The 54546-nt window shown below is 70.7% G+C and carries 53 protein-coding genes and 1 pseudogene (1 of these 54 only partly in view); 30 read left to right on the top strand and 24 right to left on the bottom strand.

Translation table 11 applies throughout. The features are described from left to right. The 3 genes from JUB11_RS01675 to JUB11_RS01665 all read left to right on the top strand — a co-directional run. Nucleotides 1-107, top strand: the end of a protein-coding gene (locus tag JUB11_RS01675) for a magnesium transporter CorA family protein (protein WP_207455653.1). The gene continues 886 nt to the left of window position 1, outside the view; the window shows 107 of its 993 coding nt (coding positions 887-993); the start codon falls outside the window, past its left edge; its stop codon occupies nt 105-107. Nucleotides 108-197: 90 nt separating this feature from the next. Next, nucleotides 198-608: a metallopeptidase family protein gene (locus JUB11_RS01670; RefSeq protein WP_207455651.1), complete on the top strand. Its 411-nt coding sequence runs from the start codon at nt 198-200 to the stop codon at nt 606-608. Beyond that, complete coding sequence (locus JUB11_RS01665; protein WP_207455649.1) at nt 605-922, top strand: YkgJ family cysteine cluster protein; 318 nt, start codon at nt 605-607, stop codon at nt 920-922. The genes JUB11_RS01670 and JUB11_RS01665 overlap by 4 nt, the downstream gene beginning before the upstream one ends. Nucleotides 923-1022: 100 nt before the next feature. Here the strand turns inward: JUB11_RS01665 and JUB11_RS01660 are convergent, their stop codons facing one another. The 5 genes from JUB11_RS01660 to JUB11_RS01640 form a co-directional block, all read right to left on the bottom strand. Then, nucleotides 1023-2405, bottom strand: coding sequence for a type II toxin-antitoxin system HipA family toxin (locus tag JUB11_RS01660; protein ID WP_207455647.1), 1383 nt, complete (start codon nt 2403-2405; stop codon nt 1023-1025). A gap of 11 nt (nt 2406-2416) precedes the next feature. Next, a complete protein-coding gene (locus JUB11_RS01655; protein ID WP_207455645.1) occupies nt 2417-2722 on the bottom strand; it encodes a helix-turn-helix domain-containing protein in 306 nt (101 codons plus the stop codon). 125 nt (nt 2723-2847) lie between these two features. Further along, nucleotides 2848-5043 carry an ATP-binding protein gene (locus tag JUB11_RS01650; RefSeq protein WP_207455643.1) on the bottom strand — a complete coding sequence of 732 codons (2196 nt, stop codon included), beginning with the start codon at nt 5041-5043 and terminating at the stop codon, nt 2848-2850. A gap of 185 nt (nt 5044-5228) precedes the next feature. Further along, nucleotides 5229-5594 carry a response regulator gene (locus JUB11_RS01645; protein WP_207455641.1) on the bottom strand — a complete coding sequence of 122 codons (366 nt, stop codon included), beginning with the start codon at nt 5592-5594 and terminating at the stop codon, nt 5229-5231. Further along, on the bottom strand, nt 5591-7153 hold the full coding sequence (locus JUB11_RS01640) for a PAS domain S-box protein (RefSeq protein WP_207455639.1): 1563 nt from the start codon (nt 7151-7153) through the stop codon (nt 5591-5593). The genes JUB11_RS01645 and JUB11_RS01640 overlap by 4 nt, the downstream gene beginning before the upstream one ends. Before the next feature lie 186 nt (nt 7154-7339). Between JUB11_RS01640 and JUB11_RS01635 the strand changes: the two genes are divergently transcribed. Further along, entirely contained in the window at nt 7340-7696 is a 357-nt protein-coding gene (locus JUB11_RS01635; RefSeq protein ID WP_207455637.1) for a hypothetical protein, read from the top strand. 285 nt (nt 7697-7981) lie between these two features. Next, entirely contained in the window at nt 7982-10639 is a 2658-nt protein-coding gene (gene mutS, locus JUB11_RS01630) for a DNA mismatch repair protein MutS (protein WP_207455989.1), read from the top strand. Between the two features lie 3 nt (nt 10640-10642). Here the strand turns inward: mutS and thpR are convergent, their stop codons facing one another. The 4 genes from thpR to JUB11_RS01610 all read right to left on the bottom strand — a co-directional run bounded on the left by thpR (nt 10643) and on the right by JUB11_RS01610 (nt 14340). Continuing rightward, a complete protein-coding gene (thpR, locus tag JUB11_RS01625) occupies nt 10643-11182 on the bottom strand; it encodes an RNA 2',3'-cyclic phosphodiesterase (protein ID WP_207455634.1) in 540 nt (179 codons plus the stop codon). A gap of 220 nt (nt 11183-11402) precedes the next feature. Next, nucleotides 11403-12446: an NADP(H)-dependent aldo-keto reductase gene (locus JUB11_RS01620; RefSeq protein ID WP_207455633.1), complete on the bottom strand. Its 1044-nt coding sequence runs from the start codon at nt 12444-12446 to the stop codon at nt 11403-11405. Between the two features lie 41 nt (nt 12447-12487). Further along, nucleotides 12488-13621 carry an FIST N-terminal domain-containing protein gene (locus tag JUB11_RS01615; RefSeq protein ID WP_247886778.1) on the bottom strand — a complete coding sequence of 378 codons (1134 nt, stop codon included), beginning with the start codon at nt 13619-13621 and terminating at the stop codon, nt 12488-12490. 17 nt (nt 13622-13638) lie between these two features. Then, nucleotides 13639-14340, bottom strand: coding sequence for an arylesterase (locus JUB11_RS01610; RefSeq protein WP_207455629.1), 702 nt, complete (start codon nt 14338-14340; stop codon nt 13639-13641). 46 nt (nt 14341-14386) lie between these two features. On the opposite strand from JUB11_RS01610, the gene JUB11_RS01605 reads away from it, so the two are divergent. From JUB11_RS01605 to JUB11_RS01595, 3 genes are all read left to right on the top strand, one after another. Then, nucleotides 14387-15115 carry an ABC transporter ATP-binding protein gene (locus JUB11_RS01605; RefSeq protein ID WP_207455627.1) on the top strand — a complete coding sequence of 243 codons (729 nt, stop codon included), beginning with the start codon at nt 14387-14389 and terminating at the stop codon, nt 15113-15115. Between the two features lie 216 nt (nt 15116-15331). Further along, nucleotides 15332-17857: an FtsX-like permease family protein gene (locus tag JUB11_RS01600; protein ID WP_207455625.1), complete on the top strand. Its 2526-nt coding sequence runs from the start codon at nt 15332-15334 to the stop codon at nt 17855-17857. Between the two features lie 136 nt (nt 17858-17993). Next, on the top strand, nt 17994-18365 hold the full coding sequence (locus JUB11_RS01595; protein WP_207455624.1) for a hypothetical protein: 372 nt from the start codon (nt 17994-17996) through the stop codon (nt 18363-18365). A 55-nt stretch (nt 18366-18420) separates the two neighbouring features. Here the strand turns inward: JUB11_RS01595 and JUB11_RS01590 are convergent, their stop codons facing one another. After that, nucleotides 18421-19698, bottom strand: a complete 1278-nt coding sequence (locus tag JUB11_RS01590) for a UbiH/UbiF/VisC/COQ6 family ubiquinone biosynthesis hydroxylase (protein WP_207455623.1) — start codon at nt 19696-19698, stop codon at nt 18421-18423. A 307-nt stretch (nt 19699-20005) separates the two neighbouring features. Between JUB11_RS01590 and JUB11_RS01585 the strand changes: the two genes are divergently transcribed. The 4 genes from JUB11_RS01585 to JUB11_RS01570 all read left to right on the top strand — a co-directional run bounded on the left by JUB11_RS01585 (nt 20006) and on the right by JUB11_RS01570 (nt 25466). After that, complete coding sequence (locus JUB11_RS01585) at nt 20006-20344, top strand: P-II family nitrogen regulator (protein WP_138060624.1); 339 nt, start codon at nt 20006-20008, stop codon at nt 20342-20344. Nucleotides 20345-20630: 286 nt separating this feature from the next. Further along, nucleotides 20631-21938, top strand: coding sequence for an aminotransferase class I/II-fold pyridoxal phosphate-dependent enzyme (locus JUB11_RS01580; RefSeq protein WP_207455622.1), 1308 nt, complete (start codon nt 20631-20633; stop codon nt 21936-21938). A 67-nt stretch (nt 21939-22005) separates the two neighbouring features. Beyond that, the gene (locus JUB11_RS01575) at nt 22006-24678 is read left to right on the top strand and encodes a DNA translocase FtsK (RefSeq protein WP_207455621.1); all 2673 of its coding nucleotides are present in this window, start codon (nt 22006-22008) and stop codon (nt 24676-24678) included. Between the two features lie 134 nt (nt 24679-24812). Beyond that, nucleotides 24813-25466 (top strand): outer membrane lipoprotein carrier protein LolA, encoded by a 654-nt coding sequence (locus tag JUB11_RS01570; RefSeq protein WP_348771334.1) that lies wholly within the window; start codon nt 24813-24815, stop codon nt 25464-25466. A 76-nt stretch (nt 25467-25542) separates the two neighbouring features. Here JUB11_RS01570 and JUB11_RS01565 read toward each other — a convergent pair whose 3' ends face one another. Continuing rightward, the gene (locus JUB11_RS01565; RefSeq protein WP_207455615.1) at nt 25543-26037 is read right to left on the bottom strand and encodes a MarR family transcriptional regulator; all 495 of its coding nucleotides are present in this window, start codon (nt 26035-26037) and stop codon (nt 25543-25545) included. 427 nt (nt 26038-26464) lie between these two features. Between JUB11_RS01565 and JUB11_RS01560 the strand changes: the two genes are divergently transcribed. The 3 genes from JUB11_RS01560 to JUB11_RS01550 are packed head-to-tail and all read left to right on the top strand — an operon-like array spanning nt 26465 to nt 28503. Beyond that, complete coding sequence (locus JUB11_RS01560; protein WP_207455613.1) at nt 26465-27148, top strand: fumarylacetoacetate hydrolase family protein; 684 nt, start codon at nt 26465-26467, stop codon at nt 27146-27148. A gap of 4 nt (nt 27149-27152) precedes the next feature. Further along, the gene (gene xth, locus JUB11_RS01555) at nt 27153-27947 is read left to right on the top strand and encodes an exodeoxyribonuclease III (protein WP_207455610.1); all 795 of its coding nucleotides are present in this window, start codon (nt 27153-27155) and stop codon (nt 27945-27947) included. After that, the gene (locus tag JUB11_RS01550; RefSeq protein WP_207455608.1) at nt 27940-28503 is read left to right on the top strand and encodes a PH domain-containing protein; all 564 of its coding nucleotides are present in this window, start codon (nt 27940-27942) and stop codon (nt 28501-28503) included. The genes xth and JUB11_RS01550 overlap by 8 nt, the downstream gene beginning before the upstream one ends. Nucleotides 28504-28547: 44 nt before the next feature. Here the strand turns inward: JUB11_RS01550 and JUB11_RS01545 are convergent, their stop codons facing one another. Then, a complete protein-coding gene (locus tag JUB11_RS01545) occupies nt 28548-29285 on the bottom strand; it encodes a DUF882 domain-containing protein (protein ID WP_207455606.1) in 738 nt (245 codons plus the stop codon). 160 nt (nt 29286-29445) lie between these two features. Beyond that, entirely contained in the window at nt 29446-30309 is an 864-nt protein-coding gene (locus JUB11_RS01540) for an MBL fold metallo-hydrolase (protein WP_207455604.1), read from the bottom strand. A gap of 223 nt (nt 30310-30532) precedes the next feature. Between JUB11_RS01540 and JUB11_RS01535 the strand changes: the two genes are divergently transcribed. After that, the gene (locus tag JUB11_RS01535) at nt 30533-31345 is read left to right on the top strand and encodes a hypothetical protein (protein ID WP_207455602.1); all 813 of its coding nucleotides are present in this window, start codon (nt 30533-30535) and stop codon (nt 31343-31345) included. On the opposite strand, the gene JUB11_RS01530 is transcribed toward JUB11_RS01535, so the two are convergent. Next, nucleotides 31327-32088 (bottom strand): response regulator transcription factor, encoded by a 762-nt coding sequence (locus JUB11_RS01530; RefSeq protein ID WP_207455600.1) that lies wholly within the window; start codon nt 32086-32088, stop codon nt 31327-31329. The genes JUB11_RS01535 and JUB11_RS01530 overlap by 19 nt on opposite strands. 284 nt (nt 32089-32372) lie before the next feature. Between JUB11_RS01530 and ribA the strand changes: the two genes are divergently transcribed. The 3 genes from ribA (at nt 32373) to JUB11_RS01515 (ending at nt 35505) form a co-directional block, all read left to right on the top strand. Continuing rightward, nucleotides 32373-33548: a GTP cyclohydrolase II gene (gene ribA / locus JUB11_RS01525; RefSeq protein WP_207455598.1), complete on the top strand. Its 1176-nt coding sequence runs from the start codon at nt 32373-32375 to the stop codon at nt 33546-33548. Between the two features lie 172 nt (nt 33549-33720). After that, nucleotides 33721-34911: a hypothetical protein gene (locus JUB11_RS01520; protein WP_207455595.1), complete on the top strand. Its 1191-nt coding sequence runs from the start codon at nt 33721-33723 to the stop codon at nt 34909-34911. Nucleotides 34912-34959: 48 nt separating this feature from the next. Beyond that, nucleotides 34960-35505 carry a L,D-transpeptidase family protein gene (locus JUB11_RS01515; protein ID WP_207455593.1) on the top strand — a complete coding sequence of 182 codons (546 nt, stop codon included), beginning with the start codon at nt 34960-34962 and terminating at the stop codon, nt 35503-35505. On the opposite strand, the gene JUB11_RS01510 is transcribed toward JUB11_RS01515, so the two are convergent. The 3 genes from JUB11_RS01510 to JUB11_RS01500 form a co-directional block, all read right to left on the bottom strand. Continuing rightward, a complete protein-coding gene (locus JUB11_RS01510; protein ID WP_207455591.1) occupies nt 35502-35696 on the bottom strand; it encodes a hypothetical protein in 195 nt (64 codons plus the stop codon). The genes JUB11_RS01515 and JUB11_RS01510 overlap by 4 nt on opposite strands. A gap of 102 nt (nt 35697-35798) precedes the next feature. After that, a complete protein-coding gene (locus tag JUB11_RS01505) occupies nt 35799-36206 on the bottom strand; it encodes a hypothetical protein (RefSeq protein WP_207455589.1) in 408 nt (135 codons plus the stop codon). A gap of 242 nt (nt 36207-36448) precedes the next feature. Beyond that, nucleotides 36449-37189 (bottom strand): YggS family pyridoxal phosphate-dependent enzyme, encoded by a 741-nt coding sequence (locus JUB11_RS01500; protein WP_207455587.1) that lies wholly within the window; start codon nt 37187-37189, stop codon nt 36449-36451. Between the two features lie 98 nt (nt 37190-37287). On the opposite strand from JUB11_RS01500, the gene JUB11_RS01495 reads away from it, so the two are divergent. Beyond that, entirely contained in the window at nt 37288-37797 is a 510-nt protein-coding gene (locus JUB11_RS01495) for a hypothetical protein (protein WP_207455585.1), read from the top strand. A gap of 218 nt (nt 37798-38015) precedes the next feature. On the opposite strand, the gene JUB11_RS01490 is transcribed toward JUB11_RS01495, so the two are convergent. Beyond that, the gene (locus tag JUB11_RS01490) at nt 38016-39071 is read right to left on the bottom strand and encodes a porin (RefSeq protein ID WP_207455583.1); all 1056 of its coding nucleotides are present in this window, start codon (nt 39069-39071) and stop codon (nt 38016-38018) included. A gap of 311 nt (nt 39072-39382) precedes the next feature. Then, entirely contained in the window at nt 39383-40471 is a 1089-nt protein-coding gene (locus tag JUB11_RS01485; RefSeq protein WP_207455581.1) for a porin, read from the bottom strand. Between the two features lie 361 nt (nt 40472-40832). On the opposite strand from JUB11_RS01485, the gene JUB11_RS01480 reads away from it, so the two are divergent. From JUB11_RS01480 to holA, 4 genes are all read left to right on the top strand, one after another. Beyond that, a complete protein-coding gene (locus tag JUB11_RS01480) occupies nt 40833-41372 on the top strand; it encodes a DUF3576 domain-containing protein (RefSeq protein WP_207455579.1) in 540 nt (179 codons plus the stop codon). An 84-nt stretch (nt 41373-41456) separates the two neighbouring features. Continuing rightward, nucleotides 41457-44027, top strand: coding sequence for a leucine--tRNA ligase (leuS, locus tag JUB11_RS01475; RefSeq protein ID WP_207455577.1), 2571 nt, complete (start codon nt 41457-41459; stop codon nt 44025-44027). Then, on the top strand, nt 44014-44631 hold the full coding sequence (lptE, locus tag JUB11_RS01470) for an LPS assembly lipoprotein LptE (RefSeq protein ID WP_247886777.1): 618 nt from the start codon (nt 44014-44016) through the stop codon (nt 44629-44631). Before leuS ends, lptE begins: the two co-directional genes overlap by 14 nt. 28 nt (nt 44632-44659) lie before the next feature. Continuing rightward, a complete protein-coding gene (holA, locus tag JUB11_RS01465; protein WP_207455575.1) occupies nt 44660-45682 on the top strand; it encodes a DNA polymerase III subunit delta in 1023 nt (340 codons plus the stop codon). 18 nt (nt 45683-45700) lie between these two features. Here holA and JUB11_RS01460 read toward each other — a convergent pair whose 3' ends face one another. Together JUB11_RS01460 and JUB11_RS01455 are read right to left on the bottom strand one after the other, a co-directional pair. Beyond that, on the bottom strand, nt 45701-46069 hold the full coding sequence (locus JUB11_RS01460) for a helix-turn-helix domain-containing protein (RefSeq protein WP_207455573.1): 369 nt from the start codon (nt 46067-46069) through the stop codon (nt 45701-45703). After that, the gene (locus JUB11_RS01455; protein WP_207455571.1) at nt 46041-46316 is read right to left on the bottom strand and encodes a BrnT family toxin; all 276 of its coding nucleotides are present in this window, start codon (nt 46314-46316) and stop codon (nt 46041-46043) included. The genes JUB11_RS01460 and JUB11_RS01455 overlap by 29 nt, the downstream gene beginning before the upstream one ends. Before the next feature lie 146 nt (nt 46317-46462). On the opposite strand from JUB11_RS01455, the pseudogene JUB11_RS01450 reads away from it, so the two are divergent. The 3 genes and pseudogenes from JUB11_RS01450 to JUB11_RS32575 all read left to right on the top strand — a co-directional run. Continuing rightward, nucleotides 46463-46705: pseudogene (locus tag JUB11_RS01450) on the top strand (type II toxin-antitoxin system RelE/ParE family toxin); the annotation flags it as partial. After that, a complete protein-coding gene (locus JUB11_RS32580) occupies nt 46702-46875 on the top strand; it encodes a hypothetical protein (protein WP_247886775.1) in 174 nt (57 codons plus the stop codon). The pseudogene JUB11_RS01450 and the gene JUB11_RS32580, both read left to right, overlap by 4 nt. 12 nt (nt 46876-46887) lie before the next feature. Continuing rightward, a complete protein-coding gene (locus tag JUB11_RS32575) occupies nt 46888-47034 on the top strand; it encodes a hypothetical protein (protein WP_247886774.1) in 147 nt (48 codons plus the stop codon). 139 nt (nt 47035-47173) lie between these two features. Here JUB11_RS32575 and JUB11_RS01440 read toward each other — a convergent pair whose 3' ends face one another. Then, nucleotides 47174-49882, bottom strand: coding sequence for a bifunctional acetate--CoA ligase family protein/GNAT family N-acetyltransferase (locus JUB11_RS01440; protein WP_207455567.1), 2709 nt, complete (start codon nt 49880-49882; stop codon nt 47174-47176). A 331-nt stretch (nt 49883-50213) separates the two neighbouring features. Here JUB11_RS01440 and JUB11_RS01435 point away from each other — a divergent pair, with 331 nt between their 5' ends. Then, nucleotides 50214-51086, top strand: coding sequence for an AraC family transcriptional regulator (locus JUB11_RS01435; RefSeq protein WP_348771333.1), 873 nt, complete (start codon nt 50214-50216; stop codon nt 51084-51086). 44 nt (nt 51087-51130) lie between these two features. Next, nucleotides 51131-51688: a DUF2000 domain-containing protein gene (locus tag JUB11_RS01430; protein WP_207455565.1), complete on the top strand. Its 558-nt coding sequence runs from the start codon at nt 51131-51133 to the stop codon at nt 51686-51688. A gap of 68 nt (nt 51689-51756) precedes the next feature. Here the strand turns inward: JUB11_RS01430 and ppa are convergent, their stop codons facing one another. Beyond that, on the bottom strand, nt 51757-52314 hold the full coding sequence (gene ppa / locus JUB11_RS01425; RefSeq protein ID WP_207455563.1) for an inorganic diphosphatase: 558 nt from the start codon (nt 52312-52314) through the stop codon (nt 51757-51759). A 187-nt stretch (nt 52315-52501) separates the two neighbouring features. Here ppa and JUB11_RS01420 point away from each other — a divergent pair, with 187 nt between their 5' ends. Beyond that, nucleotides 52502-54337 carry an extracellular solute-binding protein gene (locus JUB11_RS01420; protein ID WP_207455561.1) on the top strand — a complete coding sequence of 612 codons (1836 nt, stop codon included), beginning with the start codon at nt 52502-52504 and terminating at the stop codon, nt 54335-54337. On the opposite strand, the gene JUB11_RS01415 is transcribed toward JUB11_RS01420, so the two are convergent. Next, nucleotides 54285-54546: hypothetical protein (locus tag JUB11_RS01415; RefSeq protein ID WP_207455559.1), on the bottom strand; the 262-nt coding region annotated here is incomplete at its 5' end. The two genes, JUB11_RS01420 and JUB11_RS01415, sit on opposite strands and share 53 nt — an antisense overlap.

Below are 54546 nucleotides of genomic sequence, written 5' to 3'. Positions count from 1 at the left end.
TCATGCCGGAGCTGGAATGGCGCTTCGGCTACCCCATGGCGCTGCTCGCCATGGTGCTGTCCGCCGTCCTGCCGCTCTGGTATTTCCGCAAGCGCGGCTGGCTCTAGGGGCCGGGAGACCGGGTTCCCGCCCGGGTCGCCGATTGTCACCGTTTCGGCGGGTTCCCCGCCGTCCGCTTTTCCGCTAGCTTCGCCGCCATGACGCAGACACCCTCCCGCACCCACGCCCTCCCGCCGCAGCTCGCCGAGTTGGAACGCATGGCGGAGGAAGCCCTGGAAACCATCCCGCCGGAACTGCTGGCCCCGGTCGGCGACGTGCTGATCCAGGTGGAGGAGTTCCCCGACGAGGAAACCGAACGGGAGATGGAGCTGGAAAGCCCCTTCGACCTGCTGGGCCTCTACCGCGGCGTGGACCTGACCCGGCAAAGCGTCGCCGACACGCGCACCACCCCCGACATGATCTTCCTCTACCGCCGCCCGATCCTGGATTACTGGTGCGAGACCGGCGAGGACCTCTTCGCCATCGTCCGCCACGTCCTGATCCATGAGATCGGCCACCATTTCGGCCTGTCGGACGAGGACATGGACCGCATCGAGAGCATGGAGTGACGGAGGCCGACCTCCCCGACGCCCCGATTCCGGAGACCCCCGTCCCGGACTGCCAGAGCTGCGGCGCCTGCTGCTCCTACAGCTGGGAATGGCCGACCCTGATCGGCTTCGGCGACGGCGACGGCCTGCCCCGCCACCTCATCGAGGACGGCCGCATGCGCTGCAATGGCAACCGTTGCGCGGCACTCGCCGGCACCATCGGCGAGGAGGTCCACTGCACCGTCTACGAGGACCGCCCCCTGGTCTGCCGCGAATTCGCCGCCGGCAGCGACGATTGCCTCGCCGTGCGCCGGGAGTTCGGGTTCGAGGGGTAGGCTGTTTTCTGCCTTCGGTTTCCCGACCAAAAATAGCCGTCAGGCGATAAGACAAGTTTATTGGCGTTTGGCTATAAGAACGAGTTCGCGCAGCCGGCGATCAATCCATGCCGTTCAGCGTCGCGGCTTTCCTCGGCCGGGCGGGCAGAGCCCCGTCGGGCAAGGCTTCGGAACCGTAGAAACGCTTCAACGCGTTGGCGCGCTCCGCGATGCAGTCGACCAGCAGACCGACGATCGGGTGATCGATGCCATCCGCGTCGCACTCCCGCGCGACGTCGGCGGCCAGATCCGGCAGGGTAGAAATGTGATGGCGAGCAAAGCCCAGCACCGCATCGCCTGACAGTCTTGCCTTGGCCGCCATCCTTTGCCAGTGCCTCGGCATGACGCCGTCGATCGCATAGACGTCGGAGATGCGCATCGGCAGGCGAATGTCCCGCATACCGGCGGCACCACCTCCTGCCACCTTGACCTCTCCTGTCTTCAGGTGAGGCAGAATGCTGGAGACATCATAGAGCGGCGCCAGCCGGGCTCCGGCGGAGGACAGGAGCACGGAGTAGTTCTTGGCATGCGCGTCGGTACCGGCGATCAGGAAATTGAAGACGGTTGCTTCGACGAACCGCAAACGGTCGGTGTCCGCATGCCGGCCAGCCGCGGAAAGGACATTCACGATGTCGATGATCCCCGGTCCACCCTGATTTTCATACTTGTCCGTCGGAAGCACTGCCAGCGCCTGGCACATGTCCTCCTGATGGATGCGGAGCACGCGCCCGTTCCTGCGGCGGCGGTCGTACCGCTCGACCACGATCGCCTTCTCTCCAGCGAAACGGAGCACCTTACTTTCCGCTGCCCGGAGGCCTGCGCGCCGCGCCAGACGAAGACAGAAGTGCTCATTCTCGGTGTGGCCCGAGAAGTCCGGCATCGGTGGTTTGAAGATATGCGTGGTGGGCGTGCGGCCCGTCGGGATGCCCCATCGGTTACCGGCATCGTCGTGATAGAAGGCCGTTTTCGATTGCGCGCCGGCCAAGCTGAACTGTCCCGGATCGCGGTAGCGGCGTCCCGACGTCATGCCGCGGCGCAATTCCGCGAGGCGTTGCCCGACCTCGTCGTCGCTCAACCACAGCACCGGTCCGTCCTGGCCGAGTTCCGGAAGGTCCGCGTCGGTCACGAACTGAACCGCTCCGGCGCAATCCCTGCCGATCCGTTCGAGAAGAGCGAAGGGGCTGTTTCCCGAAACGCCGAACTGCCTGCCCATTGAGGCCAGGATGTCGTCGTTGTCCGGCAGCAGTCCCTTCATGAAGGGCAGGATCCTGCCGTTTCCATGCTCCAATGAGGTGAGGGGCATGGAAAGCGACAGAGGTACGGCCTGATCATGGCCAACCCAGGCCGCCTCATAGAAGAAGTTCAGCGACCCACCGGCCGAGACGTTCTTGCGAACCTCGCCAATCTTTACGCCACCAAGGAGCACGTTCAGTTTCTCGGCCACGACCGTGCCTCCTACTCGTCGATCACCGAATCGATATCCTGGTCGAGATCAAGGAACAGCGGAGCCTGAGCAGCCTCCGCCATACCCTGCGACCTCTCGGGGTCGATCCCCGGCCTCCGCGCGTCCAACTGGATGTCGAGATGCGCGAGCAGGCGCAGGACCATGGCGATCTCGGCGGTCGGCTTGCCGTTCTCGACCTCCGACACCCACCCCTGGCTGGTGCCAAGGCGCTTGGCGAGCGCCGCCTGGCTGAGGCCGCCCCGTCGGCGTGTGTCGCGGATCAGGGCTCCGAGTTCGGTTGCCGTCCTCACGATCATCGCGGGCTCCATCGACGACAGGCTATGGGCTGGAATTATGGTCATTCGGCTATAAAAGGTCCATATAGCCGAACGGCATTGAACAGTGGTCGTCGCCACCCCGCCTCGTGGGCGTCGTCGGCCCCTCACGCCCCCGGAACCGCCCTCATCCCCGCCGCCAACTCGCGCAGCACGCGGTCCAGCTCGCCGTAGTCATAGGGCTTGCGCAGGATGCGGAAGCCCTCGGCCGCCGCGTCGCGGGCGCGGTCGCTGAAGCCGGTGGCGAGCAGGACGGGGAGGTCCGGACGGTCGGCGCGGACGCGGCGGGCCAGCTCCAGCCCGTCCAGCCCGCCGGGCATCATGATGTCGGAAAAGACGAGGTCGAAGCCGGCGCCGCCGTCCAGCCGCTCCAGCGCGGCGGTGCCCTCGGGCGCGGTTTCCACCGTGTGGCCCTGGTGGCGCAGCACGGCGGCGGTCATGGAGCTGATCTCCGCGTTGTCCTCCACCAGCAGGATGCGCAGGGGCGCGGCCGGCGGGGCGGCGGGCTGCTCCGGCAGGGTGCGTGGGCCATCCGGCGGCGCCTCGGCGCGGGGCAGGTGGATGGTCACGGTGGTGCCGCGCCCGACCTCCGAGTCGATGGTGACATGGCCGCCGGCCTGCCGGGCGAAGCCGTAGACCTGGCTGAGGCCGAGGCCGCTGCCCTTGCCCTCCGCCTTGGTCGTGAAGAAGGGTTCGAACACCGCGTCCAGCAGCTCGCGCGGGATGCCGGAGCCGGTGTCGGTGACGGCGACCGCGACGAAGGGCTCCGCCTCCGCGCCCTCGGCGGGCGGGCGACGCGCGTCGCGCACCGTGACGGCGACGCGCCCGCCCTCCTCCATGGCGTCGCGGGCGTTGACCACGAGGTTCAGCAGCGCCAGCTCCAGCTCGCCGAGATCGACGCGCACCGGCCCGTCCGACTCGACCGCGACCGTCAGGCCCATCCGGCCGCGCAGCACCTGCGCCAGCAGCGGCTCCAGCCGCTCGAACTCGGCCTTCAGCCAGGTAACCGATGGGGTGACCGTCTGGCGCCGCGCGAAGCTCAGCAGGTGGCGGGTCAGGGCCTGGCCGCGCTGGACCGCCCCGTTCAGCGACTCCATCACCTTCTCGCGCGCGGCCTCGTCGCTGCCGTCCGGCTTGGGAGGGCGCGACAGCAGCCGCAGTCCGCCGTAGATCACCTGGAGGAGGTTGTTGAAGTCGTGCGCGACGCCGCCGGTGAGCTGCCCCATGGCCTCGAAGCGCTGGGCGCGGCGCAGCGCCGCCTCGGCGAGGTCGCGCCGCAGCGTCTCCGCGCGCAGCTCGTCGTAGGCGGCGGCGGCGCGCCGCGTGTAGCGCAGGGCCTGCCAGGTCGCCGCGATCAGCCCGATCCAGGTGAGGAAGGCCAGCGCGCCGTAGACGGCGATGCCGCGCCACCAGGGGCCAAGCACCGCGTTGGTCGCGAAGCTGTAGCTGATGGTGAGCGGGTAGGGGCCGACGCGCCGGTAGGCGTTGATGCGCTCGATCCCGTCCACCCGCGACACGGCGGTGTAGAGCCCGTTCGGGTTGCGGGCGACCGCGCGCGGGAAGGGCGAGTCGGGCGGCAGGCGCAGGCGCTGGCCGGGTTCGGCCGGGTAGCGGACCAGCATCTCCCCGTCATCGCGCATCAGCGGCACGAGATGCTCCGCCACCGGCCCGGCCGTCTCCCAGAAATCGGAGAAGAAGGTCGTGTCCAGCGAGACGTGCAGGATGCCGCCGAAGGAGCCGTCGGAGGCGGTGCGCCGCAGGCTGATGCCGAAGGCCCAGCTTTCCGTGCCCTCGCGGCGGCGGTAGGGCACGCTGATGAAGATGCCGGCGTCCCGGTCCTTCTGCTCCAGGAAATAGTCGCGGTCGGAGACGTCCACCTCGGGCGCTGGGAAGGCGATGCTGCCGGCGCGGGCCTTGCCTTCCGCGTCGGTGATCCACAGGGCGTTGGGCGAGCCGAGATCGCGGCTGAGGTCGGCGAGGTAGCGGTGCAGCTCCCGGCTGTCCCGCATCTCCTCGAGGCTCATGCCGCGCGTGCGCTCGGCGATCTGCTTCAGGGCCAGCACATGGGTGTCCAGCACGCGCAGGGCATGCTCGCGCAGCATGTTGGCGGTGGCGTTGGCTTGCGCCTCGGCCACCCCGATCTGCTGCTCGTGATTGCGCCAGGTCGCGGCAAGGAACAGCAGCGGCGGCGCCACCACGCAGACGGCCAGCAGGCCGCGCAGCAGCCGCGCGGCGCCGCGGCGGTCATGGACGGCGTCGGCGCCGGGATCGGCGCCGGAGAGAGGGGCTTTCCGGTCGGTCAAAGCTGCGCGGCTTCGGATGGGGGAGCGTTCGGGAAGGGGCGGTCCGGGCGGAGTTTTTCCTGTTAACACGGGAAGAAAGCGCAGACGACCCTGTCTTTCGGGTTGCAGGGAGAGGCTCCCGCACAGCAGGAAAGGCGTAGGCCAAGCCGCTCGCCGGCAGGATCGTTCCTCTCTGGCGCCTGCCTTCAGGCGGGTGCCAGCAGCCGGCGCAGGGCGTCCTGGGCCGTGCCCTCTTGGTAGGGCTTCTGCAGCACCGGCACCTCGGCATGCTCCGCCGCGCGCCCTTCCAGCCCGTAGCCGGTGGCGAACAGATAGGGGATGCCCCGGCGGCGCAGCCGGTCGGCCACGGGGTAGCTGCAGCCGCCCTTGATGTTGACGTCCAGGATGGCGGCGTCGATCGCCTCCGCTTCGGCCAGCGCGACCGCCTCGGCCACCCGGGCCGCCGGGCCGACGACGACGCAGCCCATGTCGGCGAGCATGTCTTCGAGCATCATCGCCACGATGGGTTCGTCCTCGACCACGAGGATGCGCTTGCCGTCCAGCAGGGTCACGCGCCCTCACCCGGTGAGGGACCGGCGGGCGGCGCATCGGCCGGGCCGGGCAGGGGGGCCTCCACCGTGCAGACGAGCCCTTCCGGGTGGAAGTCGATGGCCACCACCCCCTCCAGCTCCGCCGCGAGGCCGCGTTCGATCATGCGCGTGCCGAAGCCGCGCCGGGCCGGCGGCGCCACCGGCGGGCCGCCGCGCTCCCGCCACGTAAGGCCGAGCCGTCCGCCGCCGGTGCCCCAGCGGACCTCCACCGTCCCGGCCGGCCCGGACAGGCCGCCATACTTGACGGCGTTGGTCGCCAGCTCATGGACGGCCATGGCCAGCGACACCGCCGTCTTGGGCGGCAGCAGCAGGTCCGGTCCCTCGATCACCAGCCGGCCGCCGCCGGGATCGTGGGCGCCGGCCGCCTGCGCCACGATCTCCCGGATGGAGGCCGCCTCCCAGCTCTGCCGGGTCAGGACGTCGTGGGCGGCGGACAGGGCGCCCAGCCGGCCCTCGAAGTCGCGGCGGGCGGAATCCGGAATCTCCGGCCTGCGGAAGGTCTGGCGGGCGAGGCCCTGGATGATCGCCAGCGTGTTCTTCACCCGGTGGTTCAGCTCGTTGATCAGGAGCCGCTGGTGTTCCTCGCCGCGCTTGCGCTCCGTCACGTCCACCGTCACCGCGAACATGCTGGACGGCGCGCCCTCGCCCAGCCGGATCGGGGTGACGCTGTTGTTGACCCAGACGATGGAGCCGTCGGGGCGGATGTAGCGCTTCTCGATCTCGAAGGCCTCCCCCGTCGCCATCGCCTGCCGGAACAGCGGCGCGTTCAGCACGAGATCGTCGGGGTGCGTGATGTCGTGCATGCGCAGCCGGAGCAGCTCCTCGCGCGTCCGCCCGACCAGCCGGCAGTAGCGGTCGTTCACGAAGATGAAACGCCCCTCCGCGTTCGTCTCCGACACGCCGGCCATGGTCTGCTCGATCAGGGCGGAGAGGTGGGCGGTGCGCTCGGCCAGAGCCGCGACCGTGCGCTTGTGTTCGGTGATCTCCTGGATCAGCGCCGCGCGGCAGGCCGCCCGCCCGTCCTCGCCCCGCAGCAGCGAGACCGTGACCAGGACCCAGATCACCGTTCCGTCCTTGCGGAGGTAGCGCTTCTCGTGCCGGTAGGAGGGGATCTCGCCCGCGTCCAGCGCGCGGACCAGCTCAAGGTCGCGCGCGCGGTCGTCCGGGTGCGTGATGTCGGTGAAGGTGAGGGCCTGAAGCTCCTCGCGGTTGTAGCCGACCATGTCGCAGAAGGCGCGGTTGAGCGCGATCCAGCGGTTGTCGAAGGCCGTGTGGGCGATGCCGACCGCGGCCTGTTCGGTCAGGCCGCGATGGAACAGCCCGAACGCCCGCGCGTCCGCTTCCCCGTCCCGTTTCTCGCGATGATCCTCGCTACGCTCCCCGCGCTTTTCCGCCAGCGCCAGCAGCGCTGCCCGCACCACCTCTCCGGCGTCGCGGTAACGGCCTGATTCGACCTCCCCGGCGATGAGCCGCTCCAGATCCGGGCTGAGGGGGAGGGAATGCGCTTGGTCGGACGGCATTTGTTTCGGGTGCAGGCGGGTTCGTAAACCCTAATGAGGCGCCGCGCCGCTGTCCAGCGCATCGGAAGTGGCACGGGAAGCCTACGGACGAGAAGCCCAGAGGTGGGGCTGGCGGCCAGGGCCATGCTTCCGTCCCTGTGACGGCCGTCACTGCCCGCCCGTCCCGCGCCGCGTAGAAAGGGGCCGGTGACCGGGACGGGGGAGCATCGGGCGATGGAGGGGAAGGCGGCGGCGGCGCGGCGGGAACTGGCGGGGCTGGGGCAGGCGCTGACGGAGGCGGAGCGGGGCTGGGGGCCGCGGCCGCCGGCGGTGGCGCTGATGGCGCGGCTGCTGCGCTCGGCCGTGCTGCGCCCGGACGCGATGGGCGTCGCCGTCCTGCTCCATGTCGCGGACATCGTGGCGGACGGCGACGTCGGGTACGAGGACAAGGTCGCGGTGATCCGCATGGGCTGGGCCGCCCTGGTGCAGGCGGCGCGCCGGGCCGAGGGGCTGGCGCTGGTCGCCGCCGGGGGTGCTCGGGCACGCGCCGTGACGGCCGCTTGACGCACGTCTTTCCGAAAGCCAGCGGCCGCTTGACGGTTGCGTCAAGCGGCTTGCGTCAAGCGGGCAGGGCTTTCCAGCTATAGGGTTGCTTCCCATATATGGTTGTCCTTGGCCGGCAAACGCCAAGCCATGGATGCGGTGCATGCCGGCCGCGTCCCGTGCTAGGGTGCGGCTCCGGTCCCCAACCCCCGCCCCCAACCCTACGTGTACCGCACCGTGTCCGACTCGCTCACCGCCCCCGCCGCCTCCCCGGCGACCCCCGCGATCCCCGACAACGCCACCCCGATGATGGCGCAGTATCTGGAGATCAAGCAGGCGCACCCCGACTGCCTGCTCTTCTACCGGATGGGCGACTTCTACGAGATGTTCTTCGAGGACGCGGTGAACGCCGCCCGCGCGCTGGACATCGCGCTGACCAAGCGCGGCCAGCATCTGGGCGAGGACATCGCCATGTGCGGCGTGCCGGTGCACAGCCACGAATCCTACCTCCAGCGCCTCATCCGCCAGGGCTTCCGCGTCGCCATCTGCGAGCAGATGGAGGATCCGGCCGAGGCCAAGAAGCGCGGCGGCAAGTCGGTGGTCAAGCGCGGGGTGGTGCGCATCGTCACCCCCGGCACGCTGACCGAGGACAGCCTGCTCGACGCGCGCTCCTCCAACTGGCTGGCCTCGGTGGCGGAGACGGCGGGCGGGCTCGGCCTCGCCTGGCTGGAGATGTCCACGGGCGAGCTGATGGTGCAGCCGGTGGAGCTGGCCGGGCTGGGCGCCGCCATCGGCCGGCTCGACCCGCAGGAGGTGCTGGTACCGGAACGGCTGGCCCAGAACCCCGAGCTGTTCGAGCTGTGGGCGGAATGGAAGACGCGGCTGACCGTGCAGCCCAACCCGCGCTTCGACAGCGAGAACGGCCGCCAGCGGCTGCTGGACGTCTACGGCGTCGGCACGCTCGACGCCTTCGGCAGCTTCACCCGCGGGGAAGTCGCGGCGGCCGGCGCGCTGGTCGCCTATGTCGAGTTGACGCAAAAGGGCCGCATGCCGCGGCTCTCCACCCCGCGCCGGCTGGGTCCGGGGGCGGTGATGGAGATCGACGCCGCCACCCGCCGCAACCTGGAGCTGACCCGCACCATGACCGGCGAGCGGCGCGGCAGCCTGCTCGCCACCATCGACCGCACGGTGACCGGCGCCGGCGCGCGGCTGCTTGCCGCCCATCTCTCGGCCCCGCTCACCGACCCCGCCGCCATCGCCAAGCGGCTGGACATGGTCGAATACGCGCTGAACGAGGAGCGGCTGCGCACGGGCCTGCGCGCCGACCTGCGCCGCTGCCCGGACCTGGAGCGGGCGCTGTCGCGCCTGACGCTCGGGCGCGGCGGCCCGCGCGACCTCGCCGCCGTGCGCGACGGCCTCGACCAGGCGGCGGCGATCCGCGCGGCACTCGGCGACGGCGGGCTGCCGCCCCTGCCCGACGGGCTGGCGGCGGTGGCGCGCATGCTGGGCGAGCACGCGCAGCTCGTGGACCGGTTGCGCCAGGCGCTGGCGCCGGAGCTGCCCCTGCTGGCGCGCGACGGCGGCTTCATCGCCCGCGGCTACGCGCCCCAGCTCGACGAGCTGGTGACGCTCCGCGACGAAAGCCGGCGGCTGATCGCCGGGCTCCAGGCCAAATACGCGGAGATGGCCGGGGTGCCGGCCCTGAAGGTCAAGCACAACAACGTGCTGGGCTATCACATCGAGGTGACGGCGGCCCACGCGGACAAGCTGCTGTCCGGCCCGAACCGCGAGACCTTCATGCACCGCCAGACCATGGCGAACGCCGTGCGCTTCGGCACGGTGGAGCTGTCGGACCTGGAGCGCCGCATCTCCGAGGCCGCCGACCGCGCGCTGGCGGTGGAGCTGGAGCTGTTCGAGGAGCTGGTGCGCGCCGTGGCCGAGCGGGCCGACGCCATCGCCCAGGCCGCCCGCGCGCTGGCCGGGCTGGACGTCGCCACCTCGCTCGCCGAGCTGGCGGTGGAGCGGCGCTACAGCCGGCCGGTGGTGGACGACAGCCTCGCCTTTTCCATCCGGGGCGGGCGGCACCCGGTCGTCGAGGCGGTGCTGGAAGCGGCCAACGCCGGCCCCTTCGTGGCGAACGACTGCGACCTGTCGCCGGACAACCGGCTCTGGCTGCTGACCGGCCCGAACATGGCCGGCAAGTCCACCTTCCTGCGCCAGAACGCGCTGATCGCGGTGCTGGCGCAGATGGGCGGCTTCGTGCCGGCCGAGCACGCCCACATCGGCGCGGTGGACCGGCTGTTCAGCCGCGTGGGTGCGGCCGACGACCTCGCGCGCGGCCGCTCCACCTTCATGGTGGAGATGGTGGAGACCGCCGCCATCCTGAACCAGTCGGGTCCGCGCGCGCTGGTCATCCTGGACGAGATCGGGCGCGGGACGGCGACCTTCGACGGGCTGTCCATCGCCTGGGCCTGCGTCGAGCATCTGCACGACGTGAACCGCTGCCGCTCGCTCTTCGCCACCCACTACCACGAGCTGACGATGCTGGCCTCCAAGCTTCCGGGCTTGAGCTGCCACACCATGCGCATCAAGGAATGGCAGAACGAGGTCATCTTCCTGCACGAGGTCGCGGCGGGTGCCGCCGACCGCAGCTACGGCATCCATGTCGCCAAGCTCGCCGGCCTGCCCCCGGCGGTCGTCGGGCGGGCGGAGGCCGTGCTGAAGCTGCTGGAATCCGGCGACCAGAACGCCGCCATCCACCGGCTGGCCGAGGATCTGCCGCTCTTCAGCGCCGCGCTGAAGCGCCAGCCCGCCGGTCCCTCGCCCTGGGAAGTTGACGCAACCCCCGCCGGGCCGCAGGCGTCGCCCGTGGAGGACGCGCTGAAGGCGCTGGACGTGGACGGGCTGACGCCGCGCCAGGCGCTGGAGGAGCTTTACCGGCTGAGAGGGTTGCTGGCGGGCTGAGCCTCAGCCTTCCAGCGGGTATTCGGCGACGGGCTGGTACACGGCCCCGCCCTTGCCGAGCAGGCTTCGGTAGAGGGTGAAGTGGCCGATGCGCATCGGCCCGGCACGGAACAGCCCGCGCTCCTCCAGGAAGCGGCCGACGCGCTCCTTTGGAGCGTCGCGCAGCCGGGCGAGCGTCACGTGGGGGGAGAAGCGGCGCTCCTCCGCCGGCAAATCGCAGCGCACGACCGCCGATTCGACCTTGGCCTGGAGGTGCGTCAACCCTTCGCTGCGCTCCACCCCCGCCCACAGGATGCGGGCGCTGCGGTTGGAACCGAAGACGCCGACCCCGTCGAGCGTCAGGTCGAAGCCCGGCGCGCGGATCTCCGCCAGCGCGGCGTCGATCTCCGCCGCCTGGTCCTCCGGCACCTCGCCGATGAAGCGCAGCGTCAGGTGCAGGTTTTCCGCCTCCGTCCAGCGCGCCCCCGGCACCCCGCCACCGAGCCCGGCCAGCCGCTCGCGGACGTCCGCGGGGAAGTCGATGGCGACGAACAGGCGGATCATGGCGTGTCTCCCTGGCAGGGGGGCGTGAAAGGCTGCATTCCTGCTTTTCAGAGCGGAATGTCGGTGAAAACCAGCCACTTAGCCGTCACCCCCGCGAAAGCGGGGGTCCAGAACGCTTCCACAAGTTTCGTTTTGCGGGCATCTGGATCCCCGCTTTCGCGGGGATGACGCAAGATGCGGGGGAACCGGTCCTGCTTCCTATTTACTCCGCCTTCTCCCTTTACGGGCACGGGTCCGGGTAGAGCGCGCCGATCTCCTCGATCTCCTTCATCACCTCCTCGCTCAGGCTCAGCTCGGCGGCCGCGATGTTGCTCTTCAGCGTCTCCATCGTCGTGGCGCCGATCAGGGTGGAGGCGACGAAGGGCTGCCGCAGGGTGAAGGCGATGGCCATCTGCGTCGGCGAAAGGCCGTGGCGCCTGGCGACGTCCAGATAGGCGCGGGTGGCCGCGTCGGCGTTGGGGGTGGCGTAGCGCGACGGGCGCGGGTCGATGGCGCGGCGGCTGCCGGCGGGCAGGGCGCCGTCCAGATACTTGCCGGACAGCGTGCCGGCGGCGAGCGGCGCGTAGGCGAGCAGCCCGACCTCCTCGCGCAGGCAGACCTCGGCCAGCGCCACCTCGAACTGGCGGTTCAGAAGATTATAGGCGTTCTGGATGGAGGCGACGCGCGGCAGGCCCTTCTCCTCGGCCGTGCGCAGGAAGCTCATGACACCCCAGGGCGACTCGTTGGACAGGCCGACATGGCGGATCTTGCCGGCCTTCACCAGCTCGTCCATCACGCCGAGCGTTTCCTCGATCGGCACCGCGTCCTTCTCCGGGCGGTGCTTGTAATAGCGCGTGCCGAAGCGGTTGGTGACGCGGTCGGGCCAGTGGATCTGGTAGAGGTCGATGTAGTCGGTGCGCAGCCGGCGCAGGCTCGCCTCCACCGCCGCCAGGATGTTCGGCCGGTCGAGTCTCGATGTGCCGCCGCGGACCCAGCCGAAGCCGCCGTCGGACAGGCCGATGATCTTGCTCGCCAGGATCACCCGGTCGCGGCCCCCGCGCGACTGGAACCAGCTCCCGATGATCTCCTCGGTGCGCCCGTAGCTCTCGGCGTTCGGGGGGACCGCGTACATCTCGGCCGTGTCCCAGAAACTGATGCCCCGGGACAGGGCGTAATCCATCTGCTCGTGGCCCTCGGCCTCGCTGTTCTGGCGGCCCCAGGTCATGGTGCCGAGGCCGATGGCGCTGACCGACAGGCCGGAACGGCCGAGCGGGCGGTACTGCATGGTCGTGAACCCTTGGGTAAGGTGCTTGGCTTGGAGGGGGACTACAGGAACAGCGTGAGCACGCCGGTGTAGCCGTACATGCGGTGGTGGGAGATCTCGCCCGACGCGAAGAATCCCGTGAGCGGGATGTCGCCGAAGGCCTCGCGGATCATGGCGATCTCGGCGTCGCCGCCGAACAGGCTGGGGCCGCGCGCGATGCAGCTGACATAGACGGCCCCCTTGGGAGGGGTCTTCACGCGCTTCTTCAGCCCGGCCAGCATGGCGCGCATGTCGGCCTCGGCACTCTGCTGGTCGCGGCGGGTGAAGAGGACCGGCTGTCCGCTCTCCACCCGCTCGGCGATGGCGAGCCAGCCGTTGTGCGGGTCGATCGCGACGAGGTCGCGGACCAGATAGTCGCCGGTGTCGGAGCCGGGGATCGGCAGCCCGGCGAAGATGTAGCCCGACACCCGGCGCAGGTCGCGGGCCAGCAGCTCGCCGATGTCCTCCTTGAAGACCTCAAGGGCCGAGCGGCCGTCGATCTCCAGGATGACGTTCTCCTCCGCGGCCGTGATGGTGCGGGTCGGGCCGATGGGGGTGCAGCCCTGGGTCAGGCCGGTCGCCACCTCCACCCCCGGCGCGAACAGCACGCCCGACGCGCCGCCGTCGGTGACCGCCGCCTCGCCGTCCGTCAGCACCTGGGCGTAGGCCGAGCGCGAGGCGGACAGCCCGCCGACGAGAAAGGCGCCGGTCCCCTCCGACAGGGAGCGCACGAGGTCGGCGAAGTCCGGGTGACGCGGGTCGCAATGGACCAGCGCCAGCGAGGCACCATGCCGGTCAAGCCAGCCGCCCGCCGCCTGGCGCAGGGGCTCCATGTCGCCCGTCACGGTCGGGAACAGGCGGAAGCCGTCCTCAGGCAGGCGTGCCGCCATGACGGTCATGGCCGGCTCGTCGAAATGCATCGCCCCCGTGGTGCAGACGCCGATGCCGACCGTGCCGACCCAGTCGCGGATGCCCGTCTCCGCCCGCAGCCGCGCGACGATGGCGGCGGCGTCGCCGGCCAGCCCATCGGTGAGATAGACGAAGCCGAGGTTGCAGCCCTCGACCGGCCCCAGCCCGTCGAGGCAGGCCCGGGTCACGGCCTCCCAGTCGGCCCCGGACGCGGCGGCGCAGGGGAAACGGGCGTTTCGGGCGTCCATTGCGGCCTCCATGCGGGTCAGCCTCCGGTCCGGGAGACGCCGTCGAGCAGCCTGGCGACGTGCGGGGCGATGCGCTCCACGATGATGTCCACTCCGGCGGGGTTGGGATGGATCCCGTCCGGCTGGTTCAGCGCCGCGTCGGTCGCGACGCCCTCCAGGAAGAACGGGTAGAGCGCGGCATCGTATTTCGCCGCCAGGTCCGGGTAAATGGAATTGAACCGTTCCACATAGGCGCGCCCCAGCGACGGCGCGGCCAGCATGCCGGCCAGCAGCACCGGAAGCTTGCGCTCCGTCAGGCGCTTCAGGATGGCGTCCAGGTTGGCGCGCGCGGCGTTGGGGTCCAGCCCGCGCAGCATGTCGTTGGCGCCCAGCTCCACCAGCACCGCGTCCGGCCGGTCGGCCAGCGCCCAGTCCAGCCGCGCCAGCCCGCCCGCCGTGGTGTCGCCCGACACGCCGGCGTTGATGACCTGCACGTCGTAGCCCTTGCCGCGCAGGGCCTGCTCCAGCCGCGCCGTGAAGCCCTGCTGGGGCGGCAGACCATAGCCCGCGGTGAGGCTGTCGCCGAGCACCAGCAGCTTCAGCGGCCGCCCGCCCGGGGCCGGCTGCGGCGCCCCCTCGGCGGCTCCGGCCGCTCCCGCTCCCATGCCCGCTCCCGAAATCGTGATGCCCAGGCCAAGCGCGAGCGCGGCCATGGCGATGTTGAAATGGCGGCGGCCCATTCCATATGGCGAAAGGCCTTTCCGCACGTTCATGAGACGCATTCCAATGTCCCGATCCGATTCCGCGGCCTCTTCAATCGTAGACCTCGACGGCATCCACCTGAAGTTGGACAGCGGGGCGGGACCCGTCAACATCCTGAGAGGATTGAATTTGCGCATCGCCGCCGGCGAGCGCGTCGGGGTGGTCGGGCCGTCCGGCTCGGGCAAGTCCACCATGATGATGATCATGGCCGGGCTGGAGCGGCCGACCGGCGGCACCGTGCGCATCGCCGACCAGGATCTGGGCAGGCTGGACGAGGACGGGCTCGCCCGCTTCCGCCGCGACCATGTCGGCATCGTCTTCCAGTCCTTCCACCTCGTCCCCACCATGACGGCGGTGGAGAACGTCGCCATCCCGCTGGAGTTCGCCGGGGTGCCGGACGCCTTCGAGCGCGCGCGGGCCGGGCTGGAGGCGGTCGGGCTCGCCCACCGGATCACCCATTATCCGGGCCAGCTCTCGGGCGGCGAGCAGCAGCGCGTGGCGCTGGCCCGCGCCTTCGTGACCGAGCCCCGGCTGCTGCTGGCCGACGAGCCGACCGGCAACCTCGACATCGACACCGGCAATAGCATCGTGAAGCTGCTCTTCGACCTCGCGGAGCGGCGCGGCACCACGCTGGTCCTGATCACCCACGACCCCTCGCTCGCCGCCCGCTGCGACCGCACCGTCCGCGTCACCGACGGCCGCATCGTCGAGGATTCCCGCAACGCGCGGCCCGTCGCGGTCGCCGGGGAATGACGGTGTCGCCGATCTCCAAGTTCCCTGGTACGGGGCGGGACTGAATCCCTCTCCCCTCCGGGGAGAGGGGAGGGTGAGGGGGCCGGCAGCGGCCGGGCTTTCCGGTCCCCCGGCAACCCCCTCACCCGGCCCTCCGGGCCACCCTCTCCCCAAGGGGAGAGGGAAAGAACGGTCGAAATCGGGGCTTTTGGCCCGAAAAACCTTTAGAGAGCGCCCATGAGCAGCCTGTCGCTTGCCGTCCGCCTTGCCCGCCGCGAGCTGCGCGGGGGGCTGAAGGGGTTCCGGATCTTCCTGGCCTGCCTGGCGCTGGGGGTGGCGGCGATCGCCACCGTGCAGTCGGTGTCGTACGGCATCCTCGACGCGCTGGAGCAGGACGGGCGCGCGCTGCTGGGCGGCGACGTCGCCGTCCGCCAGATCTACGCGCCGCCGAACCCGGAGCAGCGCGCCTTCCTGGAGGCGGCGGGGCGGGTGTCGGAAACGGCGGAAATGCGGGCGATGACGCGCTCCGCCGACGAATCCCGCTCCTCGCTGGTGGAGTTGAAGGCGGTGGACGCCCCTTACCCGCTCTTCGGCGATTTGGAGATCCGCGACGGCGGCGACCCGCGCGAGGCGCTGGCGCAGCGCGACGGGCGCTGGGGCGCGCTGGTGGAGGAGGGCATCCTCGCCCGGCTGGGTTTGGAGATCGGCGACAGCCTGCGGATCGGCGACGGGGAGTATGCGGTGCGCGGCGTGATCGCGCGCGAGCCGGACCGCGCCTCCTCCAACGCCTTCAGCCTGGGGCCGCGCCTGATGGTGGCGCGCGAGTCGCTGGAGACCACGGGCCTGCTCCAGCCCGGCAGCATCGTCTATTGGCACGCCAAGGTGGCGCTGCCGCCGGGTGGCGACGCGGCGGCCTTCCGCAAGGCGCTGGAACAGCGCTTTCCCGACGCCGGCTGGCAGGTCCGCGACTACACCAACGCCTCACCGCAGATCGAGCGCTTCATCGAGCGCATGACCCTGTTCCTGACGCTGGTCGGGCTGACCGCCCTGCTGGTCGGCGGCGTCGGGGTGGGCAACGCGGTGCGGGCGCATCTCGATTCGCGCGGCGGCACCATCGCCACGCTGAAATGCGTGGGCGCGCCCGGCAACCTCGTCTTCCAGATCTATCTGGTCCAGGTGCTGGCGCTGGCGCTCGTCGGCATCGCGGCCGGGCTCCTGGTCGGTGCGCTGGCGCCCCTGCTGCTGGGCTCGCTGCTCGACGGGCTGCTGCCCATCGCGGCGCGCATCGGCGTCTATCCGGGTGCTTTGCTGCTGGCCGCCGTCTACGGGCTGCTGACCGCGCTGACCTTCTCCCTCTGGCCGCTCGGCCGCGCGCGGGAGGTGCCGGCCGCCGCCCTCTTCCGCGACGTGATCACCCCGGCCGGCGGGCGGCCGCGCCGCTCCTACATGGCCGCGATGGCGCTGTCGGCCCTGGCGCTGGCCGGTCTGGCGGTGCTGACGGCGGAGAACAAGCTCTTCGCCGCCTGGTTCGTCGGTGGCTCCATCGCCACCTTCGCCGCCTTCCGCGCCGCCGGCTGGCTGGTGACGCGCCTGGCGGCGCGCGCCGGCCGCCCGCGCCGGCCTGGTCTGCGCATGGCGCTGGCCAACCTGCACCGGCCGGGCAACCCGACGGGGACGGTCGTGCTGTCGCTGGGGCTCGGCCTCACCGTGCTGGTCGCCATCGCGCTGATCGAGGGCAACTTCTCCCGCCGGGTCACCGAGACGTTGCCCAAGGACGCGCCGAGCTTCTTCTTCGTGGACATCCAGCCCGACCAGTTCGAGCCCTTGCGTCAACTGGTCACCGAAACCCCGGACACCCGCGACTTCGAGGCGGTGCCCAGCCTGCGCGGCCGGATCGAGACGGTGAACGGCCAGCCGGCCGAAGGCGCGCTGGTGAACCCGGAGCAGGGCTGGGTGCTGCGCGGCGACCGGGGCATCACCTGGTCCGCCAAGCTGCCGGAGCATTCGGAGATCATCGCCGGCGAATGGTGGCCGGAGGATTACCGGGGCGAGCCGCTGATCTCCATCCACCGCAACGTGGCCGAGGCGCTGGGGCTGGAGGTCGGGGAGCGGATGGGCGTCAGCATCCTGGGCCGGCCCATCGAGGCGAAGGTCGCCAACATCCGCAACGCCGACTTCACCAGCATGACCATCAACTTCGCGCTGGTGATGGCGCCCGGCGTTCTGGAAGGGGCACCCCACACCTGGATCGCCACCGTCCGCGCCACGGCGCAAGCGGAGGAGGCCGTGCAGCGCGCCGTGCTCCAGCGCTTCCCCAACATCACCATGGTGCGGGTGAAGGACGCGCTCGACACGGTCAGCACGATGCTCGGCCACATCGGCACGGCGGTGCGCATCACCGCGGGCATCACGCTTGCCGCCGGCATGCTGGTGCTGGCCGGCGCCGTGGCGGCCGGCCACCGCCGCCGCGTCTACGACGCCGTCGTGCTGAAGGTGCTGGGGGCGACGCGCGGCGACGTGCTGCGCGCCTTCCTGCTGGAATATGGGCTGCTCGGCCTCATCACGGCGACCATCGCCGGGCTGATCGGCACCCTGACCGCCTGGGCCGTGTTGACGCAACTGATGAACTGGGAATGGACCTTCATCCCCTCGGCCGTCGTCACCACCGCCCTGCTCAGCACCGCCATCACGCTGGCCTTCGGCTTCGCCGGCACCTGGCGCGCCCTGGGCCAGCCGGCGGCCCCGCTGCTGCGCAACGAGTAGAATGGGCGGGGCAGCCGGAGGCGAAGGTCGCGAGACGGTGCCCATCGGGCGTGGTAAGGTGTTTCCATCATTGATCCCGCACGGATCGGCCGGGCGGCTGTCCGGGGAACGTGCTTCGGCGGAGAAGGAGCGAGCGATGGCGAGAGCGTCGGCCCGAGTCTACGAAGCCTTCCGTGCCGCCGGCGTGCCCGAACAGGAAGCGATGAGGGCGGCCGAGGAGGTCGCCGAAGGGGCAGGGGATGCCTCCGGCCTGAAACTGGAGATGGCCAATCTCCGGAGCGAACTGAGGCAGGAGATGTCCGATCTCCGCAGCGAGCTGAAGCAGGACATGGGCAATGTGAGGCGGGAGATGTCCGACCTTCGAAGCGAGCTGAAGCAGGACACGGGCAGTTTGAAGCAGGAGATGACGACCCTCGCCGGGCGCATGACCCTGCTTCAATGGATGATCGGAGCCAACACGGCCCTGACGCTCCTGGTCCTGGGCAAGCTGCTTCTGCCGATCCCCTGACCCGAACTCCGGCCGGTTGCGTCAACCGGCCGCACCCCATTCCAGCGCCGCCCCCTTACAGCGGCGCCCCGCGGATCAGGCGCGGCAGGTCGCCGACCACCCCCATGGCGTGGCGCATGAAGAGGCGCTTCAAGGGCGGCAGGCGGTTGACGACGGCAAGCCCCACCTCGCGGGCGAGGCGCACCGGCGGGATGTTGTTGGAGAAGAGGTGGACCAGCCCGTCGCAGACGGCGGCCAGCACCACCGTGTCGAAGCGGCGCCAGCGCTGGAAGCGGGCGAGCACTTCGGGCGAGCCGACGTCCAGCCCCAGCCGGTGCGCGTCCACGATCACCTCGGCCAGCGCCGCCACGTCGCGCAGGCCTAGGTTCAATCCCTGGCCGGCGATGGGGTGGATGGCGTGGGCGGCCTCGCCCACCAGCGCCAGCCGCTCGGCGATGAAGCTCTTGGCGAGCGAGACGGAGAGCGGCCAGGCCTCGCGCCGGGACAGCAGCTCGATGTCGCCGAGATAGCCGCCGGAGCGGCGGTCCAGCTCGGCGATGAACTCGGCGTCGGACAGCTTCATGTAGATGCCGGCCAGCGACGAGTTCTCGCTCCAGACGATCGAGGAGCGGTTGCCCGACATGGGCAGGACCGCGAAGGGGCCGTTGGGCAGGAAATGCTCGACCGCGACGCCGTTGTGCGGCTCCGAATGGCCGATGGTGCAGACGATGGCGGTCTGGTCGTAGCGCCACTGGCGCAGCCCGATCTTCGCACTGTCGCGCGCCAGCGAGCGTCGGCCGTCGGCCCCCACCACCAGCCGCGCCCGCACCACCCGCCCGTCGGCGAGCGTGACCGAGGCACCGTTGCGCGACCGCTCGACCGACACGGCCTGGGCCGGCGCCAGATGCACCAAGCCCGGCAGTTCGGCCACGCGGGCGAAGAGCGCCCGGCGCATGTCCTTGTTGTCGAGGATCCAGCCGAAGGGCTTGTGCTCCCCCTCGAAGCTCAGCTCCCGGTGGTCGTAATGCACGAACAGGGGCGAGAACTGGTTGGCGACGCGGATGTCCAGGATCGGCCCGGCCTGTCCGGCCATGTGCGCCCACACCCCGACCCCGTCCAGCACCTTCATCGAGCCGTAGGAGATGGCGGTGGTGCGGATGTCGAATTCGGCGCCGGCCCGCGCGTCCGGGCTGTCGCGGTCGATGCAGACCACCGGCACGCCGGCGGTCGCCAGCGCCGCCGCCATGCTGAGCCCGGCGAGCCCGCCGCCCAGCACCACGACGTCCGTGGTGATGATCCCGGCCGTTTGGGCCTTCGCCGTGCCTTCCACCGTGGGGGTGACCGGGTCGGTCATGTGACGCTGCCCTCATGCTTGTGTCCGCGCGTGCGAACAATCCACCGCCCGTCGCGGGATGTCCAGCCTTGCGGCGACGGATGTCTTGTGCCCACTATGTAGGCATCTGCCCTTCGCGGCGGCACCCCCTCCGGGAGGAGGGGCCGTGCTGCGGCGCGCAAAGCGGCGGCATGATTCTTGAAAACGTTGTTTTCCGCGATCCGGGCGGCGACGTCCGGCGCAGGTTTGGGCTGCCCGGCCCTTCGCGGGGCGGACCGGCCGCACGGGCGCCCGCATCGGGCCGGAACACATTGCTGAGGGGAGCCACATGAAACTCGTTATGGCCATTATCAAGCCGTTCAAGCTCGACGAAGTGCGCGAAGCCCTGACGTCGCTGGGGATCCAGGGTCTGACCGTGAGCGAGGTCAAGGGCTTCGGACGCCAGAAGGGTCAGACCGAGATCTATCGCGGCGCCGAATATTCGGTGAGCTTCCTTCCGAAGGTGAAGGTCGAGGTCGCGGTCGACGACGCCCAGTTCGAGCAGGTCGTCGAGGCGATCCAGAAGGCCGCCAACACCGGCCGCATCGGCGACGGCAAGATCTTCGCCCTGGACATCGCCCACGCCGTCCGCATCCGCACCGGCGAGACGAACTCCGAAGCGCTCTGAGCGGCGAACCGCCCTCACGTCCCGGCGCCCGCCTCTCCGGCAGGCGGGCGCCGGGACGCGCCGCGCGGGGCGATCCGTTTCCGCCCCCGCCAAAGGCCTGCCTTCCGGAAAACTTGTCCGGTTTTGTGCCCTTGTGCCGCCTCGCCGCCGACCGGTAAGATCGCTGGTGATGGGTGCGGGCCTTGCGTTCGGGCCGGGGCCGGCAACGGTCCGCCCTCGGGGCTTCCCCGCACCGCTGAACCATCCAGCCCAGCGCGGGCGAGCCCAGCGAAGGACCCAAGGCGGCATGGCCACACCGGCATCCGGCGCCGCACCGAACCCCGGTGCCGCGCATTTCGGCATTTCCACGCAAACCTCCCCCACCGACGCCGCCGCGCTCGGCAACGACCGCCTCGGCCGGCTGACCGACTATCCCTTCACGCGGCTGGCCAACCTGCTGAAGGACGTGCGCCCGCGCGCCAACGTCGCGCCGATCATGCTGTCGGTCGGCGAGCCGCAGCACCAGCCGCCCGCCCTGCTGGACGAGCAGCTCCGCGCCAACCTCCATCTCTGGGGCAAATACCCCCCGGTGGCCGGCACGCCCGACTTCCGGGCCGCCGTCGGCGATTGGCTGACCCGGCGCTACGGCCTGCCGGCCGGGCTGTTCGACGCCGAGCGCTCCGTCCTGCCGCTGTCGGGAACGCGCGAGGGGCTGTATCTCCTGGCCGGAACGGCGGTGCCCGAGCGCAAGGCGGGCCGCCAGCCGGCCGTGCTGATGCCCAACCCCTTCTACGCGCCCTATGAGGGGGCCGCACTGCTGGCCGGGGCGGAGCCGGTCTTCCTGCCGGCGACGCGCGCGACGGGCTTCCTGCCCGACCTGGACGCGCTGGAGCCGGAGCTGCTGGAGCGCACGGCGCTCTTCTATCTCTGCACCCCGGCCAACCCGCAGGGGGCCGCCGCCAACGCCGCCTACATCCGGCGCGCCATCGGGCTCGCCCGCCGCCACGGCTTCGTGCTGGCGATGGACGAGTGCTACGCGGAGATCTATTTCGACCGGCCGCCGGTGGGGGCGCTCGAGGTCGCGGCCTCCATGTTGGACACGGGGGAGGGCGACCCGGCCCGGCCCTGGGCCAACATCCTGGTCTTCCATTCCCTGTCCAAGCGGTCGAGTGCGGCGGGCCTGCGCTCCGGCTTCGTGGCCGGCGATCCGGAGCTGATCGCGCTCTTCTCGCGGGTGCGCAGCTATTCCAACGCCGGCATGCCGCTGCCCGTCGTCGCGGCGAGTGCGGCCATGTGGCGCGACGAGGCGCATGTGGAGGAGAACCGCCGCGCCTACCGCGCCAAGTTCGAGGCCGCCGAGGCCGAGATCGGCGGCCGCTACGGATACAGGCGTCCGGACGGTGGCTTCTTCCTGTGGCTGGAGGTCGGCGACGGCGAGGAGGCGGCCCGCCGCCTGTGGGCGGAAGGCGCCATCCGCGTGCTTCCCGGCGCCTATCTGACCCACCCCGTCCCGGGGCAGGAGAATCCGGGCGCCGCCTTCATCCGGGTGGCCCTGGTCCAGGACACCGACACCATCGCCCAGGCCTGCGCCAGCATCGTGCGCATCCTCGGCTGACCTTTCCGACAGTTCCCGACAGCGCGAAGGACCTTCGTCCGTGGTTTTTAAAAAAGGTTCCAGCAGGATGGCCAAGCCGGCGACCCCCCGCGGCAGCGCCGCGACCAGCGCCCGCGCGGCGGCCGGCCGCGCCTCGGCGGTGCCGGGTGCGGCACCGCTCGCCGCGGGCGGGCGCAAGCCGCGCTCCGGCCGGCCGGAGAAGCCGCCCTTCTTCTCTCCGGCGACGCGCGCCTTCGTGGTGGCGCGCACGCGGGAACTGCTGGGCTTCGCCTTCGGGATGGTCGGGCTGGCGCTGATGGTGGTGCTGGGCAGCTACGACCCGTCCGACCCCTCCTGGAACTCGGTCCCGTCGGGCGAGCCGGACACGCACAACCTGTTCGGCACGCCCGGCGCCCATCTCGCCGACCTGCTGATCCAGTCCTTGGGCTGGGCCGCCTTCCTGGTGGCGCTGGTGCCGATGTTCTGGGGCTGGCGGCTGGGCGCCCAGAAGACGATCCGCCACCCGCTGTTCCGCCTCGTGCTCGGTCTGTGGGGCGTGCTGCTCGCCGCCATGGCGCTGTCGGGCCTGACGCCCGGCCAGCAGGACCCTCTCCAGCCGCTTCCCGGCGGCAGCGTCGGCAAGGTGCTGCTGGAGGGCGTCAGCGGCCTGTTCGGCGACTCCGCGCGCGAGGCCGTCTCGACCTCGGCGGCGGTGGCCGCCGGCCTGATCCTGTTCGTCGCCATGGGTCTGTCGATCCGCGAGTGGCTGAGCAGCGTCCGCTCGCTGTTCGGGCTGGTCGGCGCCGCCGGGCGCGGCCTGCGCGCGGGTGCTTCGCTGCTGAGCGGGCGCGGCGCCCTGGCGGCCGCCGGTGCCGTCGCCGGTGCGGCGCGCGGCGCCGTCCGCCGGACCGGCGACCTCATGCGCCACGCGCCGCGACTCGGGACGGCCGGCGGGCCGGCGCTGGACGATTTCGACGAGGCCGCCTTCGCCGACGCGCAGGAGGAACGGGACCGTCACGCCGGACGGCGCCTGCGCCGCGACCCGGTGATCGGCCGGACCGAGCCGGTCCTGTCCTCCGTGCCGACGCCCGTGCTGACCGAGGACGCGGTGGACGCGCCGGCGCTGCCGGACCGCGACCGCGACCCGGAGCGTCCCGCCATCGCGGTCGTGAAACCCGCCTTCGGCCAGACCCAGCCGGACAAGGTCCGGAGCGTCCCGCCGCACCAGCATGTCCTGCCGCTGGATGAGCCGGACGGCTACGAGCTGCCGCCGCTCGACCTGCTCCAGCTTCCGCCCGCCGGGTCGCGCGGCGAGCAGGTGGACGAATCGGTGCTGCGCCGCAACGCCGAGTCGCTGGAGGGCGTGCTGTCCGACTTCGGCGTGCGCGGCGAGGTGCAGAAGGTCCACCCCGGCCCGGTGGTCACGCTCTATGAGCTGGAACCGGCACCGGGCACCAAGTCCTCGCGCGTCATCGGGCTGGCCGACGACATCGCCCGCTCCATGAGTGCCGTGTCGGTGCGCGTCGCCGTGGTGCCGGGCCGCAACGTCATCGGCATCGAGCTGCCCAACGCCAAGCGCGAGACGGTGCTGCTGCGCGAGATGATGGCGTCCGACGTCTTCGAGCGGAATCCCGGCAAGCTGGTGCTGGCGCTCGGCAAGGACATCGGCGGACAGCCGATCGTGGCCGACCTTGCCCGCTTCCCCCACCTGCTGGTGGCCGGCACGACCGGCTCGGGCAAGTCGGTGGCGATCAACACCATGATCCTGTCGCTGCTCTACCGGCTGCCGCCGGAGCGCTGCCGCTTCATCATGATCGACCCGAAGATGCTGGAGCTGTCGGTCTACGAGGGCATCCCGCACCTGCTGACGCCGGTCGTCACCGACCCGAAGAAGGCGGTGGTCGCGCTGAAATGGACGGTGCGGGAGATGGAGGACCGCTACCGCAACATGTCCAAGCTCGGCGTGCGCAACATCGAGGGCTACAACGCCCGCCTGCGCGAGGCGCGCGAGAACGGTGAGTCGCTGACCCGCCGCGTGCAGACCGGCTTCGACCCAGACACCGGCAAGCCGATCTTCGAGGAGCAGCCGCTCGACCTCACCGAGCTTCCCTACATCGTGGTCATCGTGGACGAGATGGCCGACCTGATGCTGGTGGCCGGCAAGGACATCGAGGCGGCGATCCAGCGGCTGGCGCAGATGGCGCGCGCGGCGGGCATCCACCTGATCATGGCGACCCAGCGCCCGTCGGTGGACGTCATCACCGGCACCATCAAGGCCAACTTCCCGACCCGCATCAGCTTCCAGGTCACCTCCAAGATCGACAGCCGCACCATCCTCGGCGAACAGGGGGCCGAACAACTGCTGGGTCAGGGCGACATGCTCTACATGGCCGGCGGCGGACGCGTCACCCGCGTCCACGGCCCCTTCGTCGCCGACGGCGAGGTCGAGCAGATCGTCAAGTTCCTCAAGGCGCAGGGCGAGCCCAGCTACGTGGACGCCATCACCGAGGACGACGAGGAGGGCGGCGCCTTCGACGAGGGCGGGGCGGTCGGCTCCTCCTCCGGCGACGAGATGTACGACAAGGCGGTCGCGGTGGTCTGCCGCGAGCGCAAGGCCTCGACCAGCTTCATCCAGCGCCAGCTCCGCATCGGCTACAACTCCGCCGCCCGGCTGATCGAGCGCATGGAGGCCGAGGGCGTCGTCAGCAAGCCCAACCACGCCGGCAAGCGCGAGGTGCTGGCGCGGAACATCGACGAGTGACGACGGCGGGGAGGGGCTTCGGCTCCTCCCCCGCCCCTATCCGCAAATTCCCTTGGATCCCGCGCGTTCCCGCCCCATTTCCGCCGGGAAGCCCCCATAGCCTGGGGCCGACCGACATCAGGGGAACGCCCACCGTGATCCGCCGCCTTGCCGTCCTCTTCGCCCTTGCGCTCAGCCTCCCCGCCGTCCTGCCCGTGCCCTCGGCACTGGCGGCGCCGGCGCCGCTCACCGCGCAGGACCGCGCCGTCCTCGCGCAGGTGGAGGAGTATCTGAACGGCATCGGCACCATGCAGTCCAAGTTCGTGCAGGCGGCGTCCAGCGGCGCCCAGGCGACGGGGACCTTCTACCTGTCGCGGCCGGGCCGCATGCGGCTGGAGTATGACGCGCCGCTGAAGGACTTCATCGTCGCCGACGGCAGCTTCCTGTTCTACTGGGACGGCGAGATGCGCCAGCAGTCGAGCGCGCCGATCGGCTCCACCATGGCGGACTTCATCCTGCGCAAGGACATCCGCCTGTCGGGCGACGTCACGGTGCAGGAGGTCATGCACACCCCCGGCGTGGTCGAGGTGACCCTGTCCGAGACCAAGGATCCGGGCAAGGGCAGCATCACGCTGATCTTCGAGGACCGGCCGTTCCAGCTCCGCAAATGGCGGGTGCGCGACGCCCAGGGCATGGTGACGGAGGTGGCGCTGCTCAACCCGCGCACCGGCGTTCCCCTCGACCGCGACCTCTTCTATTTCGCCGAGCCGAAGAGCGGCTCCGGCTTCGGCAACAGCATGGGCCACTGACGGCCGGGCACAAAAAAGGCCCCACTCCCGGATGGGGGTGGGGCTTCGTCGTTCTCGGCCCGCGGCGAGGCTTGGCTCAGCCGCCGCGCACGATCCGGCGCAGGAAATCCTTGAGCTGGGCCTGTTCTTCCGCCGACAGGCCGCCGACCATGGCCTGGTCATGCTCCTGAATGCGCGGGGTCAGCTCGTCCATCAGCTTCTCGCCTTCCGGCGACAGGCGCAGGGCGTAGGAGCGGCGGTCGTTCGGCGAAGGCGCGCGGACCACGAGGCCCCGCGACTCGAGCCGGTCGATCACCGCGACCATGGTGGACCGGTCGATGCCGACGGCCGTGCCCAGGTCGGACTGCGACAGCCCCTCGTTCTCCTTGATCATGACGAGCACGCCGTACTGGCCGGGCGTGATGTCATGCGGCGAAACGGCGGCCTGGAAGCTCTGGAACACGGCCACCTGCGCGCGGCGCAGGTTGTAGCCGAACAGCTCCGGCAGGGGGCCGAGGGCGAGCTTTTCGCTCTTGTTCGGACGCAGGCGGGTGCGGCGGTCCGGCGGGGAGTTGCGCTCGATGTCGGTCAATGTTTTCAGCCGTTGGTTATGGGCCTGGATATTTGGTAAATAGAATAAAGATTCCAAAGCTTTTGTCAGCAAGAACCGTCCGAACCGCCTTGTTTCTCATGCCTGCCATGCAGAGAGCGCATTGACGAACGGCGCGGGCATCGCCACGTCAAGGGTAAGAAGTGACCCTTCCCGGCCGGGCCGACCGCGTCGGGGAGACGGTCGTCCGCGCCGCGGCTCCCCCCTGCCGCCAGCGGCCTCCCCCCGGAGCTTCCCGACGCCCGGCTCTCCCCAAGGCCGGGCGTCGTCATGTCCGGTCCCATCCTGCTCAAGGGTTTGCGCCGCATGGCGGCCGCGACCACTTTCCGGGCGTTTTCAAGTCTTGGTCGGGGGCCGGCTTTCCGGTAGGTGTGAGGTCTCCAGCCTACCTGCCGAAAGTGCCGCCCCAATGGCCCACGCCATTCCCCTGTGGCCCCAGCCCGTCCTTCCCGTCGCCGGCGGCGACCCGTTCCCGGTTCGCCGCATCTACTGCGTCGGCCGCAACTACGCCGCCCACGCGCGCGAGATGGGCGCCGATCCCGACCGCGAGCCGCCCTTCTTCTTCATGAAGCCGGCCGACGCGATCCTGCCGGACGGCGCCGTGCTGCCCTATCCGCCGAAGACGGCGAACCTGCACCACGAGATCGAGCTGGTCGTGGCCATCGGGCGCGGCGGCGCCGACATCCCCGTCGACCGGGCGCTGGACCATGTCTTCGGCTACGCGGTCGGGCTGGACATGACGCGCCGCGACCTGCAGAACGCCGCCAAGAAGGAAGGCAAGCCCTGGGACATGGGCAAGGGCTTCGACCACTCGGCCCCCTGCGGCGCGCTGCGCCGGGCCGCCGACATCGGCCATCCGGACCGAGGTGCGGTGACGCTGACCGTCAACGGCGAACCGCGCCAGAAGGGCGACCTGTCCGACCTGATCTGGTCCATCCCCGAGACGATCGCCTATCTCTCCGGCTTCGTCACGCTCCAGCCGGGCGACCTGATCATGACGGGAACCCCGGAAGGCGTTGCCGCCGTGACGCGGGGCGACGTCCTGGAGGGCGCCGTCGAGGGCGTCGGCACCCTTACCGTCACGATCGGCTGATCCCATGCGCATCGCCACCTGGAACATCAACTCCGTCCGCATGCGGATGGACCTGCTGCTGCGCCTGATGGACGAGCAGCGGCCCGACGTGATCTGCCTTCAGGAAACGAAGGTCGTCGATCCGGACTTCCCGCTCGGCCCCATCGCCGACCGCGGCTACGTCCACGCCCACATCCATGGAATGAAGAGCTACAACGGCGTCGCGATCCTCTCCCGGCTGCCCTTCGCGTCGCGCGACGTGCAGCACTGGTGCGGCAAGCAGGACTGCCGCCACGCCCTGGCCGAGCTGCCGGGCGGGATCGAGCTGCACAGCGTCTACATCCCGGCCGGCGGCGACATCCCCGACCCGGCGCTGAACGACAAGTTCGCGCACAAGCTCAGCTTCCTGGACGAGATGACGGAGTGGCTGAGCACCAAGCGCAGCCCCGACCGCCGGATGATCCTCGTCGGCGACCTCAACATCGCGCCGCTTGAGCATGACGTCTGGAGCCACAAGGAGCTGCTGAAGATCGTCTCCCACACACCCATCGAGGTGGAGAAGCTGGGGGCCATGCAGCGCTCCGCCGGCTGGGTGGACGCGATGCGGCATTTCGTTCCCGACCACGAGAAGCTCTACACCTGGTGGAGCTACCGGGCGAAGGACTGGGCGGCGTCCGACCGCGGCCGCCGGCTCGACCACATCTGGGTGACGCCGCCGCTGAAGGACGCGCTGCGCGGCATGACGGTCCTGCGCGAGGCCCGCGGCTGGGAGCCGAAGCCGTCGGATCACGTTCCGGTCATCCTCGACCTGGATGTCTGAGGGAAGCCCGCCCCTGGCGGAGCCGCCGCGCGAAGGGGAACCGCGCCTGACGCCCCCGCTCCTGAGATACCCGGCGGGAAGCCTTCTGGCCGACCACGCGCGGGCGGCCGGCGGGCTGGGGCTGACGGCGGGGCCGCTCGCCCTGCTGGAGGTCAGCCCCTGGATCGCCCTGCCGATGGGGCTGTGCGCCGGGCTCTTCGCCCTGTTCGGCGCGCGGTCGCTGCTGCGCCACGGCGCCCGCTTCGCGCTGGACGGGGAGGGGGTGCGGCAGGAGGGGCCGTTCGGGTCCCGGTATCTGCGCTGGTCCGAGCTGTCGGGGCTGAGCCTGCGCTATTACGCCCTGCGCCGCGGAGGGAACGACGGCTGGATGCAGATGACGCTGTCCAGCCACGGTGCGCGCATCCGCCTCGACTCGACGCTGGACGGCTTCGACGCCATCGCCGAGCGCGCCGCGCGGGCGGCGCTGCGCAACGGCGTTCCAATGACGCCCGCGACGCTGGAGAACTTCCTGGCGCTGGGCATCGACCCGGAGGAGCCCGAGACGCCGGCCCCCTGATGAGCGGCCCTCAGGACCTGCCGGTTGAGAGACGGCCCGGCCGGTCAGTTCCGCCCGCCGCGCGCCGCCGGATCGGGTGCCTGGGCGAGGACGAGCCGTCCGGCCCGTTTCGCCGGCAGGGCGGCCACGGGTTTGGGCGCGGGTGCCGCCCGGCTCGCGAGACGCACCGGCGGCTTGCCGGGCTTGACCGCCCTGGCCTCGACCGTGACGGGACGGCCGCCGTCCCTGGGCTTCCAGGTGCGGAAGGGGCCGGTGTCCACATGGACGTGGCCGCTGTGCGGGTAAAGAGCGTAGCCCCCGCGCCGCAGCGCCGCCGCCTCGTCCGCGATGCGCCTGGGCTCGACGCCGGGAATGTAGATGTCCGCGGCCTGGCCGCGCAGGTGATAGCTGTTGTCGGCCACATGGGGGTTCCGGCCCGCCAGCGCGACGTTGGTCGCCTCGCTGCGGTACCCCGAGGTGACGTGGATCGGCCGGTCGGCGGGCACGCCGCAGCCGTCCCGCAGGTCGGCCAGCATGTCCACCAGCGCGGGATCGATGGGCGCCGTGACGCCGCTGCGGCGGTCGCGGAACAGCAGCGCGATCTCCTGCAAGGCGTCCGGGTCGTAGCCCCGCTCCGTCCGGTAGGTGACCGCCACCGTCTCGCCGCTGGCCGGGTGGTGGAGCGTGATCGACCGCGCCCCGCCCTCGCCGAGGGCGGTGACGGATGGCGGGGCCGAGGCGCATCCCGCGAGCAGGACGCCCGCGAACAGGGCCAGGACGGTGACGCGCAGAATGGATCGCATGCATCCCCCGAGGGATCACCCGTGGGTTGAGTGCAAGCTCGATACCATTATTGTCACAGGGTCCGGCGGTGACATCCGTCCCAGCCCGCGCGAAAAGCGGCGGACTGTTGCGAAAAAGACGACATGGGACGGGGTTTTGCGTGAGTACGGGAGCGCGGCCTCAGACCGGCAGCTCCACCCCTTCGCGCGCGACGAGCGTGCCGGGGCGGCGGGCGGCGGCCTCCGCCCCGATGCGGTCCAGCTCGTCGTCGGTGCGGGCGGGGTCGTGGTGGAAGAGGACGGCGCGGCCCACCCCCGCCGACTCGGCCAGCCGCAGGCATTCCTGCCAGGTGGAATGGCCCCAGCCGACCTTCGAGGCGTATTCCTGGTCGGTGTAGGTGCTGTCGTAGACCATCACGTCGCAGCCGCGCACGAACTCGGCCAGCCGGTCGCCGTCGCCGTTCCCGCCGCCATGCTCGGTGTCGGTGATGTAGCAGAGGCTGCGCCCGGCGAACTCGATCCGGTAGCCGACGGCGCGGTCCGGGTGGTGGAGCGCCGTCGTGCGCACCGTGACGCCGGGCTTGGGCTCCAGCACCTCGCCGCAATCGAAGTCGCGGAAGGCGCAGTCGGCGCGGAAGATCTCGACCGGGACCGGGAAGAGCGGCGTGGACATCATCGCGCGCAGCACGGAGCGCAGCCGCCGTTCCGGCGGCAGATGGCCCGCCCACAGGCGGATGCGGCTCTCCGGGTCGAAGGCCGGGGCGAAGAAGGGCAGGCCGCAGATGTGGTCGAAATGGCTGTGCGTCAGGAACAGGTCCAGATCGACCGGCCCCCGCTTCGCCAGGGTCTCGCCCAGCGGACGGATGCCCGTGCCGGCGTCGAGGATCAGGCAGGCGCCACCGCAGCGCACCTCCAGGCAGGAGGTGTTGCCGCCGTAGCGGGCCGTCTGCGGGCCGGGGGAGGCTATGCTGCCGCGAACGCCCCAGAAACGCACCGTGAAGGGGTGCGTGACGGTCGTGTCGTCGGGAACGGGGCTTTCCGTCATGATGGCGCCATGTTGGCGGCGGGGCCTGACCAAGTCGAGCGAAAAGGGACGGGGCGGAGGAGCCCGCCCTTGGGCGGGCCAGGAGGGCGGAGCCGGGCGCGAAACACCGGGCCGCGCCGGAAAGGCCGCGGACCCGTTCGTCATGCTGTCCTATCCCATAGGATGTGTTAACATCCTGCTTTGCTCGCGCCGCTGCAAGGGCGTGCCGGACCCGGACCGACGGATGGACCCAGACAAGCTCGCCAAAGTCCTCGCCATGGCCGAGTCGGAGCATGAGGGCGAGGCGCTGTCCGCCCTGCGCGCCGCGCGCGTCCTGCTGGGGCGCTCGGGCCTCAGCCTGCGCGACCTCGCCCAGGCCGCGCGCCCCGTGGCGCGCCCTGTGACGCGCGACGGGGACGCCGGCGCCGGGGCGGCCGCGCGTGCCCGCCCGTCCCCGCCCGGCCGGACACCCCCTCCCGACCAGCTCGTGCCGGCGCTGCGCCGCCAGGTCCAGGAACTGGAGCGGGAGGTGGCGGCACTCCGCCGCCAGATCGACCGCAGCTCCGGTGAGGCGGAGCGCCAGCGCGACGAGGCCGACCGCTGGCGCGGCATCGCCCGCGAGACGGCGGACCGGCTGTGGGATCTCGGCAAGTCCATGGAAGGGCGGCACAGCCGTCACAGCGGCGCGGACCGGCGGCGCGCGGTGCTGGAGCATCTGCGCGACCCGGGAAGCGCGCTCCTCTCCGACCAGGAGATCGCGCGCCGGGTCGGCGTGCCGGCCAGCCTCGTCGGGCACTGGCGCCGGCGCCTCGCCATCGTCGCCCGCAAGATCCGCCTGCTGCCCGTGGTGACGCGCGGGCGCGGCCTGCTCGGTGCCTGGGCCGGCCGGCCGGCGCTTCCCAATCTGGCCAGGTGCGGGCTGCCCAACACGCTTCAGCGCGGTTTGGTTGACGCGCCCCGGCGGCGCTGGGCGGGCAGCGCGGCGGCGCTGCCCGGGACCATCACCATCGCCGGCCGGGCCGGCGGCCCGCCCTCGCGTCAGGGCACCAGCCGGTAGCCGCCGGGCACGGTGACCAGGATCTGCGCGTTGGAGGGGTCGCGCTCGATCTTCTGGCGCAGCCGGTAGATGTGCGTCTCCAGCGTGTGGGTGGTGACGGCGGCGTTGTAGCCCCACACCTCGCCCAGCAGCGTGTCGCGCCCGACCGCCGTCTCGCCCGCCCGGTACAGGTGCTTCAGGATCGCCGTCTCCTTCTCGGTGAGGCGGATCTTGCGCTTGCCCGCCTCGTCCAGCAGCAGCTTGCCGGCGGTCCGGAAGCTGTAGGGGCCGATGGACAGCACGGCGTCCTCGCTCTGCTCGAACTGGCGGAGCTGGGCGCGCAGGCGGGCCAGCAGCACGCCCAGCCGGAAGGGCTTGGTGATGTAGTCGTTGGCCCCGGAATCGAGGCCGAGGATGGTGTCGGCGTCCGTTCCGGCGGCGGTCAGCATGATGATCGGGCAGCGCACGCCCTCGCGCCGCATCAGCCGGCACAGCTCGCGTCCATCCATGTCGGGCAGGCCGACGTCGAGCAGGACGGCGTCGAACGGCCGGCCAACTCCGGTGCCGGCCCCCGTTCCGCCTCCCGTTCCGCCCCCCATTCCGCCCCCCATTCCGGACGATGCCGCGCGCGCTGCGTCGAGCCCGTCGGCGCCGGTCCCCGCCTCGACCGTCTCGAACTCCTCCTGAAGCTGGAGCTGTTCGGCCAGCGACTGGCGCAGCGCCTCGTCATCGTCGACCAGCAGGATGCGTTTCGCGAGGGTCATGATGGTGTCGTCGGGCTCTCTGGTTTGAGGAGGGGGCTTGGATCGGAGCTTCGAAGCGAATGTTTCAGGCGGGCTCTTTGGTTGCGGACCGGAACCAAATTAGCACGGCGGCCCCGCGCGCGTCACCGCGCATCCCCGGCCGGGCTCTTCCATCGTTGCGCCCACGGCAACGGACTGGCGCGCCGGAAACGCTGGACAGGCGTGCGCCTCCTGCGCTTTGCTGCGGCCACCCCGACCCCATGTCATATGGTCACAAGGCCTACCGCTCTCACCGCGCCCGGACGATGTACGCAGACCCCCAGATTCCCGCCGCCCAGGCGGCCCAGACCATCGACGAAGCCGTCCTGCGGGCGGTGGACCGGGCGCTCGCGGCGCTCCGGCGGGGCGAGGCGGTCGCCATCGAGACCGCCGACGGCTCGGTCGGGGCGGTGGTCTCGGTCGAGGCGGTGGCGTCGGACGCGGTCGAGCGGCTGCGCGACCTGACCGGCGGCCGGCCCGTGCTGGCGGTCACGCGCCGCCGCGCCAGCGTGCTGAAGCTGATGGAGGAGGGGACCGGTGTCGTGTCGCTCTCCTTCCCCGGCCCGGACTTCCCCCAAGGGGCCGGCGGCCTGACCTCGGACGAGGCGCACGCGCTGGCCGATCCGGAGCACCGCCCGGATGGCCCGCTTCCGGTGGGGCTGGCGGCCGCGGTGGTCGAGCCGGGCTCGCGCGAGGCGGCCGCGGTGGATCTGGCGCGGCTCGCCCGGCTGCTGCCGGCCGCCGTGGTGGCGCCGGTGCCGGACGCGCAGGGCCGCGCATCCGAATGGGCCGCCGCGCATGACGTCCTTCTGGTGCGCGCCGGCGACATCGCCGATTACCGCGTCCATGTGGTGCGCACGCTGCGCCGCGTCGCCGACGCCCGCGTGCCCTTGGACGGCGCCGAGAACACGCGCATCGTCGCTTTCCGCCCGGCCGACGGCGGGCCGGAGCATCTGGCCATCGTCATCGGCGATCCCGACCCGGCCCAGCCCGTGCTGGCGCGGCTGCATTCGGAATGCTTCACGGGCGACCTGCTGGGCAGCCTGCGCTGCGACTGCGGCGAGCAGCTGCGCGGCGCCATCCGGGAGATCTCCGCCCAGGGCAGCGGCGTTCTGCTCTACCTGGCGCAGGAGGGGCGCGGCATCGGTCTCGTCAACAAGCTGCGCGCCTACCGCATCCAGGATCGCGGCTTCGACACGGTGGACGCCAACGAGATCCTGGGCTTCGAGGCGGACGAGCGCGTCTATCTTCCCGCCGCCGAGATGCTGCGCCAGCTCGGCTTCGGCCGGGTGCGGCTGCTGACCAACAACCCGGAGAAGCTGCGCCAGCTCGCCCGCTGCGGGATCGAGGTGTTGGAGCGCGTCGCCCACGTCTTCCCTTCCAACCGCCACAACGAAGGCTATCTGCGCACCAAGGCGGAGCGCAGCGGCCACATGTTCTGAACCGGCCCGGCAGCTCTTGCCGGGCGACGGCGGGTGGGCGGAATCGGATTCCGCCCAATCCCTGCCCGGTCCCCCCGCCGGGGAAGCTCTTCTTCCCGCTTTTCCGCCCTCCGGCGCCTGGCACGGCGCTTGCTTTCCCCTCTTCCGACGTTCAGCGCCGGGAGACCCGACCATGACCATCGCCGCAGCCACCGCCGACACCGCCGCCCTGGCCGCCGGACGGTCCCCGGCTGTCCGGGCTCCCAATACGGCGGCCCAGAACGTCCAGGCCTCCGGCACCCAGACTTCAGCCCAGGCCTCCGCCAGGGTTTCCGGTTACGACTCCTCCTGGTCGGCCGGGACGACCCGCGACTCCGACCTTCCGGTGAAGGAGGTCCAGTCGGACATGTCCTTCTGGGATGTGCTGGACGTCATCAACCCGCTCCAGCACATTCCCATCGTCGGCCACCTCTACCGCGAGGCCACCGGCGACACGATCAGCCCCGCCGCCAGCGCGATGGGGGGAATCCTGTTCGGCGGTGTGGTCGGCGGGCTGGCGGCGATCGCGAACGAGGTGGTGGAGCAGTCCAGCGGCCGCGACGTCGGCGGCCACATGATGGCGGCGCTCGGACTGGACGGCACGGAGGCGGCGCCGACGGCGGTCGCCGCGGCGACGATCACCGAAGTGGCTCCGCGGGCGACCGCCGAGGCACCGGCCGCCAAGCCCGCCCCCGCGACGCTCGCCGAGCTTCCCCGGCTCGCCGCCCAGCCCAATGCCGCCCAGCCCAACGCCGCCCAGTCTTCCCTCGCCATGCCGGCCGCCGCTCCGGGCCTGCCCAAACAGGCGGCGCCGACCCAAGCCGTCGCGTCCGCCGAGGACCCCTTCGCGGCGCCGGAGGGTGGCCGCCGCCCGTCGCGCATGCCGGCCCGGGACACGGTGCTCGCCAGCTCGACGATGGCCAAGCACGCCGTTCCGGCGCGCGCGGCCAACCTGCCGGGGGCGACGCTCGCCGCCGCCATGGCCGCAAGCGCGGCGGTTCCGGCCAACGCCGCCCCGCCGAACGCAGCCCTGGCCAACGCAGCCCTGGCCAACGCAGCCCTGGCGAACGCAGCCCCTGCCAGCGCAGCCTCGGCAAACAGGGCTTCGGCAAACGGTGTCCCCGCGGCCACCCCGCCGGCCGGGGAAACCGCCGGCCCGGTGCCGGTGGCGCCGGACCTGATTTCCGAGACCATGATGCGCAATCTCGCGAAGTACGAGCAGAGCCGGCGGGCCGCCCAGAACATGCCAGCAACCGGCATGCCCCCCGCCGGCCTTCCCCAGGCCGGCGCTCCGCAGGGCGGGGGTGCCCGGATCGCCGCGCCGCGCCTGCGCGTTTCGGGTTAAGATCCCCGCCGCGTGAAGGCAGGAATTCGACCGGAAGGCGGTGTTGCGATGGAGATCACGGTTCACCCGGACGGGCGGCTGGTCTGGCCCGGCGGCTCGTTCCGATGCTCGCTGGGGCGCGGCGGCATCCGCTTGGACAAGCGGGAAGGGGATGGTGCCACCCCGGTCGGGAGCTTCCCCCTGCGGCGGGTGCTGTGGCGGCCGGACCGGCTGGAGCGCCCGGACACGGGACTGCCCGTCCAGCCGATCGCGCCCGACGACGGCTGGTGCGACGATCCCGCCGACCCCGCCTACAACCGCCCGGTCAAGCGCCCCCATGCCGCCAGCCACGAGGAACTCTGGCGCGAGGACGGCGTCTACGACGTGATCGTGGTGATGGGCCACAACGACGAGCCGGTGGTGCCCGGCCTTGGCAGCGCCGTCTTCCTGCATGTGACCCGGCCGGCGGCCGCGCCCGCCGCCGCGGATGCGGACGCTCCGGCCTGGGAGCCCACGGCCGGCTGCGTGGCGCTGCCCCTGCCGGACCTGCTGCGCCTTCTGAAGGATTGCGGCCCCGGCACGGTCCTCACCGTGCTGGATCCGGCCGCGGGTTAGTTGCAGGGGGACTTCATCGGATCGGGTGCAGCGTGTGCTGACATGAGCGCCGTGCCCGCTGATGATGGCGTCTTCGCCGGAATGACCGGACGAAGGTCCACGGCCTCATGCGACGGGCCGAAAAGCTGGTGCGGCAGGCGGTGGATCTCCGGCACGGCCAGGAGCAAACGTCCGGCGGTGATGACGGCCATACCGGCATCGAAAGTGGTGGGCCGGTCCAGGAGCGCGCCTCGTACTGATCCGGCCTGATCCGGCCGGCGCTGTCACCGGCGAGCATTCTGCTCTGTTGAGCCCTAGCTTCCCTGCCGCATCATCCTTCGCCGGTCCGCTTCGTCCCGCGCCACGTCGCGGGTCCGCTCCAAACGTTGCTGATGGTCACGGTCGTGGACACGGCGATCCTCATGATTGCGCCTGTCGTCACGATCATGCCTGTCGTTGCGATCATGCCTGTCGTTGCGATTGTGCTCGCCAACGCGGTCACGCCTGTCGTCACGATCGTATCTCGGCCGGATGTAGCGAGATCCCCAACCGGCACCGCCGTGGTAACCATGGCCATAGCGCGGATACTCGTATCCCATGCTGGAGCCGTAGCCGGACCCGTAATACTCGTTGTAGCCGGACCCGTAATATCCGTCGGTGAGGGGTGCGCAGGCACCCACCAGAAGGGTCAGAGCGGCGGTAGCAAGCAGCTTTGCACTCATGATGCCCTCCCAAGCCATGCAAGAGCTAAACACCTGCCAAGGATATTTATTCCAACGAAAGCAGGGCGCGGGCAGCCATGGCACGGACATCCGGTGCATCGGCCCAAACACGGGATACACAGCCGCCGGCGGACGTGAAATCCTCCCCGCCCAGGCTGTCGGTGTCACGGTTCCTGTGCTGGACCGTGCGCGTTCACCGCGACAACTCCGATAAAGCCAGGCTGTGACACCAGAGGCGTTCCCTATCCCGCTGCCGGGTAGGGGCGCGCGCCGAAGATCGCGGTGCCGACCCGCACATGGGTGGCCCCGAAGCGGATGGCGGTTTCGAAATCGCCGCTCATCCCCATGCTGACCTCGGCGAGCCCATTGCGCCGGGCCATCTCCGCGAGCAGGGCGAAGTGCATCGCCGGCTCCTCGTCCTGCGGCGGAATGCACATCAGTCCGGCCACCGGCAGCTTCCAGGTCTCGCGGCAGGCGGCGACGAAGCCGTCGAGGTCCGCGGGCCGGATGCCGGCCTTCTGCGGCTCCTCGCCGGTGTTGACCTCGATCAGCAGGCGCGGGCGGCGCCCGGCCTTCGCCATCTCCTCGGCCAGCGCCTCGGCCAGCTTGGGGCGGTCCAGGGTCTGGATCACGTCGAAGAGCGCCACGGCGTCCTTCACCTTGTTGGTCTGCAAGGGGCCGATCAGGTGCAGTTCAAGGTCCGGGAAGCGGCCGCGCAGGTCCGGGAACTTCGCCTTCGCTTCCTGAACGCGGTTCTCCCCGAAGACGCGCTGCCCGGCGGCGAGCGCCTCCTCCACCGCCTCGGCGGGGTGGGTCTTCGACACGGCGACCAGCGTGACGGAGCCGGCGGCGCGGCCCGCCTCGGCGCAGGCGCCGGACACCGCGTGCCGCACCTGGGCGAGCCGGACGGTCACGGAGTCGCTGTTCGCGGCGTTGGCGGGCGTGGAAACGGGCGTGGCGGAGGAGTTGCTTGACGAGGACATGGCGCGGTCCCTTGGCTGTTCCGTCCCGGTATACACCGGACGGTGCGGCGTGGTAACGGACGTGCCAACCAAACGCAAGCCCCCCGAGGAGAGACGCCATGCGTCGTTGGATCAGACCCTTTCTACTGACCGCGGCACTTCTGGCCGCCCTGCCGGCGGCCGCGCAGGACAAGCCCCCGGCCGGCACCCCGAAGGCGGCGGCGTCCGACGGGACCGTCGCGTTGTCACCGATGATCAAGGTGCCCTTCGAGGTGCGCCCCCTCGCCCTGACCGATGACGGCGGCTACCAGGCCTTCATGGAACAGGTCGCCGCCGACAACCGCCTGCGCTGCGGCAAGCTCGAAAGCTATGGCTGGACCTTTCCGCGCGGCGACCAGGGCGCGCTGGACAAGATCGTTCAGCCCACCATGACCGCCATGGAGAAGAACGGTTATGCCATCAGCAAGGCGAGCGCGGAGTCCTCGGTGATGCCGAACGTCTTCGCCTTCCTGGGCAAGAAGAGCAAGCAGTCCGTGCTGACCGTCTGGGTTCCGGCCGCGGACGCCGTGATGCTTTTCCTCTGCCAGGCGGAGGCGCTGCCGTCCAGGGCCAACCCGGAGAAGAAATAAGCGGCCGCCGACCCGCAAGGGGAACGCCGGGGGAAGAGGTCCGGCGGCCTCCGGCGGTCCATGGTGCCAATCAACGAAGCCCGCGGTGCCAAGCTGCGGGCTTTGTCATGCCGGGGCAGGACACCCGCGGTGAAAGCAGGGCGCAGCTGGCCGGAAAGCCAAAAAGAAACGGCGGCGGATTGCTCCGCCGCCGTTCCGGAAACGACCGTCTTGGCTGATTAGAAAGCCAGGCGGGTGTCGAACACGACAAGGTGCGAGTCGCCACCGGCAGCGGCGTTGCGGTCGTAGTAGCCATACTCCACGCCGGCGGTCAGGCCAGGGGCGATGGTGTAGGTGACGCCGGCTTCCCAAACGTCGAGCTTGTCGTCGACACCGCCGACAAACACGTTCTCTTCATCGGCGCGCAGGAAGCTGCCGGCGAGGATGACCGGGCCGACGGTGTAGGTGCCGTTGACGCTCCAGGCCGTGGCATCGGTGCCGCCGCCGACACCGGTCAGGTCGCCCATGTCGGTGTACATGCCACCGATCGCCACCGGGCCGAAGCCGACGGTGGTGCCGACCGTCCAGGACTTGATGTTCTCAGCCGGGCCGTCGGTGTTGGCCCACTCGTAGTAGCCGCTAGCGGCCACGGTGAAGCTGCCGAACGTACCGGAGTAGCTGCCGCCGACTTCGACGATGTCGTTGACGCCGGCCGGGTTACGGTCGATCGACGTGCCGTTGTCATCCTGCGGAGCGTAGGACACGCCAGCCTGGAAGCCGCCGAAGTTCGGGGTCAGGTAGATGGCGCGGGTCAGCGGCGTGCTGGACAGCGGGTTGCGCAGGGCGGTGCCGACGGTGTTGCCGGTGGGAAGGCCGCCGATGTAGCCCGGAGCCTGGTCGTCCCAGCTGCCGGCGATGCCGTCGACCACCGGGCCGATGATGCCGTAGTCGTCCGACAGGCCGTAGGTGGTGCCGAGCTGGACCGAGCCGAAGCCGCCGTTCACGAACATGAAGGCGCGGTCATGGAAGACGACGCCGTTGGAACCGGTGCGCAGACGCAGGCGGGCACCGTATTCCAGGCCGTTGTCGGCCTTGGCCGTCGGGGTGATCACCAGACGGAAGCGATTGTTGAACTCGACGTTGCGACCGCCGTCCGTATCCTCGTCGACGACCCAACCGCCGGTGAACAGAGCGTCACCACCGACGACGACGTCGAACTTGGTCTGGGCGGAGGCCGTGCCGGCGAAGGCGGCCAGAGCGACGGCGGCGCAGCCGATAGCAAGAGTACGCTTCATGAAGTTCATTCCTTCCGAAAGGCGCCCCCCGAAGAAGGGGCGGAACAGCTATGTGCTGGCAATGACTTAAACCGCCCTCTCCATGCCGGGCAAGCCGCAAAATGCCGTATGCGGTGTCGTGGGGCGACAGCGTGGCTCCAGGGCAACACAGTCGGTGGGCCAACACAGTCATCGAGGCAAGGCTCGGCTGGGTGCCGCAGTTTCCGCATGCCGGTGCCGCATCCCGCATGTCGGCCACGCCCTGGCTTGCGGCAGGGCAAAAAAAAAGGCGGTGGCCGAAGCCACCGCCCTTTCCCGCGAGGGACCCTTGCTTAGAAAGCGAGGATCGAGCGCAGCAGGAAGATGTTGCCGTCGTTCTCGACGACACCGGCCGGCTGGTCGGTCTCGAAGTAGGTGTACTGAGCCTGAACGGTCAGGCCCGGCGCGACGGTGTAGCCAACGCCCACGTCCCAGAACTGGACCTGGGTCTCGCCGGCGACCGCACCGGCGTCTTCCTCGCCGTAGGTGTAGCCGACGCCCACGACGAGCGGGCCGGCCTTGTACTCGGCGCCGACCGTCCAGTTGTAGGCGTCTTCGCTGCCCGCGACGGAGCCCGAGTCGCCGAAGCTCAGGTAGCTACCGCCGACGGCGAAGCCGGCGTAGCCGACCTGCGCACCGGCCTGCCAGGCGTTCAGGCTCTCGAGGCCGGCGACCGGGGCGTCGCCCCAGAAGTAGCCGGCGCTGCCCTTGACTTCGACGCCGCCGAAGCTGTTGACGTAGTTGGCGCCGACTTCGTACAGGTCGTTGTAGCCGCCGGTGGTGTTGTCACGGTTGATGTCCGTGCCACGGCTGCTGCTGCGCGGGGTGTAGCTGGCGCCGGCCTGGAAGCCAGCGAAGCGCGGGGAGATGTAGACGATCTTCGAACCGACGCCATCCGGGTTCATCAGCGGCCAGCTGATGCCCGAGCCGTTGCTGAGGGCGTTCGGGCCGAGGTTGCCGCCGGTGCCGGTGGCCCAGGCGTTGGCGAAGTCCCAGTTGCCCAGCGGCTGCCAGCTGATCGGACGCGAAACGCCGGTCTGATCGTTGTAGCTGTTCACGGTGCCGAGCTGGACCTGGCCGAAGCCGCCCTGCACGAACATGAAGGCGCGGTCGTGGTCGACGCCACCGTTGGCCATGGCGCGGATACGGACGCGGGCGCCGTACTCGAGGCCGTTGTCGGCCTTCGCCTGCGGCGTCACGACCAGGCGGAAGCGGTTGCGGAACTCGACGTTACGGCCGGCATCGGGCTCGTCGTCAACGTAACCGGCTTCGAAGTAGTAGTCGCCGCCGACCTTGACTTCGAACTTGGCCTGGGCGTTGGCGGCGCCAGCACCCAGAGTGAGAGCAACAGCGGCGCAGCCCGCGAGCAGATAACGGTTCATGATGTATTGCCTCCATCCTGGCAGCATTTTCAGCCGGGTTTCGATACGTCCTGGCTGGCATCTTGGTACGCAGGGAGGGGGGGTGCCAGCAAGCCGGAAATCGGAAAGCGGCTTCATTGAACCCACACTGTGTCCATACGGGCACACAAAAAGGAGGCAGGGCCGGACCGTTCCGCCCGTTTTTCCGCCTGCCGTCCCACCCCGTTCCCGGCCGCCGATGCCCTGGACGCGCGCGGGCTCCGGTGGGGAAGGGGCCGCGCATCGCCTGTTGCGCAGTCCCGGCCTTTTATGGTCTTTTCACCGGCAATCCGGCGCGTTTCGCGCGCGGCTTCGTGAATTCCTGCAATCGGGCCTCCAGACCATGCGCCGTTCCAACGCCCTCCGCTTCGCCCCCGCCCTGCTGGCGGCCTCCATGGCCCTGGCCGGCTGCTCGAGCTGGGGGGGTAAGACCGAGACCATCGCCGAAGCCGACAAGCGCGACATGTACCGGTTCGGCAGCGTGTTCGGCAGCGACGGCGGGCTGAGCCTGTTCGGCAACGGCAAGCGCGACCGCGCCGACGACCAGTCGGGCGGGCTCGGCGTCAACAGCTTCCTGTGGCGCGCTTCGCTCGACACGCTCTCCTTCATGCCGATCGTGTCGGCCGACCCGTTCGGCGGCGTCATCCTGACCGACTGGCATTCGCCGCCCGAATCGCCGAACGAGCGCTTCAAGGTCAACCTCTACATCATGGACCGTCAGCTCCGTGCCGACGGCGTGCGCGTCGCGGTCTTCAAGCAGCAGCGGGTCGGCAACGACTGGCGCGAGGCCGGCGTCGGCCCCGAGACGGCCTCCAAGCTGGAGGACGCCGTCCTGACCCGCGCCCGCCAGCTCCGAGTCGCGCAGGCTTCGCTCGAGCAGTGAGGGGACGGGCCGCGCCCGGCCCGCGGACGCGGGCGGGCGGCCCTTCCACCTCTTGACCTTCCCCTTTGAAAAGTTCCGGCGGTCATGTCGCGTTATAATGTTAAGGAAACCGAGGCGAAGTGGCAGGGCGTGTGGGAGCGGCAGGGCTGCTTCACCGCGACCGAGGACGCCTCGCGGCCCAAATACTACGTGCTGGAGATGTTCCCCTATCCATCGGGGCGCATCCACATGGGCCATGTCCGCAACTACACGATCGGCGACGTGATCGCGCGCTTCAAGCGGGCGAACGGCTTCAACGTGCTGCACCCCATGGGCTGGGACGCCTTCGGTCTGCCGGCGGAGAACGCCGCGCTGGAGAAGAAGGTCCACCCCGCCAAATGGACGCGCGAGAACATCGAGACGATGCGCGGCCAGCTCAAGACGATGGGCCTGTCCATCGACTGGAGTCGTGAGATCGCCACCTGCGACGTGGAGTATTACCGCCACGAGCAGAAGATGTTCCTGGACTTCCTGAAAGCCGGCCTCGCCTACCGCAAGGAATCCTGGGTCAACTGGGACCCGGTGGACAACACGGTGCTCGCCAACGAGCAGGTGATCGACGGCCGCGGCTGGCGCACCGGCGCGCTGGTGGAAAAGCGCAAGCTGTCGCAGTGGTTCCTGAAGATCACGGACTGCGCCGAGGAGCTGCTCGACGGCCTTGGCACGCTCGACCGCTGGCCCGAGCGCGTGCGGATCATGCAGGAGAACTGGATCGGCAAGTCCACCGGCGTGCGCTTCCGCTTCGCGCTCAAGGGCCGCGAGGACAAGCTTGAGGTCTTCACGACCCGGCCCGACACGCTGTTCGGCGCTTCCTTCGCCGCCATCTCGGCCAACCACCCGCTGGCCGCCGAGCTGGCCGCGAACAACCCGGACCTCGCCGAGTTCATCGCCGAGTGCAACCGGCTGGGCACGAGCGAGGAGGCCATCGAGACGGCGGAGAAGCGCGGCTTCGACACCGGGCTGCGGGTCGTCCACCCCTTCGACCCCTCCTGGGAGCTGCCGGTCTACGTCGCCAACTTCGTGCTGATGGAATACGGCACGGGCGCCATCTTCGGCTGCCCGGCGCACGACCAGCGCGACCTGGACTTCGCCCGCAAGTACGGGCTGCCGGTCACCCCGGTGGTCGTCCCGGCCGACGCCGATCCGGCGAGCTTCGCCGTGGGCGACGAGGCCTACACGGGGCCGGGCGTGCTGCGCAACTCGCGGTTCCTGGACGGGCTCGACGTCGAGTCGGGCAAGCAGGAGGTCGGCCGCCGGCTTGAAGAAGCGGGCCAGGGCGAGCGGACCACGCAATACCGCCTGCGCGACTGGGGCGTGTCCCGCCAGCGCTACTGGGGCTGCCCGATCCCGGTCATCCACTGCCCGGACCACGGGCCGGTGCCGGTGCCCGAGTCGGACCTGCCGGTGGTGCTGCCCGAGGACGTCACCTTCGACAAGCCGGGCAACCCGCTCGACCATCACCCGACCTGGAAGCACACGAGCTGCCCGGTCTGCGGCAAGCCGGCGCTGCGCGAGACGGACACCTTCGACACCTTCATCGAGTCGTCCTGGTACTTCGCGCGCTTCTGCTCGCCCAAGAGCAATGACGTGGCCTTCGACCGCGCGGCGGTGGATTACTGGCTGGCCGTGGACCAGTACATCGGCGGCATCGAGCACGCCGTGCTCCACCTGCTCTACTCGCGCTTCTGGACGCGCGCGCTGAAGCGCTGCGGCTACCTGAACGTGGAGGAGCCCTTCGCCGGCCTCTTCACCCAGGGCATGGTCAACCACGAGACCTACAAGGACGCCGCCACCGGCGCCTGGCTGGCCCCGACCGACCTGACGAAGAACGACCGGGGCGAGGTGGTCCGCGCGGACACGGGCGCGCCGGTCAATGTCGGCCGCGTCGAGAAGATGTCCAAGTCCAAGAAGAACGTGGTGGACCCGGCCCACATCATCGGCACCTACGGCGCCGACGCCGCCCGCCTGTTCATGCTCTCCGACAGCCCGCCCGAGCGCGACCTGGAATGGACCGAGGCCGGCATCGACGGCGCCTGGCGCTACATCAACCGGCTGTGGCGCATGATCACCGAGGCGCCGGTGCCGCTTCCCGCGCCGGGTTCGCCAAAGCCTGAGCGCCTGAGCGAACGGGCGGAGGCCACCCGCCGGGCGGTGCACAAGGCCATCGCCGGCATGTCCGAGGACCTCGACAAGTTCCGCTTCAACAAGGCGGTCGCCCGCGTGCGCGAGCTGTCGAACGCGCTGGCGGAGATCGACGGCAAGGGCGAGGGCGAGGCCTGGATCCTGCGCGAGGGCTTCGAGTCGGTCGTGCGGCTGATCGGCCCGATGATGCCCCATCTGGGCGAGGAGCTGTGGGCGCAGCTCGGCCACGGCACGCTGCTGGCCGACCAGCCCTGGCCGGAGGCCGATCCGTCGCTGGTGGTGGAGGACACCGTCACCATCGCGGTGCAGGTCAACGGCAAGCTGCGCGCCACGCTGGCCATGCCGCGTGACGCCGCCAAGGAGGTCGCCGAGTCGATGGCGCTCGCCGACGACAACGTGCAGCGCGCGCTGGAGGGCAAGCCGGTCCGCAAGGTCATCGTCGTGCCGAATCGGATCGTCAATGTCGTCGCCTGAAGCCGCGCCCGGCGGCGCTTCCCTCGGCGCGGATCCGGTCCTGCGGGGCCGTGCCGTGCGGTCCCCGCTGCGTCCGGCGCTGCTGGCGCTCGCCCTGCTGGGACTCGGGGCCTGCGGCTTCCAGCCCCTGTACGGCCGCGGCTCCGCCACGGCCGGGGTCGGGGAAGCGCTCTCCGGCGTCGAGATCGGATTGATCCCGGAACGGCGGGGCCAGCAGCTGCGCAACCTGCTGATCGACCGCTTCCACAACTCCCCGTCCAACGGCGGCATGCCTTACAGGCTGGAGACCGGGGTCAGCGCCTCGGAGCAGAAGCTCGCCCTGCGCAAGGATGCCTCGGCGGAGCGTGCCCAGCTCGTGGTGGTCGCGCCCTACCGCCTCATCGACAACCGCGACGGCAAGGTGGTCCTCCAGTCGCAGGCACGCGCGATGATCAGCTACAATGTGCTGGAACAGCAGTACGGCGCGCTGGCCACGCTCGACTACGCCTACGACCGGGCGCTGGTGGAGATCTCCGACGAGATCACCCGCCGGGTCGCCATGCAGCTCGGCCGACCGGCCCAGGCCGGTGCCGCGGCCGGCGCGCCCCAGAAGGCCGCCCCCTAACGACCCGCCATTCCCGAAGGGAGCGACCGTGAAGCTGCAAGGCAGGGCGATCGACGGCTTCCTGCGCAGCCCCGATCCGAAGGTGCGCGCGGTCCTGCTCTACGGCCCGGACACCGGGCTGGTCCGCGACCGCGCCATGACCATCGGGCGGACGGTGGTGCAGGACCTGTCCGACCCGTTCCGCGTGGCGGAGATGCAGGGGCGCGCCCTGTCCGACGACCCGGCGCGCCTTGCCGACGAGGCGGCGGCACTCGCCTTCACCGGCGGGCGACGGCTGATCCGCGTCCGCGAGGCGGAGGACAACTGCGCCGCCGCCTTCACCGCCTTCCTGGACGATCCGCCGCCGGGCGACAGCCTCGTGCTGGTCGAGTCGGGCGACCTCGGCGCCCGCTCGAAGCTGCGCCTCCTGTTCGAGGGCGCGCCGGCCGCCGCCGCCATTCCCTGCTACGTCGAGGACGAGGCATCGCTGGCCGGGGTCATCGCCGACCTGCTGCGGGCCGAAGGAAAGACCGCCGATCCCGACGCCGTCTCCTTCCTCGCGGCGAACCTCGTCGGCGACCGCATGGTCGCGCGCGGCGAGGTGGAGAAGCTGGCGCTCTACATGGGCGGGGAGAAGCGCGTCCGGCTGGAGGACGCGCAGGCCTGCATCGGCGACAGCGCCGCCCTGTCGATGGACGAACCGGTCTGGGCCGCCGCCGACGGCGACTTCGCCACGCTCGACCGTTCGCTCGGCCGCCTCTTCGCGGAGGGCACGAGCCCGGTCCCGATCCTGCGCGGCGCGCAGCGCCACTTCCAGCGGCTCCAGCTCGTCGCCGCCCAGGTCGCCGGCGGCCGGCCGGCCGAGTCGGTGGTCGAGTCGTTGCGCCCGCCGGTCTTCTACAAGCTGAAGTCCCGCTTCACCGGCCAGGCCCGCCGCTGGTCCGGCCCGCTGGTCCGCCAGGCGCTGGAACGGCTGGTCGAGGCGGAGGCCGAGTGCAAGCGCACCAACATGCCCGACCAGACCATCTGCGCCCGCGTCCTCTTCCAGGTCGCCTCGCTGGCGCGGCGTTGACGCCCGGGGCAGGTGCGATCAGCGGGCCAGGGCGCGGGTGACCGCGTCGGGCTCGCTGGCGATCACCCGCAAAAGCACCCGCGCCGGCCCCTGCGGCTTCCGGTGCCCCTGCTCGTAGTTGCGGATCGTTTCCACGGAAAAGCCGTAGCGGGCGGCGAACTGCTCCTGGCTGAGGCCGAGCCTTTGGCGGATCGCACGCACATCCTCGGGCGCCGGCGGCGGCAGGACGCGCCGCGCGCGCGCCAGTTCCTCGTCCGTGAACACCGGTGAAACATCCGGATCGCCGGCGATCTGTTCGTCGATGGCCTCGTCGCCGGCCGCCGCCACACGGCTCCAATCGACCTTCGAGAGGTCCAGGTCAGCGCGGGTACGTCTCACGATAGGCATGCCGCTCCCTCTCCTTCGCCGGGCGGAGGCTGATGATCCGGCGAATCCTTCCCCGATCGGTGTAGATGCAGACCAGGATCACGCCGTTGACCTGCCCGATGGCCCTGATCCGTGTTTCGCCGTAGTCCCGCCTCTGGTCCGGCTCTTCGAGTGTGGGGTTGTCGAACAGCGCCATGGCGACATCGAAAGGGAGGCCGCGTTCGGCGACGTTCCGGGCGCTCTTGGCGTCGTCCCATTCGAAGTCCATGAGGAAAAGCTAATCCGCGGGCAAGGGTCCGTCAATGACTGAGCCAGTGCTCGTGGAACTCAAGTGACGGCGCCATGACCATCGGGCGGACGGTGGTACAGGACCTGTCCGACCCCTTCCGCGTGGCGTAGAATGGGCCGCGCCTTCCGTTTCCCTATTCGTCCGGCGTGAACGGCTCAAGGCATGGCCATATGCGTGAGTTGCGGGTGCAGAGCGGCGGCCGTCCGATCCGGATCTTCTACGCCTTCGACCCGCGCCGTCAGGCGATCCTGCTCATCGGCGGGGATAAAACCGGAGACAACCGGTTTTGCGAAAGAATGGTGCCGATCGCCGATGATCTCTACGACGTTTACTTGGACGAAATCCGCGGAGAAGGGCTGATTTCATGACCGGTCACAAGAATTTCCGTACCCTGACGGACAAGGCTTCGCCGGACAGCCGTGCGCGCATCGAGCGGAAGAAGGTCGAGCTTCGAAGCGAAATGGCCCTGCACGAATTGAGGGAGGCGCGCCGTCTTACCCAGGCGGCGCTCGGTCAGACCCTGGACGTGGACCAGTAGGCCATCGCCAAGATGGAAAAGCGCACGGACATGTATGTCAGCAACCTGCGGCGTTTCGTCGAGGCCATGGGCGGGGAATTGCTGATCGTCGCGCATTTTCCCGACGGCGATGTCGTGATCAAGAACTTCGCCGAGGTGGATGAACAGCCCACCGGTTAGGCCCGCCGGTGGAATTTGAAGGGGCGGATGGGCAGGCCACGGGTTCGGATCCGAGCGTTCATCACATTCGAGCGTCCATCGCCTGGAACGGCGGCCAGCCATTCCGCCCGTCGGGATGGGGCCGACCGCTCCGCCCGGATCACTCCGCCGAGACGATCACGGCCTCGTCCAGCTCGATGCGGACCTCCACCACGCCGGGCTCGTCCATGTTCTCCTTGCGGACGAACCCAAGGGCGCGGCACATGGCGAGCATGGTGGTGTTCTCGCGCAGCACCTCGCCGAAGACCTCCCGGATCCCGCGCGAGCGGGCGTAGTCGAGGATCTTGCCCATCAGCGTGTAGCCGAGTCCCTGGCCCTTCATGTCGGACCGCACCATCACCGCGTATTCGGCGCGCTGGTTGTCGGGGTCGGCGGTGATGCGGACGACGCCGTGGATGACCGTCCGGCCGGTCTCCTCGTCGGGGCTGACGGCGACCAGCGCCATTTCGCGGTCGTAGTCGATCTGGGTCAGGCGTGCCGCGGCCTTGTGCGACAGGCGCTTCATCGGGGCGAAGAAGCGCAGCCGCAGATCCTCCGGCGTCTGGTGGCCGATCATGTCGTGGATGAGCGGCTCGTCCTCCGGCAGGATCGGGCGCACGAGGAACTCGCGCCCGTCCTTGATGGTGATCCGCTCCTCCAGCATCTTCGGGTAGGGGCGGATGGCCAGGCGGCGCGCGCCGGGCAGGGCCGGCCGGCCGACCCGGATGCGGGCGTCCAGCGCCAGCACGCCGTCGGCGTCGGCGAGCAGCGGGTTGATGTCCAGCTCGGCGATCTCCGGCACGTCGACGATGAGCTGCGACACCTTGTTCAGCGTCAGCGCCACCGCGTCGGTGTTGACCGCCGCGCGCGACCGGTAGCCCTGGAGCTGCCGCCAGATGCGCGTCTGGCACATCATGTCGCTCGCCAGCTTCATGTTCAGCGGCGGCAGGGCCAGCGCGTAGTCCTCCACCACCTCCACCCCGATGCCGCCCTCGCCGAACAGCAGGACGGGGCCGAACATCTCGTTGTCGGTCATGCCGACGATCAGCTCGTAGGCGTCGGGGCGGACGGCCATCTCCTGGACGGTGAAGCCCTCGATCCGCGCCTCGGGCGCCACCTCGCGCATGCGGGCCAGCATGGCTTCGGCCTCGGCCCGCACCTCCTCGGGCTCGGTCAGGTGCAGCACGACGCCGCCGACGTCGGACTTGCGGATGATGTCCGGCGACAGGATCTTCAGCGCGAGCGGCCCGCCGATCTCCTCGGCGGCGCGGCCCGCCTCCTCCGGCGTCGCGACCCGGCGGGTGTCCACAACCGGGATGCCGTAGGCGGCCAGGACCTGCTTGGCCTCGTACTCGGTCAGCCACTCCCGCCCCTCGGCCATGGCCCGGCCGACGATGGCGTTCACGGCGGCGCTGTCGGGCAGGAATTCCTGCGGGACGGAGGGCGGCGTCTCCATCAGCAGTTCCTGGTTCCGCCGGTACTCGACCAGATGCATGAAGGCGCGCACCGCGTCGCTCGGCGCGTGGTAGGTGGGGATGCGGCTGGCGGCGAACAGCCGGCGCGCCTCCTGCACCGAGGCCTCGCCGAGCCAGCTCGTCAGCACGGCGCGGCGGCTCGCCCGGTTGGCCTTGACCGCGTCGGCCACGGCCTGCGCCGCCGCTGCGGTGTCCATCACCGGGGTCGGGCAGTGCAGCACCAGGATCGCGTCGTTGCCGCCGTCCTGCATCAGCAGGTTCAGCGCCTCGGTGTAGCGCCGGGGGGTGGCGTCGGCGCAGATGCGCAACGGGTTGCCCTGGGCGCCGACCGACGCCACGCCGGTCATGGCGTTCAGCTTGCCGAGCGTCTCCGGCGCCAGGCCGGCGAGCTTGCCGCCCGCCTGGATCAGGCTGTCGGTGGTGATCACCCCGACGCTGGCGCCATTGGTCAGGATGGCGAGCCGGTCGCCCGCGATCGGCACGCCGGTGCCGAGCGTGCCGGCGGCGTCGAACAGCTCGTCCAGCCCCGCCACGCGCAGGATGCCGGCGCGGCGGAAGGCCGCGTCGTAGACGGCGTCGGCGACGGCCAGCGTGCCGGTGTGCGAGGCCGAGGCCGCCATCGCCTGCTCCGAACGGCCGGCCTTGATCACAAGCACGGGTTTCTGGCGGGCGGCGGAGCGCGCGGCCGACATGAACTTCCGCGCGTTGGTGACGCTCTCCATGTAGAGCAGGATGGCGCGGGTCGAGGCGTCGGCGGCCAGATAGTCCAGCATGTCGCCGAAATCGACGTCCGCCTTGTCGCCGGTCGAGACCAGGTGCGAGAAGCCGATGTCGCGCGACAGCGCCCAGTCCACGATCGAGGTCATGACCATCGACGACTGCGACACCAGCGCCAGGTCGCCCGCCTTGGGGGCGGCGTGGCCGAAGCTGGCGTTCAGCCCCTGGCCCGGCACCATGATGCCCAGGCTGTTGGGGCCGAGCAGCCGCATCAGATAGGGCTGCGCCGCCTCGCGCAAGGCCTGGAGCTGATCCTGGTCCTTCACCGGGTCGCCGGAGATGATCAGCGCCGCCTTGGTTCCCCGGCGCCCCAGCGCGTCGATGGTCGCGGGCAGCCCCTGGGACGGCGCGCAGATCACCGCCAGGTCCGGGGTGATGGGCAGCTCCTCCACCGACCGGTAGGTCAGCACCCCCTCCACCGCGCGCTCCGCGGGGTTGACCGGCAGGATCGGCCCGTCGAAGCCCGCGTGGAACAGGTTGCGCGCCACGATGGCGCCCATCGAGTTCGGCCGCCGGCTGGCCCCGATCAGGGCCACCGATCCGGGCTTGAACATGTGGTCGAGGTTGCGAACGGTCATCGCGGGGTCCGAGGTTCCTGTGTCGTGCTGCCTGCCGGGCGGGCCTTCGGGCCGGCGCGCGGTGCGGGCATCGTGGCGCCCGCCCGTGGCGGATTGAAGGCGGTCCCGCGGGGAAACAGGCAAACCCCCGCCGCGCTCCGGATTCATTGCCGGCGCGCACGGATGGTGCGGCGCAACATAACCCGTTCCTCCCCTCCGGGCAACAAATGTTTGATGAACGGATTGTTACGGGAATGGAATTGGCGTGCGGCCCGATGCCGCACCGGCCGCTACCGTTCGCGGCGGCCCATCATTATGATCGCCGAGGCGTGACGAACGGGGGGATGGCGTCGTGGGGGCCGGAACGGACAGCGCGGGCGAGGCCGGGGATTGGCTGTCGATGCGGCACGACCCGGATACCGGCATCGAGACGATCCGCGCCCATTTCAAGGGCCATGCCTACGACCTGCACGACCATGACGACGCGCTGGTCGGCGTGACCGAGCAGGGCGTTCAGGAGTTCCGCTGCCGCAGGCGCCTGAACACCAGCACGCCGGGCCGCGCCATCCTGATCGAGCCCGGCGAACTCCATGACGGCAACAGCCCCCGCGAGGAAGGATTCACCTACGCCATGCTCTACCTGCCGCAGCGCTGGCTGGCGGAGCGGTTCGACGAGCTTCGCGCCGGAACGGGCGCCGCCGCCCCGCCGGGTTTCCGCAGCACGCTGCTGAGCGACCCGGCCCTGACCTCCGCGATCATGGCGGGCTTCCACGCCCTGCACGGCCGGGAAGGGCGCCTTGCCCGCGACGGGACCATGGACCGGCTGGTGGCCCGGCTCGCCAATCATGCCGGTTCGGGCCATATCGACCCGGGCACCGCGCGGGCCGGCGGGAGGCCGGAGCCCGCCGCCCTGCGCGCCCGCGACGCGCTCCATGCGGCCTTCGCCGAGGACATCGGCCTGGCGGAGCTGGCCGCCGCCGCGGGGACCGACCGCTTCCGGCTCAACCGGCTGTTCCGCCGCGGCTTCGGCCTGTCGCCGCACGCCTATCTGGTCCAGCTGCGGCTGAAGGAGGCGCGGCGCCGGCTCGCCGCGGGGGAGGCGCCGGCGGCCGTCGCCGCCGAGGTCGGGTTCGCCGACCAGAGCCACATGGGCCGCTGGTTCCGCCGCGCCTACCGGATGACGCCGGCGGATTACCGCCGGCTCTGCACAAACGTTCCAGACTAGCGGGGCCGCCTTCGGCCAGTGTGGCGGCGAAGGAGGACCAACCCATGTCGAATCTGGAAACACCGAATCCGGAAAGATCCAATCCGGAACCCGGCACGGACGCCACCCCGGGCGCCCCCGCCCCGGACAGCAGCGGCGCGAAAGCCGATGCGCCCATCAAATTCGATACGCCCATCAAATTCGATACGCCCGTCAAATTCGATACGAAGGTGGCGCTGATCGTCCGCGCCGACCTCGCGGTCTGGCAGAAGCTGAACGTCGCGGCCTTCCTGGCGACGGGGATCGCGGCGGCGGCGCCCGAGGCGATGGGGGAGCCTTACGTGGACGGCGCCGGGCGCGTCCATGGGCGCATGCTGGGCCAGCCGATGCTGGTCTTCGCCGCCGATCGGGCGGCCCTGCAGGCGGCCCACCGCGAGGCGATGGCCCGCGGCCTGGCCGTGGTCCCCTATGTGGCCGCCATGTTCACGACCGGGCACGACGCCGCCAACCGGGCGGTCTTCGCCGCCGGGGATCCGGAGGACCCCGATCTGGTTGGGCTGGGGCTGCGCGGGGGAAGAAAGGCGGTCGAGAAGGCCGTCAAGGGGCTGTCCCTGCACGGTTGACGCAACCCGCCTTCAAGATCCCGGCCGGGCGGACGGCCCGGCCGGGGACGGATTTGGACGAAAAGTCCTCAGACGATCTTGCCCTGCTCGCCGCCGGTGACGGCCTTGGCGCGCTCCATGCCCTCGGTGATCATGCGGGCGGCGTCGTTCTCGTCGCCCCACTCCTTCACCTTCACCCACTTGCCCTTCTCGAGGTCCTTGTAGTGCTCGAAGAAGTGGGCGAGCTGGGAGACGATCGACTCGGGCAGGTCCTTGTAGGACTTCACGTTGCTGTAGAAGGGGTGCAGCTTGTCCACCGGCACGGCCAGCAGCTTCTCGTCGGTGCCGCCCTCGTCCTCCATGAACAGCACGCCGATGGGGCGGGCGCGCAGGACCGAGCCGGCGACGACCGGCAGGTTGCCGACGACGCAGACGTCCACCGGGTCGCCGTCACCCGACAGGGTGTGCGGGATGAAGCCGTAGTTGCAGGGATAGAACATGGCGGTGTGCAGGAAGCGGTCGACGAACAGCGCGCCCGACTCCTTGTCCACCTCGTACTTCACGGGATCGCTGTTCATCGGGATTTCGATGACGACGTTGACGTCCCACGGCGGGTTCTTCCCGACCGGAACCTTGCTGAGATCCATGGATGCGATCCTTCCGATTGGCCGTCCGACGGGCCCGGCCCGGTTGGCCCGGCCCGATTGGCTTGGTGGCGGCGCGGTTTTCCCGCGATGCGGGAGCCGGCGCCTTGAGGGGCGGGAGTTTAGGCGCAAGAGCGCCGCAAGTCCAAGGCACCTTGCGTCGGATCGCCGATCCGGCGAGGCTAAGGCCATGAAAATCAGCCTTTTCGGCCTATGCCTTGCCCTTTTGCCGGGTCTCGCCGGCCTCGCCCCGGCCCTCGCGGGATCCGGGGAGGGCATCGCCCGACACGGCATCGCCCGACACGGCATCGCCATGCACGGGGAACCGGCGCTGCCACCCGGCTTCGCCCATTTTCCCTACGCCGACCCGGACGCGCCAAAGGGCGGCACGCTGCGCCAGGCGGTGACCGGCAGCTTCGACACGCTGAACCCCCATGTGGTGCGGGGCGTGCCGGCGCTCGGGCTGGGCCAGGTCTTCGAGACGCTGCTGGCGCGCAGTTGGGACGAGCCCTTCTCGCTCTACGGGCTGCTGGCGGAAAGCCTGGAGCTGGCCGACGACCGCGGCGCCGTCACCTTCCATCTGAATCCGGCAGCGCGCTGGCACGACGGCACGCCGGTGACGGCGGACGACGTGCTCTTCTCGCTGGCCGTGCAGCGGGAGCACGGGACGCCCAACCGGCGCCAGTTCTACGCCGGGGTGCTGAGCGCCGAAGCGCCCGGCCCGCGCACGGTGCGCTTCACCTTCCGGCCCGGACCGGACGGGCGGCACGACCGCGAGCTGCCGCTGCTGATGGGGCTGATGCCCATCCATTCGAAAGCCTGGTGGGAGGGCAGGGCCTTCGAGCGCACGACGCTCGACCCGCCGATGGGCAGCGGCCCCTACCGGGTGGCACGGGTCGAACCCGGCCGGCGCATCCTGTACGAGCGCGTGCCCGACTATTGGGCGCGCGACCTGCCGTCCCGGCGCGGGCAGTTCAATTTCGACCGGCTCGACTTCGTCTATTACCGGGACGACGCGGTCGCGCTGGAGGCTTTCAAGGCGGGGGAGGGCGACCTTCGGCGGGAAATCGACCCGGCCCGCTGGGCCACCGGCTACGTGGGTCCCGCCCTGCGCGACGGCCGCATCCGGATGGAGGAGATCCCCCACCACCGGCCGGAACCGGCGCGCGGCTTCATCTTCAACGAGCGCCGCCCGCTGTTCCAGGACCGCCGCGTGCGCGAGGCGCTGGGGCTGGCGAGCGATTTCGCCTGGATCAACCGTGCCCTCTTCCATGGCGGGCTGAGCCGCACCGGCAGCTACTACCCCAACTCCGAGCTGGCCGCGCGCGGCCTGCCGGCGGGGGAGGAACTGCGCGTGCTGGAGCCCTTCCGCGACCGGCTGCCGCCGGACCTGTTCACCCGGCCCTTCCGGCTTCCGGAGACCGACGGCACGGGTCCTGCCGGGTCGCGTGCCAACCTGCGCGAGGCCCTGCGGCTGCTGGGGGAGGCGGGCTGGACCGTCCGCGACGGGCGGCTGCGGGACGGGGCCGGCACCCCCTTCGGCTTCGAGATCCTGCTGGGCAGCCCGTCCGACGAGCGGGTCGCGCTGGAATACGCGCGCAGCCTCGAACGGCTGGGCATCCGCGCCACGGTGCGGACGGTGGACAGCGCGCAGTACCAGGGGCGGCTGGACGGCTTCGACTACGACATGACCTTGCGCTGGTGGGCCTCGACCCTCTCGCCGGGCAACGAGCAGCTCTATTATTTCGGCTCGGCGGCGGCCGGCCAGCCGGGGAGCCGCAACTACGCGGGCATCCGCGACCCGGCGGTGGACGCCATCGCCGCCTCCATTGCCGGGGCCGCGACTCGGGAGGATCTGGTGGCGCGGGTCCGCGCGCTCGACCGCGTGCTGCTGTGGGGGCATCACATGGTGCCGCTCTTCCACAGCGGCACCGACCGGCTGGCCTATTGGTCCCGGTTGCGCCGGCCAGCGCTCACCCCGCTCTACGGGCCGCAGATCGAGAGCTGGTGGGCGGAGGGGCGCTGAGCCGGTCAGCCCCGGCCACCGCCCTTGCCTCCGCCACCACCTTTCCCGCCTCCGCCACCACCTTTCCCGCCTCCGCCACCACCTTTCCCGCCGCCGTTCCCGTTCCCGCCGCCGTTCCCGTTCCCGCCGCCGTTCCCGTTCCCGCCGCCGTTCCCGTTCCCGCCGCCGTTCCCGTTCCCGCCGCCGTTCCCGTTCCCGCCGCCGTTCCC

This window comes from Azospirillum sp. SYSU D00513 (assembly GCF_017356015.1).
GTDB lineage: Bacteria > Pseudomonadota > Alphaproteobacteria > Azospirillales > Azospirillaceae > Azospirillum.
Note: the sequence above shows the minus strand (reverse complement) of the source record. Positions and strands in the feature narration are given on the sequence as shown.

Bases quoted from the DNA above. Each gene is read 5' to 3' on its own strand.
- JUB11_RS01560 (WP_207455613.1), top strand. From the start codon at position 26,465: ATGGCCCACGCCATTCCCCTGTGGCCCCAGCCCGTCCTTCCCGTCGCC.
- JUB11_RS01580 (WP_207455622.1), top strand. From the start codon at position 20,631: ATGGCCACACCGGCATCCGGCGCCGCACCGAACCCCGGTGCCGCGCAT.
- JUB11_RS01545 (WP_207455606.1), bottom strand. From the start codon at position 29,285: ATGCGATCCATTCTGCGCGTCACCGTCCTGGCCCTGTTCGCGGGCGTC.
- JUB11_RS01485 (WP_207455581.1), bottom strand. From the start codon at position 40,471: ATGAACCGTTATCTGCTCGCGGGCTGCGCCGCTGTTGCTCTCACTCTG.
- JUB11_RS01500 (WP_207455587.1), bottom strand. From the start codon at position 37,189: ATGTCCTCGTCAAGCAACTCCTCCGCCACGCCCGTTTCCACGCCCGCC.
- JUB11_RS01605 (WP_207455627.1), top strand. From the start codon at position 14,387: ATGTCCCGATCCGATTCCGCGGCCTCTTCAATCGTAGACCTCGACGGC.
- JUB11_RS01595 (WP_207455624.1), top strand. From the start codon at position 17,994: ATGGCGAGAGCGTCGGCCCGAGTCTACGAAGCCTTCCGTGCCGCCGGC.
- JUB11_RS32580 (WP_247886775.1), top strand. From the start codon at position 46,702: ATGACCGGTCACAAGAATTTCCGTACCCTGACGGACAAGGCTTCGCCG.
- ppa (WP_207455563.1), bottom strand. From the start codon at position 52,314: ATGGATCTCAGCAAGGTTCCGGTCGGGAAGAACCCGCCGTGGGACGTC.
- JUB11_RS01530 (WP_207455600.1), bottom strand. From the start codon at position 32,088: ATGACCCTCGCGAAACGCATCCTGCTGGTCGACGATGACGAGGCGCTG.
- JUB11_RS01610 (WP_207455629.1), bottom strand. From the start codon at position 14,340: ATGGGCCGCCGCCATTTCAACATCGCCATGGCCGCGCTCGCGCTTGGC.
- JUB11_RS01505 (WP_207455589.1), bottom strand. From the start codon at position 36,206: ATGAGTGCAAAGCTGCTTGCTACCGCCGCTCTGACCCTTCTGGTGGGT.
- JUB11_RS01615 (WP_247886778.1), bottom strand. From the start codon at position 13,621: ATGGACGCCCGAAACGCCCGTTTCCCCTGCGCCGCCGCGTCCGGGGCC.
- JUB11_RS01490 (WP_207455583.1), bottom strand. From the start codon at position 39,071: ATGAAGCGTACTCTTGCTATCGGCTGCGCCGCCGTCGCTCTGGCCGCC.
- xth (WP_207455610.1), top strand. From the start codon at position 27,153: ATGCGCATCGCCACCTGGAACATCAACTCCGTCCGCATGCGGATGGAC.
- ribA (WP_207455598.1), top strand. From the start codon at position 32,373: ATGTACGCAGACCCCCAGATTCCCGCCGCCCAGGCGGCCCAGACCATC.
- JUB11_RS01430 (WP_207455565.1), top strand. From the start codon at position 51,131: ATGTCGAATCTGGAAACACCGAATCCGGAAAGATCCAATCCGGAACCC.
- JUB11_RS01550 (WP_207455608.1), top strand. From the start codon at position 27,940: ATGTCTGAGGGAAGCCCGCCCCTGGCGGAGCCGCCGCGCGAAGGGGAA.
- JUB11_RS32575 (WP_247886774.1), top strand. From the start codon at position 46,888: ATGGAAAAGCGCACGGACATGTATGTCAGCAACCTGCGGCGTTTCGTC.
- JUB11_RS01535 (WP_207455602.1), top strand. From the start codon at position 30,533: ATGGACCCAGACAAGCTCGCCAAAGTCCTCGCCATGGCCGAGTCGGAG.
- JUB11_RS01655 (WP_207455645.1), bottom strand. From the start codon at position 2,722: ATGATCGTGAGGACGGCAACCGAACTCGGAGCCCTGATCCGCGACACA.
- JUB11_RS01620 (WP_207455633.1), bottom strand. From the start codon at position 12,446: ATGCAGTACCGCCCGCTCGGCCGTTCCGGCCTGTCGGTCAGCGCCATC.
- JUB11_RS01575 (WP_207455621.1), top strand. From the start codon at position 22,006: ATGGCCAAGCCGGCGACCCCCCGCGGCAGCGCCGCGACCAGCGCCCGC.
- JUB11_RS01540 (WP_207455604.1), bottom strand. From the start codon at position 30,309: ATGACGGAAAGCCCCGTTCCCGACGACACGACCGTCACGCACCCCTTC.
- JUB11_RS01495 (WP_207455585.1), top strand. From the start codon at position 37,288: ATGCGTCGTTGGATCAGACCCTTTCTACTGACCGCGGCACTTCTGGCC.
- JUB11_RS01585 (WP_138060624.1), top strand. From the start codon at position 20,006: ATGAAACTCGTTATGGCCATTATCAAGCCGTTCAAGCTCGACGAAGTG.
- JUB11_RS01520 (WP_207455595.1), top strand. From the start codon at position 33,721: ATGACCATCGCCGCAGCCACCGCCGACACCGCCGCCCTGGCCGCCGGA.
- leuS (WP_207455577.1), top strand. From the start codon at position 41,457: ATGTCGCGTTATAATGTTAAGGAAACCGAGGCGAAGTGGCAGGGCGTG.
- JUB11_RS01515 (WP_207455593.1), top strand. From the start codon at position 34,960: ATGGAGATCACGGTTCACCCGGACGGGCGGCTGGTCTGGCCCGGCGGC.
- JUB11_RS01510 (WP_207455591.1), bottom strand. From the start codon at position 35,696: ATGGCCGTCATCACCGCCGGACGTTTGCTCCTGGCCGTGCCGGAGATC.
- JUB11_RS01440 (WP_207455567.1), bottom strand. From the start codon at position 49,882: ATGACCGTTCGCAACCTCGACCACATGTTCAAGCCCGGATCGGTGGCC.
- lptE (WP_247886777.1), top strand. From the start codon at position 44,014: ATGTCGTCGCCTGAAGCCGCGCCCGGCGGCGCTTCCCTCGGCGCGGAT.
- thpR (WP_207455634.1), bottom strand. From the start codon at position 11,182: ATGATCCGCCTGTTCGTCGCCATCGACTTCCCCGCGGACGTCCGCGAG.
- JUB11_RS01420 (WP_207455561.1), top strand. From the start codon at position 52,502: ATGAAAATCAGCCTTTTCGGCCTATGCCTTGCCCTTTTGCCGGGTCTC.
- JUB11_RS01640 (WP_207455639.1), bottom strand. From the start codon at position 7,153: ATGCCGTCCGACCAAGCGCATTCCCTCCCCCTCAGCCCGGATCTGGAG.
- JUB11_RS01480 (WP_207455579.1), top strand. From the start codon at position 40,833: ATGCGCCGTTCCAACGCCCTCCGCTTCGCCCCCGCCCTGCTGGCGGCC.
- JUB11_RS01455 (WP_207455571.1), bottom strand. From the start codon at position 46,316: ATGGACTTCGAATGGGACGACGCCAAGAGCGCCCGGAACGTCGCCGAA.
- JUB11_RS01460 (WP_207455573.1), bottom strand. From the start codon at position 46,069: ATGCCTATCGTGAGACGTACCCGCGCTGACCTGGACCTCTCGAAGGTC.
- JUB11_RS01670 (WP_207455651.1), top strand. From the start codon at position 198: ATGACGCAGACACCCTCCCGCACCCACGCCCTCCCGCCGCAGCTCGCC.
- mutS (WP_207455989.1), top strand. From the start codon at position 7,982: ATGATGGCGCAGTATCTGGAGATCAAGCAGGCGCACCCCGACTGCCTG.
- JUB11_RS01600 (WP_207455625.1), top strand. From the start codon at position 15,332: ATGAGCAGCCTGTCGCTTGCCGTCCGCCTTGCCCGCCGCGAGCTGCGC.
- JUB11_RS01590 (WP_207455623.1), bottom strand. From the start codon at position 19,698: ATGACCGACCCGGTCACCCCCACGGTGGAAGGCACGGCGAAGGCCCAA.